The 55,731-nt window shown below is 63.7% G+C and carries 53 protein-coding genes, 1 tRNA gene and 1 riboswitch (2 of these 55 cut by a window edge); of the genes, 23 read left to right on the top strand and 31 right to left on the bottom strand.

Annotation, left to right across the window (positions count from 1 at the left end):
* The 6 genes from ABID44_RS12810 to ABID44_RS12785 form a co-directional block, all read right to left on the bottom strand.
* A protein-coding gene (locus ABID44_RS12810; RefSeq protein ID WP_354152097.1) for a DUF1513 domain-containing protein crosses the window boundary here: on the bottom strand, positions 1–815 show its 5' portion. The gene continues 289 nt to the left of window position 1, outside the view; the window shows 815 of its 1,104 coding nt (coding positions 1–815); its start codon is at positions 813–815; the stop codon falls past the left edge of the window.
* A gap of 25 nt (positions 816–840) precedes the next feature.
* Positions 841–1,911 (bottom strand): imelysin family protein, encoded by a 1,071-nt coding sequence (locus ABID44_RS12805; RefSeq protein WP_354152096.1) that lies wholly within the window; start codon positions 1,909–1,911, stop codon positions 841–843.
* On the bottom strand, positions 1,912–3,546 hold the full coding sequence (locus ABID44_RS12800) for a di-heme oxidoreductase family protein (protein WP_354152095.1): 1,635 nt from the start codon (positions 3,544–3,546) through the stop codon (positions 1,912–1,914). It abuts the gene before it with no gap.
* Between the two features lie 11 nt (positions 3,547–3,557).
* Positions 3,558–4,043 carry a bacterioferritin gene (bfr, locus tag ABID44_RS12795; RefSeq protein WP_035026342.1) on the bottom strand — a complete coding sequence of 162 codons (486 nt, stop codon included), beginning with the start codon at positions 4,041–4,043 and terminating at the stop codon, positions 3,558–3,560.
* Positions 4,009–4,320, bottom strand: a complete 312-nt coding sequence (locus ABID44_RS12790; RefSeq protein WP_354152094.1) for a (2Fe-2S)-binding protein — start codon at positions 4,318–4,320, stop codon at positions 4,009–4,011. The genes bfr and ABID44_RS12790 overlap by 35 nt, the downstream gene beginning before the upstream one ends.
* A 70-nt stretch (positions 4,321–4,390) precedes the next feature.
* Positions 4,391–5,665, bottom strand: coding sequence for an imelysin family protein (locus ABID44_RS12785; protein WP_378226374.1), 1,275 nt, complete (start codon positions 5,663–5,665; stop codon positions 4,391–4,393).
* A gap of 535 nt (positions 5,666–6,200) precedes the next feature.
* Between ABID44_RS12785 and ABID44_RS12780 the strand changes: the two genes are divergently transcribed.
* Positions 6,201–7,427, top strand: coding sequence for an NAD(P)/FAD-dependent oxidoreductase (locus ABID44_RS12780; protein WP_354152092.1), 1,227 nt, complete (start codon positions 6,201–6,203; stop codon positions 7,425–7,427).
* Between the two features lie 56 nt (positions 7,428–7,483).
* Here ABID44_RS12780 and mscL read toward each other — a convergent pair whose 3' ends face one another.
* Positions 7,484–7,906, bottom strand: a complete 423-nt coding sequence (gene mscL / locus ABID44_RS12775) for a large conductance mechanosensitive channel protein MscL (protein ID WP_354152091.1) — start codon at positions 7,904–7,906, stop codon at positions 7,484–7,486.
* 297 nt (positions 7,907–8,203) lie between these two features.
* Here mscL and ABID44_RS12770 point away from each other — a divergent pair, with 297 nt between their 5' ends.
* Positions 8,204–11,692 (top strand): hybrid sensor histidine kinase/response regulator, encoded by a 3,489-nt coding sequence (locus ABID44_RS12770; RefSeq protein WP_354152090.1) that lies wholly within the window; start codon positions 8,204–8,206, stop codon positions 11,690–11,692.
* Positions 11,693–11,758: 66 nt separating this feature from the next.
* Here the strand turns inward: ABID44_RS12770 and ABID44_RS12765 are convergent, their stop codons facing one another.
* Both ABID44_RS12765 and ABID44_RS12760 read right to left on the bottom strand, forming a co-directional pair.
* Positions 11,759–12,415 (bottom strand): response regulator transcription factor, encoded by a 657-nt coding sequence (locus ABID44_RS12765; protein ID WP_354152089.1) that lies wholly within the window; start codon positions 12,413–12,415, stop codon positions 11,759–11,761.
* 99 nt (positions 12,416–12,514) lie between these two features.
* Positions 12,515–12,949: a hypothetical protein gene (locus tag ABID44_RS12760; protein WP_354152088.1), complete on the bottom strand. Its 435-nt coding sequence runs from the start codon at positions 12,947–12,949 to the stop codon at positions 12,515–12,517.
* Between the two features lie 139 nt (positions 12,950–13,088).
* Here ABID44_RS12760 and ABID44_RS12755 point away from each other — a divergent pair, with 139 nt between their 5' ends.
* Positions 13,089–13,439, top strand: coding sequence for a DUF952 domain-containing protein (locus tag ABID44_RS12755; RefSeq protein ID WP_354152118.1), 351 nt, complete (start codon positions 13,089–13,091; stop codon positions 13,437–13,439).
* A complete protein-coding gene (locus ABID44_RS12750; protein WP_378226376.1) occupies positions 13,433–14,512 on the top strand; it encodes a quinone-dependent dihydroorotate dehydrogenase in 1,080 nt (359 codons plus the stop codon). Before ABID44_RS12755 ends, ABID44_RS12750 begins: the two co-directional genes overlap by 7 nt.
* Before the next feature lie 59 nt (positions 14,513–14,571).
* Here the strand turns inward: ABID44_RS12750 and ABID44_RS12745 are convergent, their stop codons facing one another.
* Both ABID44_RS12745 and ABID44_RS12740 read right to left on the bottom strand, forming a co-directional pair.
* On the bottom strand, positions 14,572–15,861 hold the full coding sequence (locus ABID44_RS12745; protein ID WP_354152117.1) for an MATE family efflux transporter: 1,290 nt from the start codon (positions 15,859–15,861) through the stop codon (positions 14,572–14,574).
* Between the two features lie 110 nt (positions 15,862–15,971).
* On the bottom strand, positions 15,972–16,235 hold the full coding sequence (locus tag ABID44_RS12740) for a DUF6460 domain-containing protein (RefSeq protein WP_354152086.1): 264 nt from the start codon (positions 16,233–16,235) through the stop codon (positions 15,972–15,974).
* Between the two features lie 155 nt (positions 16,236–16,390).
* On the opposite strand from ABID44_RS12740, the gene ABID44_RS12735 reads away from it, so the two are divergent.
* A tRNA-Gly gene (locus ABID44_RS12735) sits at positions 16,391–16,464 on the top strand.
* A 102-nt stretch (positions 16,465–16,566) separates the two neighbouring features.
* On the opposite strand, the gene gntR is transcribed toward ABID44_RS12735, so the two are convergent.
* Positions 16,567–17,586, bottom strand: a complete 1,020-nt coding sequence (gntR, locus tag ABID44_RS12730; RefSeq protein WP_354152085.1) for an HTH-type transcriptional regulator GntR — start codon at positions 17,584–17,586, stop codon at positions 16,567–16,569.
* A 127-nt stretch (positions 17,587–17,713) separates the two neighbouring features.
* Between gntR and ABID44_RS12725 the strand changes: the two genes are divergently transcribed.
* From ABID44_RS12725 to ABID44_RS12700, 6 genes are all read left to right on the top strand, one after another.
* Positions 17,714–18,268 (top strand): gluconokinase, encoded by a 555-nt coding sequence (locus ABID44_RS12725; protein ID WP_354152084.1) that lies wholly within the window; start codon positions 17,714–17,716, stop codon positions 18,266–18,268.
* 4 nt (positions 18,269–18,272) lie between these two features.
* Positions 18,273–19,703 carry an amidase gene (locus tag ABID44_RS12720; RefSeq protein WP_354152083.1) on the top strand — a complete coding sequence of 477 codons (1,431 nt, stop codon included), beginning with the start codon at positions 18,273–18,275 and terminating at the stop codon, positions 19,701–19,703.
* A gap of 110 nt (positions 19,704–19,813) precedes the next feature.
* Positions 19,814–21,136: an ABC transporter substrate-binding protein gene (locus ABID44_RS12715; protein ID WP_354152082.1), complete on the top strand. Its 1,323-nt coding sequence runs from the start codon at positions 19,814–19,816 to the stop codon at positions 21,134–21,136.
* A gap of 104 nt (positions 21,137–21,240) precedes the next feature.
* A complete protein-coding gene (locus tag ABID44_RS12710) occupies positions 21,241–22,113 on the top strand; it encodes a carbohydrate ABC transporter permease (RefSeq protein ID WP_354152081.1) in 873 nt (290 codons plus the stop codon).
* Between the two features lie 10 nt (positions 22,114–22,123).
* Positions 22,124–22,954 carry a carbohydrate ABC transporter permease gene (locus ABID44_RS12705; RefSeq protein ID WP_354152080.1) on the top strand — a complete coding sequence of 277 codons (831 nt, stop codon included), beginning with the start codon at positions 22,124–22,126 and terminating at the stop codon, positions 22,952–22,954.
* 10 nt (positions 22,955–22,964) lie between these two features.
* Positions 22,965–23,987, top strand: a complete 1,023-nt coding sequence (locus ABID44_RS12700; protein WP_354152079.1) for an ABC transporter ATP-binding protein — start codon at positions 22,965–22,967, stop codon at positions 23,985–23,987.
* Positions 23,988–24,001: 14 nt separating this feature from the next.
* On the opposite strand, the gene ABID44_RS12695 is transcribed toward ABID44_RS12700, so the two are convergent.
* The 3 genes from ABID44_RS12695 to ABID44_RS12685 form a co-directional block, all read right to left on the bottom strand.
* Positions 24,002–24,601 (bottom strand): Tim44/TimA family putative adaptor protein, encoded by a 600-nt coding sequence (locus ABID44_RS12695; RefSeq protein ID WP_354152078.1) that lies wholly within the window; start codon positions 24,599–24,601, stop codon positions 24,002–24,004.
* 11 nt (positions 24,602–24,612) lie between these two features.
* Complete coding sequence (ctaD, locus tag ABID44_RS12690; RefSeq protein WP_354152077.1) at positions 24,613–26,211, bottom strand: cytochrome c oxidase subunit I; 1,599 nt, start codon at positions 26,209–26,211, stop codon at positions 24,613–24,615.
* 110 nt (positions 26,212–26,321) lie between these two features.
* On the bottom strand, positions 26,322–26,990 hold the full coding sequence (locus tag ABID44_RS12685) for a 5-formyltetrahydrofolate cyclo-ligase (RefSeq protein ID WP_354152076.1): 669 nt from the start codon (positions 26,988–26,990) through the stop codon (positions 26,322–26,324).
* A gap of 112 nt (positions 26,991–27,102) precedes the next feature.
* Here ABID44_RS12685 and ABID44_RS12680 point away from each other — a divergent pair, with 112 nt between their 5' ends.
* A complete protein-coding gene (locus ABID44_RS12680; protein WP_354152075.1) occupies positions 27,103–27,939 on the top strand; it encodes a LysR family transcriptional regulator in 837 nt (278 codons plus the stop codon).
* A gap of 248 nt (positions 27,940–28,187) precedes the next feature.
* Here the strand turns inward: ABID44_RS12680 and ABID44_RS12675 are convergent, their stop codons facing one another.
* From ABID44_RS12675 to ABID44_RS12665, 3 genes are all read right to left on the bottom strand, one after another.
* Positions 28,188–28,508, bottom strand: a complete 321-nt coding sequence (locus ABID44_RS12675; protein WP_354152074.1) for a YMGG-like glycine zipper-containing protein — start codon at positions 28,506–28,508, stop codon at positions 28,188–28,190.
* Between the two features lie 204 nt (positions 28,509–28,712).
* Positions 28,713–29,489, bottom strand: coding sequence for an ABC transporter substrate-binding protein (locus tag ABID44_RS12670; protein ID WP_354152073.1), 777 nt, complete (start codon positions 29,487–29,489; stop codon positions 28,713–28,715).
* Positions 29,490–29,597: 108 nt separating this feature from the next.
* Positions 29,598–30,728, bottom strand: coding sequence for a 2'-deoxycytidine 5'-triphosphate deaminase (locus ABID44_RS12665; RefSeq protein WP_354152072.1), 1,131 nt, complete (start codon positions 30,726–30,728; stop codon positions 29,598–29,600).
* Between the two features lie 60 nt (positions 30,729–30,788).
* A riboswitch (SAM riboswitch) is annotated at positions 30,789–30,866 on the top strand.
* 56 nt (positions 30,867–30,922) lie between these two features.
* Here ABID44_RS12665 and ABID44_RS12660 point away from each other — a divergent pair.
* The gene (locus tag ABID44_RS12660) at positions 30,923–32,125 is read left to right on the top strand and encodes an O-succinylhomoserine sulfhydrylase (protein ID WP_354152071.1); all 1,203 of its coding nucleotides are present in this window, start codon (positions 30,923–30,925) and stop codon (positions 32,123–32,125) included.
* 102 nt (positions 32,126–32,227) lie between these two features.
* On the top strand, positions 32,228–32,620 hold the full coding sequence (gene apaG / locus ABID44_RS12655; RefSeq protein WP_354152070.1) for a Co2+/Mg2+ efflux facilitator ApaG/CorD: 393 nt from the start codon (positions 32,228–32,230) through the stop codon (positions 32,618–32,620).
* Between the two features lie 55 nt (positions 32,621–32,675).
* On the opposite strand, the gene ABID44_RS12650 is transcribed toward apaG, so the two are convergent.
* From ABID44_RS12650 to ABID44_RS12640, 3 genes are all read right to left on the bottom strand, one after another.
* Positions 32,676–33,695, bottom strand: a complete 1,020-nt coding sequence (locus tag ABID44_RS12650; RefSeq protein WP_354152069.1) for an Hsp33 family molecular chaperone — start codon at positions 33,693–33,695, stop codon at positions 32,676–32,678.
* 102 nt (positions 33,696–33,797) lie between these two features.
* The gene (gene argF, locus ABID44_RS12645; protein ID WP_354152068.1) at positions 33,798–34,721 is read right to left on the bottom strand and encodes an ornithine carbamoyltransferase; all 924 of its coding nucleotides are present in this window, start codon (positions 34,719–34,721) and stop codon (positions 33,798–33,800) included.
* A 13-nt stretch (positions 34,722–34,734) separates the two neighbouring features.
* A complete protein-coding gene (locus tag ABID44_RS12640; protein ID WP_354152067.1) occupies positions 34,735–35,928 on the bottom strand; it encodes an aspartate aminotransferase family protein in 1,194 nt (397 codons plus the stop codon).
* Positions 35,929–36,286: 358 nt separating this feature from the next.
* Between ABID44_RS12640 and ABID44_RS12635 the strand changes: the two genes are divergently transcribed.
* Complete coding sequence (locus ABID44_RS12635) at positions 36,287–36,799, top strand: GcrA family cell cycle regulator (protein ID WP_354152066.1); 513 nt, start codon at positions 36,287–36,289, stop codon at positions 36,797–36,799.
* A gap of 392 nt (positions 36,800–37,191) precedes the next feature.
* Entirely contained in the window at positions 37,192–39,228 is a 2,037-nt protein-coding gene (locus ABID44_RS12630) for a glycosyltransferase (protein ID WP_354152065.1), read from the top strand.
* Here the strand turns inward: ABID44_RS12630 and ppk2 are convergent.
* Positions 39,194–40,096, bottom strand: coding sequence for a polyphosphate kinase 2 (ppk2, locus tag ABID44_RS12625; RefSeq protein WP_354152064.1), 903 nt, complete (start codon positions 40,094–40,096; stop codon positions 39,194–39,196). The two genes, ABID44_RS12630 and ppk2, sit on opposite strands and share 35 nt — an antisense overlap.
* A gap of 75 nt (positions 40,097–40,171) precedes the next feature.
* Between ppk2 and ABID44_RS12620 the strand changes: the two genes are divergently transcribed.
* Together ABID44_RS12620 and phoU are read left to right on the top strand one after the other, a co-directional pair.
* On the top strand, positions 40,172–41,434 hold the full coding sequence (locus ABID44_RS12620; RefSeq protein ID WP_354152116.1) for an ATP-binding protein: 1,263 nt from the start codon (positions 40,172–40,174) through the stop codon (positions 41,432–41,434).
* 129 nt (positions 41,435–41,563) lie between these two features.
* Positions 41,564–42,280 (top strand): phosphate signaling complex protein PhoU, encoded by a 717-nt coding sequence (phoU, locus tag ABID44_RS12615; RefSeq protein WP_354152063.1) that lies wholly within the window; start codon positions 41,564–41,566, stop codon positions 42,278–42,280.
* 35 nt (positions 42,281–42,315) lie between these two features.
* Here the strand turns inward: phoU and ABID44_RS12610 are convergent, their stop codons facing one another.
* Positions 42,316–43,188, bottom strand: a complete 873-nt coding sequence (locus ABID44_RS12610) for a D-alanyl-D-alanine carboxypeptidase family protein (protein ID WP_354152062.1) — start codon at positions 43,186–43,188, stop codon at positions 42,316–42,318.
* Between the two features lie 168 nt (positions 43,189–43,356).
* Here ABID44_RS12610 and ABID44_RS12605 point away from each other — a divergent pair, with 168 nt between their 5' ends.
* The gene (locus tag ABID44_RS12605) at positions 43,357–44,469 is read left to right on the top strand and encodes a hypothetical protein (RefSeq protein WP_354152061.1); all 1,113 of its coding nucleotides are present in this window, start codon (positions 43,357–43,359) and stop codon (positions 44,467–44,469) included.
* A gap of 37 nt (positions 44,470–44,506) precedes the next feature.
* Positions 44,507–45,133 (top strand): nucleoside triphosphate hydrolase, encoded by a 627-nt coding sequence (locus ABID44_RS12600; protein ID WP_354152060.1) that lies wholly within the window; start codon positions 44,507–44,509, stop codon positions 45,131–45,133.
* A gap of 13 nt (positions 45,134–45,146) precedes the next feature.
* Here ABID44_RS12600 and ABID44_RS12595 read toward each other — a convergent pair whose 3' ends face one another.
* The 3 genes from ABID44_RS12595 to ABID44_RS12585 form a co-directional block, all read right to left on the bottom strand.
* A complete protein-coding gene (locus ABID44_RS12595; RefSeq protein ID WP_354152059.1) occupies positions 45,147–45,851 on the bottom strand; it encodes a glutathione S-transferase N-terminal domain-containing protein in 705 nt (234 codons plus the stop codon).
* A gap of 86 nt (positions 45,852–45,937) precedes the next feature.
* Complete coding sequence (locus ABID44_RS12590) at positions 45,938–47,146, bottom strand: beta-ketoacyl-[acyl-carrier-protein] synthase family protein (RefSeq protein ID WP_354152058.1); 1,209 nt, start codon at positions 47,144–47,146, stop codon at positions 45,938–45,940.
* A gap of 11 nt (positions 47,147–47,157) precedes the next feature.
* The gene (locus ABID44_RS12585; RefSeq protein WP_354152057.1) at positions 47,158–47,412 is read right to left on the bottom strand and encodes an acyl carrier protein; all 255 of its coding nucleotides are present in this window, start codon (positions 47,410–47,412) and stop codon (positions 47,158–47,160) included.
* A gap of 446 nt (positions 47,413–47,858) precedes the next feature.
* Here ABID44_RS12585 and ABID44_RS12580 point away from each other — a divergent pair, with 446 nt between their 5' ends.
* Positions 47,859–48,683 carry a ferredoxin--NADP reductase gene (locus ABID44_RS12580; protein ID WP_354152056.1) on the top strand — a complete coding sequence of 275 codons (825 nt, stop codon included), beginning with the start codon at positions 47,859–47,861 and terminating at the stop codon, positions 48,681–48,683.
* A 60-nt stretch (positions 48,684–48,743) separates the two neighbouring features.
* Here the strand turns inward: ABID44_RS12580 and ABID44_RS12575 are convergent, their stop codons facing one another.
* The 5 genes from ABID44_RS12575 to ABID44_RS12555 form a co-directional block, all read right to left on the bottom strand.
* Positions 48,744–49,739: an ABC transporter ATP-binding protein gene (locus tag ABID44_RS12575; RefSeq protein WP_354152055.1), complete on the bottom strand. Its 996-nt coding sequence runs from the start codon at positions 49,737–49,739 to the stop codon at positions 48,744–48,746.
* Positions 49,740–49,770: 31 nt separating this feature from the next.
* Positions 49,771–50,832 (bottom strand): Gfo/Idh/MocA family protein, encoded by a 1,062-nt coding sequence (locus ABID44_RS12570; protein ID WP_354152054.1) that lies wholly within the window; start codon positions 50,830–50,832, stop codon positions 49,771–49,773.
* A complete protein-coding gene (locus tag ABID44_RS12565; protein ID WP_354152053.1) occupies positions 50,829–51,668 on the bottom strand; it encodes a carbohydrate ABC transporter permease in 840 nt (279 codons plus the stop codon). The genes ABID44_RS12570 and ABID44_RS12565 overlap by 4 nt, the downstream gene beginning before the upstream one ends.
* A gap of 10 nt (positions 51,669–51,678) precedes the next feature.
* Positions 51,679–52,608, bottom strand: coding sequence for a carbohydrate ABC transporter permease (locus ABID44_RS12560; protein WP_354152052.1), 930 nt, complete (start codon positions 52,606–52,608; stop codon positions 51,679–51,681).
* Between the two features lie 184 nt (positions 52,609–52,792).
* On the bottom strand, positions 52,793–54,049 hold the full coding sequence (locus ABID44_RS12555; RefSeq protein ID WP_354152051.1) for an ABC transporter substrate-binding protein: 1,257 nt from the start codon (positions 54,047–54,049) through the stop codon (positions 52,793–52,795).
* A gap of 455 nt (positions 54,050–54,504) precedes the next feature.
* Between ABID44_RS12555 and ABID44_RS12550 the strand changes: the two genes are divergently transcribed.
* Together ABID44_RS12550 and ABID44_RS12545 are read left to right on the top strand one after the other, a co-directional pair.
* Positions 54,505–55,389, top strand: a complete 885-nt coding sequence (locus ABID44_RS12550) for a glucosamine kinase nucleotide-binding domain-containing protein (RefSeq protein ID WP_354152050.1) — start codon at positions 54,505–54,507, stop codon at positions 55,387–55,389.
* A protein-coding gene (locus tag ABID44_RS12545) for a GntR family transcriptional regulator (protein WP_354152049.1) crosses the window boundary here: on the top strand, positions 55,382–55,731 show its 5' end (the start). 436 nt of this gene lie beyond the right edge of the window; the window shows 350 of its 786 coding nt (coding positions 1–350); the start codon lies at positions 55,382–55,384; its stop codon lies beyond the right edge, outside the window. Before ABID44_RS12550 ends, ABID44_RS12545 begins: the two co-directional genes overlap by 8 nt.

Raw genomic sequence — 55,731 nt, 5'->3', positions numbered from 1 at the left:
TGCGGCATGTCGACCAGCGAAATGCCCTTGTCGCGCGTGGCCTTGCCGACCAGCGGTGGCAGGTCCGTCGCCGCGCCGCGATACTGGCAGCCGAACCAGACGTTGCCATCGGCGTCATTGTCCATGTGCCGGATCGACAGCTTGTGCAGGTCGGCCGGCAGTTCGTGCTTTTCGAGCAACGCGCCGCTGACGCGATCGACCAGCACATAGGAGGGTTCCATGCTGGCGATATTGAGTTCGGCCCGGCCGAAGTCCGGATGGGTCTCGATGCCGCCATTGGCGATGGCCAGCGTGCGGCCGTCGCCGAGCAGGAGAAGTTCGTGGGGGCCGACGCCATAGGTCGGAAACTCGCCGATGCGCTGAAAGCCGGAACGGGCGTCATAGACGCCGACCATGCCCTCGGCATTGTCGAAATCGTTCTCGGTTGCGTAGAGCAGCGCGCCGTCCTTCGAGAACACGCCATGGCCGAAGAAGTGGCGGTCGGGGAGGCTGGCGATGGTTAGCGGTTCCTCGCGACCCTTGTGGTCGAACACCATGGCGAAGGTGCCGGGCTGGCGGGCAAATACGACCGAACGCCCGGAAACCGGATCGAAGGTCACGTCATGGCCGCGATCCGGCAGGTCGACCATGTGCAATATTTTGCCGTCTTCGGAAAGCACCGCCGCGCCGTAGCTGCCGTTGCGGCGCACGAAGGCGGTGGCGAACACGGCGTCCGCAGCCAGAATGCCCGCCCAGGCGGAAGGGGTCATCGCTGCGGCGAAACCGACGCCTGCTGCGCGCAGGAAATCCCGGCGGTCGATCAGTGGCGTGCGCATTGCGATGCCTTTCCCGTTTTGGCCGTCAGTCCCCGTCGAGCGACGAGAAACCGGCGGTCAGCCCGAATTCCCCGCTCAGCCGCACACCGAACAGGTTGGACAGGCTGGAGGTGACGGTGCCGAAATAATCGAGCCTTTCGCGCCGTGCCGAATCTGTGAGAACCTCTTCGACCGGCCCATCCAGGGACCGGACGGCTTCCGCACCATTGGCGAGCTGGATTTCGATGGATTCGGCAATCCACCGCGCCTCGGGCGACAGCGCGTCGGCCAGTTGCGAGGCCCGGAACAGCCCGCCCAGCCCTTCGAGATCGGCGGCCAGCGATGCGGCCGTGCCCTGCGAGCGCCAGTAGAGCGCCTGCTTCGGCTTGTCCTTTTCCGGTCGCGAGCCGAGGAAGCCCCTGAGCCGTACGTCGCGGACCATTTCAAGCCCGTTGATGAACACGCCCATCAGTTCTGTCACGGCTTCAGAGCCGTTGCGATAGGTGAGATTATCGGGGCCGGGATTGGCCCAGATCGCGGCGAACCCGTTCGTGTCGTTCCATGCGTCGCGGACGTCGGCGCTGATGGCGGCGATATTGCCGGCCACCACCGCCCCTAACGTGCAGCGGTAGGTTCCCTCGTTTTCCGCAAGCTTCTCCGAATCCGTGCCGAACAGCACATATTCCAGCGCGCCGAAGCCCTGCATGGCCACGCTCTTTCCGGCAATCTTCGCCGCGTCGGCGGCGTCGGGGTCTTCGTTGGCGAGGGCCGCCTGAACCTGCCTGAGGCCGATGCCCTTGCGGTCCGGCCAGAACAGCATCCGTTCCAGCCTGTTGTTTTCACGGATCGGGCCGAAGGTGATCAGTTCCACCTTCGACCAGCCCTCCACGGCCAGCGCGAAACCGTCGCGCGCGGCGTCGAGGGCGGCCTGCGAAGGAGCCTTGCAGAGGGCTTCGACCGATTTTTCGAGCGATGCGGCGCGCTCGGCGAGATCGCCATAGGCGGGGCGGATGAAGCCGTCGATCGCCTGCCCGATCACGCTGGAAGCCGGCACGGCCGCCTGGCTTGCGGCCGGCACAAGCAAGGATAGGGTGAAAGCCAGCGCCAGTCGTTTCATCTAGAGCGACTCCAGGAACCTGATCAGTGCGGCGCGTTCTTCGGCGCTCGCAGCGACGAACCGGTCGCGCGCGCCTTGCGCCTCGCCGCCATGCCACAATATGGCTTCGGTGAGGTTGCGCGCGCGCCCATCATGCAGGAAAAATGTGTGATTGTTGACCCGTTGCGTAAGCCCGATGCCCCACAGCGGCGGCGTGCGCCACTCATATCCGTCGGCGACACCCACCTGCTGGCCATCGGCAAGGCCTTCGCCCATGTCGTGCAGCAGGAAATCGGAATAGGGCCAGATGAGCTGGAAGGCGTGCGCCTTGTTCGGCGCATCGCGGCGGGTGACGAATTTGGGCGTGTGGCAAGAGGTGCAGCCCATGCCGTAGAACACCTGCTTGCCCGCCAGAACCTCGGGTTCGCCGAGGTTGCGCCGCGCGGGCACGGCCAGATGCTGCGAGTAGAACGTCACCAGATCCATGATCGGCTCGGGCGCTTCGGTGTCGCCCAGGCGCGGCTGAACGCCGTTCGGCATGTCCAGGCAGGCTTTTTGGGCCTGCGTGCAATCGCCCCAGTGATGCGGCGCTTCCGGAGAGGAAATGCCAATGTCGCCGGCCAGCGCGTCCGAGGACTGCTGGCGGATCGTGGCCGACTGCGCCTTCCAGCCGAAACGGCCGAGCATCAGTGCGCCGGTCAGCGTGTCGCGTACGATTGAAGCCTTGCCGGAAATGCCGTCGCCATCGGCGTCGTCCGGGTCGGCGTTGGCGAGGATGTCGGCGGGATGGATCTGCTCGACCAGCCCGAGGCCGATCATCGGATTGGCGATGCGCGGCGACAGCGTCGTGCGCCTGTCGAGCGGGCCGTAGCCGAGAGTCTCAATCGAATAGGCCGGCTTGCGCAGGGAAACGACCGCACCGTCGTTGAACGTGACCGGCACTTCTTCATAGTCGATGCGCATGCGCCCTTCGCTGACCAGCCCCGGCACGGCCAGATCCTGCAACTGCGTGCCGTAGACGGGGTCGGGAAAGTTGAGCGCCTGATGTGAAGCAACCGCTTGCTTTTCCTCCTCCGTCTCGGCTTCGCGCGCCAGCCGCAGAAACATGGAGGTGGCGTCGGCGCTGCCTTCGGGCGGATGGCCGCGTCCGTCCTTCAGGTGGCAGCTCTGGCAGGCGCGGGCGTTGAACAGCGGCCCGAGGCCGTCCGACGCCTGTGTGGAGGAAGGCGACGACACCCAGTTCTTGCGGAAGATGGCGTTGCCGAGCTTGAAGGCGCCTTCCTCCTCGAAGGTGATGTTGGCGCTGGAGTGCGAGAAGGAATCGGCGTTGACGCGCTTTTTCGTGGTGCTTGCGCCCCCCTGCATCAGCTCGAACTGCTCGGGTCTGGAGAAATCGCTGGTGGGCGTGGTTATCGCCCTGACCCGGTCGAGGTCTTTCGGCGTGAGGTCGTCGCGCATGGCGGGGATGCCCGGCAGGTCCTGCGCCATGGCGGACGCCGCGAAAGCAAACAGGGCGACAAACAACACTTCACGTGCCGGATGCCGCCACCCGGCCGCATAGACGATATCTCGCCCGGACATTTGCGGGGTAAGGTGATGCGGCAGGCTGGTGCCGGCCTGCCGCCGGCGGCGCAGAAAATCTACAATGCGCCGCATTCCCGCATGTCCTATTCGGCCTCGTTTGCCGGGGCGGCGTTAAGAAGGCCGTATTTCTCCTCACCAAGCGAAGCCAGCAGATCAAGCTGCGTTTCAAGGAAGTCGATATGGCCTTCCTCGTCAGCGAGCAGTTCCTCAAACAGCTTCATGGTGACGTAGTCGCCCAGTTCGTTGCAGATCTCGCGCGACCGCTTGTAGGAGGTGCGCGCGTCGTATTCGCCCGCCAGATCCGATTCCAGCACTTCCTTCACGTTCTGGCCGATGCGCAGAGGCGCTACGGATTGCAGGTTCGGATGGCCTTCCAGAAAGATGATGCGCGCCACCAGCTTGTCGGCGTGATGCATCTCCTCGATGGATTCCTCGCGTTCCTTTTTCGCCAGCTTCTGATAGCCCCAGTCTTCCAGAAGACGATAGTGCAGCCAGTACTGGTTGACCGCGCCTAGCTCCAGAAAAAGGGCTTCGTTAAGCCGCTCGATGATTTGTGGGTCGCCTTTCATGGGTCCTGCTCCCGTATTGGACGCGCAATTCTCTCACGCGATCCAAGTGTGAAACGATATCCACGCCGCCCGCCTCCGAGCGTGCGTGGTATTCCTCGGTTACCCGAATGATCGTTTCGACCACATTTGGGAAGCAGCCGCAACAGCGACCGCGCTTCTTCATATAGTGATAGACCTTCGCCGGAACGATCAGTTGCCACGGATCGGTATCCAGCAGATCGGTGATCGCCCTTTCGATCTCCTTATCGGTAATGATGTTGCAGTGGCAGATCAGCATGTCGTTTTCGGCCTGGCTGAGCGGCGCGCTTCAGCGCCGCCATCGCTGGAAGAAAGAGGGCGGTGTTTCCTTACTCGAAAACCTTGTCCGGCGCGTCGAGGCTGTCCGAGCCTTCGAAGGCGATGGCGTCGAGCTTCAGCGCGGCGACAATGCGCTCGATCGATTTGGTCTGGTCGACCAGCGCGTCGATGGCGGCCTGCACGGTGGCGTTGCCTTCCGTGTTGCCTTCGCCGATCTGCTGATCATAGGCTTCGCCGCCTTCCGCACGCGCCGCGATGGCTTCCATCCGGGCGACGGTGGCGTCCAGCTTGCCGCTCAGTTCGGTGTCGAGCGCCGGATCGCTTTCCTTGACCAGAGAGGCCAGGGAGGGTCCTTCAACGGTCGAGCCGTCGATACGCTTGTAGCTGCCCAGATAGGCTTCGCGGATACCGACCGCATCGTAGAGATGCGAGATATGGGTGTTGTCGGAGAAGCAGTCATGCTCCTCTTCGGGGTCATGCAGCAGAAGGCCGAGCTTCATGCGCTCGCCGGCAAGCTCACCATAGGAAAGCGAACCCATGCCGGTGAGGATGGTCGAGAGGCCGGTCCTGTCGTCGCCGTCTTCCAGCGCCTTGCGGGCCTCGCCGCCGTCTTTCCAGTTGTCGACCATTTCCTGCAGGTCGGCGACCAGCAGGCTGGAGGCCGACTTCAGATATTCGGCGCGGCGCTCGCAATTGCCGCCGGTGCAGTTGGCCTTGTCGTAGTCGGTGAAGGGACGCACGCCGGCGCCCGGACCGGTGCCGTTGAGGTCCTGGCCCCACAAAAGGAATTCGATGGCGTGATAACCGGTGGCCACGTTGGCCTCGATGTCGCCGGCCTCCTGAAGCGTGCCGGACAGGAATTCCGGCGTCAGGCTGGAGGCGTCGATCTCCTGACCGTCGATCTCGATTTTGGCGTTGGCGATGACATTGGCCGTGTAGAGGGTGTTTTCATCGGATTCGGCGCCATAGCCGGCGTCGACATAGTCGATCAGGCCTTCATCCAGCGGCCAGGCGTTCACGCGGCCTTCCCAGTCATCGACAACGGCGTTGCCGAAGCGATAGACTTCCGTCTGCTGGTAGGGAATGCGTGACGCCTTCCAGGCCGCCTTGGCGGCGTCGAGCGTCTCGTCGGAAGGATTGGCGATCAGGGCGTCGATGGCGACATCCAGAGCCTTGGCGGTTGTCAGCGAATCCTCATATTTCGCGAGGGCGATGTCGGCATAGGTCCTGACGACAGCTTTCGCATCGGTCTCCGCCTTGGCCGGCAGCACGAAAACGGCCGCCGTCAACGCCGCGGTGGCCCCGATCGCCGCCATTCTGGCCATGTAGCGGGTCGAAACCCAGCTTCTGATCATCGCTCTCATCTCCTCAAAAGAGTTCGACTGACCGTCTGTCGGCGCCGGGGAGGCGACCGGAACCGGCAGAACGGACGGCTTCGACGGAAGGAGATGAAGTTGCGCTCGGCACGGCGTTTCGCCGCGGACGGGGCAGGACAAATCCACGACGGATCTTGCCGGCACGTAACAACATCGAAGCCTCCAATCGAAAGGGTTAAAGGCCCTTACATCAAAGGAACGCGCAAAAACGCTCTTTCATAAAGCGCTGCAAATGCCGAAAGTCAATCGGAATCTTAAAAAAGAGCAATCAAAACAATAGTTTAGAATTATTCTAAACTGATTAGCTCATGTTTTGGGATCTCTCATGCTGCGATTAGCGATTGACATCGCATGCTTGCCGGTGCGACCCCCGATTTCGCCTTGTTGGCGCTCACTCTGGCGGGCGTCTCTTGGTATGCGACCTCACAATCGCCATCTGTTGGCCAATCTCGCCTCTAACGCCCAAACCCGGAAAGCTGGAGCGATGAAGAACGGAACGATCATTGTTGGAGCCGGCCACGCTGGCGTTCAGGCCGCGGCCAGCCTGCGCGAAGAGGGCTATGACGGGCCGGTCGTGCTGATCGGCGAGGAAAACGAGCTGCCCTATCACAAGCCGCCGCTCTCCAAGACCTTCATCAAGGACGCGGAAGCCAGACCGCAGTTGCTGCGCGGCGAAAATTTCTACGTAACCAACGATATCGACTATCGCCCCGGACTGCATGTCGCCCGTATCGACCTTGCCGGCCGTCGCCTCGAGCTTGCCGGCGGCGCGCCGATCACCTTCGACCGGCTGGTCCTCGCGACCGGGTCGCGGCCGCGCAAGCCGCCCATAGAGGGAGTGGGTCTGGCCGGCGTGGTCTCTTTGCGGGAAGTGGCGGATGCGCGTCTCATTCGCGAACTGAGCGCGACCTGCGCCGACGTGGTGGTTCTGGGGGGCGGCTTCATCGGGTTGGAGATCGCTGCAACGCTGCGCGCGGCCGGGCGCAACGTCACAGTTGTCGAGGCGGCCGACAGGCTCCTCGGGCGGGTCGTCGCGCCGCCGATCGGCGCGCATGTGCGGCGGCGTCTCACCGAACTTGGCGTACGCATTCTCACCGGCGCGACTGTCAGCCGGCTTAAAGGTGAAAACGGACATGTGTCCTCGGCCCTCACCTCTGCCGGCGAGCGCCTGCCGGCGCAACTCGTCATCGTCGGCGTCGGCGTCGTGCCGAATGTCGAGCTGGCCGAACGTGCCGGAATTATCGTCTCGAACGGTATTCGCATTGATGAACGAATGCGCAGTTCCGTGCCGGAAGTCCTGTCGGTCGGCGATGTGGCGTCCTACCGGCACTGGCTCACCGGCGGCGATGTGCGGCTGGAATCGGTGCAGAACGCCACCGACCAAGCGCGGCTGGCTGCGCGCACCATCGCGGGCGGCTCGGACGCCTATGCCGCGGTGCCGTGGTTCTGGTCCGATATCGGCGACATGAAGTTGCAGATGGTGGGGCTTACGGCCGGCGCCGACAGCCATGTGATCGTTGGAGAACCACAGGAGAACAGGTTCTCCGTCTATCACTTCGCGGGCGGGCGGCTGGTGGCCATCGAGTCGGTCAACCGCCCCGCCGATCATATGCTGGGCCGCAAGATGCTGGCTGCCGGCTTTTCACCTTCGCGGGAAATGGTTCTGCAAGGCGCCGATGCGCTGAAGGCGGCGCTCGCCGCTGTGGGATGAACGAAAGCCCCGGCTGCGTGGCGGCCGGGGCTTTGCGAAACGGAACCCGTGGTGGCTTACCTGCGCGCCAGCAGGTCGCGGATCTCGGTCAGCAGGGCGACGTCCGCCGGCGGCGGCGCCTCTGTCTCGGCAGCAGTCTGGCTTTCGACGCGCCGACGCACATTGTTCACCGCCTTGACCATAAGGAAAATGATCCAGGCCAGGATCACGAAGTTCAGCAGAACGGTGATGAACGAGCCGTAGGCGAACACCGCGCCCTGCTGTTTGGCTGCCTCGAGAGAGGTTGCTGTGACCGCCGAAGACAGCGGCAGAAAGTAGTTGTTGAAGTCGAGGCCACCGAAGATGGCGCCGACGATTGGCATGATGATGTCGTTGACCAGCGAATCGACGATACTGCCGAAGGCGCCGCCGATGATCACGCCGACAGCCAGATCCATCACATTGCCTCTGGAAATAAACTCCTGAAATTCCTTCAGCATTTGCCTCTCCAATAATTGCGGCATGCGCCGCCGATGTTAAAAGCCCCGTTTGTCCGAAGCCCGACGGACAATAGCAGAAACCGTGGGTTGAAAAACTTGGAAATTGCAGCGCGGCTTCCTTGCCGGGGCCGGGCCGAAAAACGCAATCCGCTTGCGGATCGATCCGGCGTTCAATCGAAATATCGAAGCAAGTCAGAAACCATGGACGCCGCGGGGCGATACGCGCCGAAGGTCGCGGTGGACAGGCTTTGCCGGCTGTGCTTGCCTCGCGGTTGAGGAAGTCGTGGAAGTTGGGCCGTGCTGGGCTGGTTGATTGTCATCGCCGCCATTCTGTATGTGACGATGCTGTTCGCCGTCGCCGCTTTCGGCGATCGCCATGCGGCACGGCGCGGCCCGATCGCCTCGCGTCCCTACATCTATTCGCTCAGCCTCGCGGTCTACTGCACGTCGTGGACGTTTTTCGGCTCGGTCGGCCTCGCCTCCGAAAGGGGGCTTGAGTTCCTGACCATCTATGTCGGACCGATCCTGATCTTCGTTTTCGGCTATCCGTTCCTGAAGCGCGTCATCAGGCTGAGCAAGGCCGAAAAGATCACCTCCATCGCCGATTTCCTTGCGGCCCGCTACGGCAAGAGCTTCGCCGTGGCCTCTATCGCCACTATCATCGCCACCGTGGGCGTCATCCCCTATATCGCGCTGCAACTGCGATCCATAGCCGGCTCCATCGGGCTCATGGCGGCGTTCTATTCGCCCGACGCGATCTCCGACGAATTCGTCTACCGTGACGTCGCTTTCGTCGTGGCCTTCCTGCTGGCCGTCTTCGCCGTGCTGTTCGGCACGCGCCACGCCGACGCCACGGAGCATCAGGACGGACTTGTGCTGGCGATGGCGGTGGAATCCGTCATCAAGCTGGCGGCGTTCCTCGCGGTTGGCGTCGCGGTCACGCTGTTCCTGTTCAGAGGTCCCGGCAATCTCGTCGAGGCCATGCGGGCCAACGAGATGGTGCAGGCGTCCATCGGCTTCCAGACGCCGCTGGCGAGCTGGATCGTCATGACGCTGCTCGCGGCGGGCGCCATCATCATGCTGCCCCGGCAGTTCTACATGACCATCGTGGAAAACCGCAGCGAGCAGGAATTGAAGACGTCGGGATGGCTGTTCCCCCTCTATCTCGTGCTCATCAACCTGTTCGTGCTGGTGATCGCTTTCGGCGGCCTCACCGTGATCGGCGACCGCGCGAGCGCCGACCTCTACGTGCTGGCCGTTCCCCTGTTCAACGGCCATGACGCCATGGCCATGATCGCCTTCATCGGCGGGCTCTCGGCTGCGACCGCCATGGTGATCGTGGAGAGCGTGGCGCTGTCGATCATGATCTCCAACGACCTCGTCATCCCGCTGGTCCTGCGCCGCCTGCTGCGCTCGGCTTCCAGCGAGCGGGAGGACTGGTCGAAGGTCATCATCGTCATCCGCCGCGCGGCGATCTTCTGCATCCTGTTCGTGTCGTTCCTCTACTATCTGGAGATGGCCGACAATGTGCGCCTCGTCGCCTTCGGCCTCATTTCCTTCGCGGCCATCGCCCAGTTCGCGCCGGCCTTCGTCGGCGGCCTGATCTGGCGCGGGGCCAACGCCCGCGGCGCGGTGCTGGGCATGATCGCCGGCATCCTCATGTGGGCCTACACGCTGTTCGTGCCTTCGGTGCTGCCGGCCGAAACCCCGTTCCTGCTGGAGGGACCGCTTGGCATCGCCGCCCTGAAGCCTCAGGCGCTGTTCGGCACCAGCGGCGAGCCGCTGACCCATGGCGTGCTGTGGAGCGTCGCCATCAACATCGTGTTCTACATACTGGGCTCGCTGTCGCGGGCGGCCTATCCGCGCGAACGCATCCAGGCTTCGATCTTCGTGCCGCGCGAAGCGAGCCCGATGCCCAGCCTGCGGCGCATGCGCACCGGCGTCACCGTCAATGAAATCAAGGACACTATCGCGCGCTATCTTGGCGTCGAACGGACGGAGCGCTCCTTCCAGTCTTTCGAGCAGCGCGAGGGACGCAAGTTCCCTGGCCATGCGCCGGCAACGGCCGAGACGCTGCGCTTCGGCGAGCAGCTTCTGGCCAGCGCCGTCGGCTCGTCGTCGGCGCGTCTGATCCTGTCCTTGCTGGTGCAGCGCCACGACCGCTCGGCCAGGCACGCCTTCCGCCTGCTCGACGACGCCTCGGATGCGCTCCAGCAGAACCGCGACCTTCTCCAGATCGCGCTCGACCAGATGGAGCAGGGCATCACCGTCTTCGACAAGGATTTGCGGTTGACCTGCTGGAACCGGCAATACCGCCTGCTGTTCGACCTGCCGGATGACATGGGCCAGGTCGGCGTCACGCTGGCGCAGATCCTCAGCCATCTCGGCGAGCGCGGCGACATAACAGCGGCGGAGGAGATCGCGGCCCTCGACCGGCTGACCCGCTTCGGCGAGCCGTGGCAGCTCGAATTGAGAACCGGCGGGCGCATACTGGAGCTGCGTTCAAATCCCATGCCCGATGGGGGCATCGTCGCCACCTATGCCGACATCACCCAGCGTATGCAGGCCGACCTCGCCCTGAAGCGGGTGAACGAGACCCTGGAGCAGCGGGTGGTCAGGCGCACCGCCGAGCTCACGCAGGTCAACGAGGAACTGGCGCAGGCGCAGAAAATCGCCGAGGAGGCGAATCTGGGCAAGACGCGTTTCCTCGCCGCCGTCGGCCACGACATCCTGCAACCGCTCAACGCCGCCCGCCTCTATTGCTCCTCGCTCATCGAGAAGGCGACCGGCGGGCCGCTTGGTGAAGCGGCGGTCAACATCGAATCCTCGCTGGAATCGGTGGAGACCATTCTGGGCGCCGTGCTCGATATATCCCGTCTCGACGCCGGCGCCCTGAAGCCGGAACAAACCGTTTTCGGCCTCGACGGATTGCTCCAGCATTTCGCCACCGACTTCCAGCCCATGGCCGCGGCAAAGGGGTTGCGGCTGCGCATCGTGCCCTCGTCCATCCGAGTGCGCACTGATCGCAACCTGTTCCGACGGCTGATCCAGAACCTGGTTTCCAACGCCATCAAGTACACGCGCAAGGGAACGGTTCTGGTTGGCGCGCGCCGGCGTGGCGATCTGGTGGAAATTCAGGTGATCGACACGGGCATCGGCATCGAGGCCGATCAGCTCAACACCGTGTTCCGCGAGTTCACGCGTCTCGACGAGGGAGCGAGGGAGGCGGAAGGGCTGGGGCTCGGCCTCTCCATCGTTGATCGTATCGCCCGCGTGCTGCACCTCGAGATCCGCATCTTTTCGGAAGCCGGAAAAGGCACGCGGTTTTCCGTGCTCATGCCCATGGCGGTGGGCGAGGTGGAGCTGCCGGTCCAGCGCCAAGTGGCGCCGCCGCGACCGTTTTCGACGCTGTCGGGACTGGAAATCCTGTGCATCGACAACGACCCCCGCATTCTGGAAGGCATGCGCCTGCTGCTTGAAGGCTGGGGCTGCGAAGTCGCCACCTGGTCGGGCATGCGTGACTTTCTGGAAACGCGCGAGCGGCGGGCCGCGCCTGACATCATCCTTGCCGATTACCATCTCGACGGCGAGAACGGTCTCGACGCTATCGACCGGCTGCGCGAAATCTATGGCCCCGACACTCCGGCGGTGCTGGTGACGGCCGACCGGTCGACGGAGGTGCGCGCGGCGGCCGAGGCGCGCGGCGTCTCCGTCATCAACAAGCCGGTGCGGCCGGCCGTATTGCGCACCTTGCTTTCACGCGTTCGGCCGCTGGCGGCGGAGTGAAGCTTGATCCCGAAAAGTTGCAGGTTTTTCGGACTAAGATCATGCAGTGGCGGCCAGGTCGGGCTCTCAGGCCGCCGCGATGGAATCCGGGCCGATCTTGGAAAGCTGGATGACGGCCTGCGTGCGGCTGTCGACGCCGAGCTTTTGCAGGATCGCCGAGACATGCGCCTTGACGGTGGCTTCCGACACGCCGAGTTCGTAGGCGATCTGCTTGTTGAGCAGGCCTTCGCCCAGCATGGAAAGAACGCGTGTCTGTTGCGGCGTCAGCGTTTGCAGGCGGCGGATGAGGTTGGAGATTTCCGGGTCGCTTTCCTTGCCGAGGTCCAGGGCCGCCGGGGCGGCGATGCCGCCATCAAGCACGGTGCGTACGGCGTTGCGGATTTCTTCCATGCTGGCCGACTTGGAAATGAAGCCCGACGCGCCAAGGTCGAGCGCGCGGCGCACCGTGGTGGGATCGTCATGCGCCGAAATCACCACGATCGGCACCGAGGGATGTGTGCCGCGCAAGGAGATCAGGCCGGAAAGCCCGCTTGCGCCGGGCATGGCGAGGTCAAGCAGAAGAAGATCGATCTCGTCGTTGGCGAGCAGCGCCGCCTTGGCGCTCTCGAAATCGCCTGCTTCGAGGATCGACGGCGCATCGCCCATACCGGCGATCGCTTCTCGCAAGGCCCCTCGAAAAAGGGGGTGATCGTCGGCGATGACGAAGGTGTAGCCTGCCGGCACTGTCTTCCTCCCTGTCCAGCGGTCAGGTGCGCCGGAGGACAGTCGCCAAATTATGCGGCGAGGTGCGCCGATTTCAAGCGCAAACTGCGCATCTTCCGCTCATGTGCGGTCCGGCGCAGGCTTGGTGTCGGGGGAATCCCGTTTTTCCAGATCCTTCACGATGCCCATGAAGGAGCGGAAGAAACGTTCCATATAGCCCATGGTCCTGTTGAATTCCTCTTCCGTGGGCAGGCTGGATTCCAGTTTTGCGGTCAGCGAGTTCTCGAGCCTGGCCACGCGCTCTTCCAGGGATTTCAGCTGATCCTGCAGGCGGTCCATCTCGTCCTGGGCCATTGTGCGCTCGTCCGCCGCCATACGGCAGACAAGCTGGCCGGACTGCTCGCGGCAGGTCGACATGGCCCCCGTGGTGGTGTCCATGCGCACATAGCCGTCTTCGGTCTTTTCCAGCCGGTAGCGTTCGGCGTCGCTTTCGGCCGCGGCCGGGGCTGAAAGCAGGGCGAGCAGGGGCAGGGCGATCAGGGCGCGACCACGCATGACGGTCTCCTTCCGGCCGACAGGGCCAAAAACATCGGCGATAGAACGCCCACATCAGCATAAGGTTCATTGTGCCCGAAATGGGGATGGCCGAACAGGTGCACTTTCCATGGCGGGCGGCAGGGTCTATAGCCCGCTCATGTCGAGCCTCATCTACAAGATCGTGCCGCGTGCGCTGTGGCAGGAAGCCGAACGCACCGGCAGTTTCACCGGCGCGCCGGTGGATCATGCCGACGGCTATATTCACTTTTCGACCGCCGATCAGGTGCGCGAGACCGCCGCAAGGCATTTTGCCGGGCAGGAAGACCTGCTGCTGGTGGCGGTGGACGGCGCCGCGCTGGGCGAGGCCCTGCGCTGGGAGCCCTCACGCGGCGGCGCCATGTTCCCGCATCTTTACGCGCAACTCCCGGTTAGCGTCGCGCTTTGGGTGCGTCCGCTGCCTCTGGGGGCAGGCGGGCGGCATCAGTTTCCCGAACTGGAGCGATCATGACCGCGCTGGATGCGATCGGCAGGAAGCTGCTGTTTTCCCTCGACCCTGAAACCGCCCATGGGCTGTCCATCGCCGCGTTGCGTTGCGGCTTGCCGGTTGGTCCGCGCGCGCCGCGCGACGAGCGTTTGCGGGTCAGGCTCTGCGGGCTCGATTTTCCCAACCCGCTCGGCATGGCCGCCGGCTATGACAAGAACGCCGAGGCGCCGGACGCACTGCTCGGGCTAGGCTTCGGCTTCGCCGAGGTCGGCACGGTCACGCCGTTGGCTCAAGCCGGCAATCCGCGCCCGCGCATCTTCCGCCTTGTCGAAGACGAGGGGGTGATCAACCGGCTGGGCTTCAACAATGAAGGCCATGACGCGGCCGAACGCCGGCTTCTCGCCCGCAAGCGTAAGGGCGGCATTGTCGGCGTCAATATCGGGGCCAACAAGGACAGCGCCGACCGCATCGCCGATTATGAGCGCGGCGTGGCGCGTTTTGCGCCGCTCGCCTCCTATCTCACCGCCAACATCTCCTCGCCCAATACGCCGGGCCTGCGCAACATGCAGGCGCGCGAGCACCTTGCCGAGCTTCTGTCGCGGCTGGTGACCGCGCGTGAGACCGCCTCCGCACAGCCGCCGATCTTCCTCAAGATCGCCCCCGATCTGGTCGAGGCCGAACTGGAGGATATCGCCGCCGAGGTTCTGACCAGCGGCATCGAGGGCGTCATCGTTTCCAACACCACCATTTCGCGCCCGCCGCTCAAAAGCGGCTCAGTGGCCAGCGAGACCGGCGGTCTTTCCGGCAAGGTGCTGTTCGAGCGATCGACGATCGTTCTGGCGAAGATGCGCAAGCTGCTTGGCCCCGGGATCGCCATCATCGGTGTCGGCGGCGTCAATTCGGCCGAAACGGCGCTGGAGAAGATCCGCGCCGGAGCCGACCTCGTCCAGCTTTACACGGGCATGATCTTCGCCGGCCCGTCGCTTCCCGCCCGTATTGTCACCGGTATGGTCGAGGCGCTGCGGGCGGACGGTCAGGCATCGGTTCGCGAACTGCGTGACAGCAGGCTCGACGCCTGGGCGACCAAGCCGCTCTGAGAGGATTGCCAGCAAAAGTGCGACGCGGTTTTGCGTTCGGCGCGGCGTCAAAAAAAGGATCAGATTGCTTCTGAACTCGCGGGGCCGGGCGCGAAGGTTGCGCGCTCGCGCCGCGGCAGCATGGCGGCGAGGCCAATCCCGCGAAGCAGCAGGAATATGTGCAGCGCCAGCCACAGGCCGTGATTGCCGAGCAGCGGCGTCAGCGCCATCATGGTGGCCGCGAAGGCGGCCAGCGACAGCAGCATGGTGTTGCGCATGTCGGCGGACCATGTGGCTCCGATAAAGACGCCGTCCATCTCGAAGGCGAGCACTGCGCTCATCGCGGTGAAGGCCGCCCATGGCAGGAAGGTGGCTGCAAGCTCGCGCACATCCTCGGCGGTGGTGAGAAAGGCGATCAGATCGCCGCCCCAACCCAGCAGCGCGGCGGTGGCGATACCGGATAGAACGAAACCCCACAGCGCGCACAGCCGCACGGTGCGGCGAAAGGCGATGCGGTCGCCAGCGCCGACCGCCCGGCCGGCAAGCTGCTCGGCCGCTGTGGCGAAACCGTCGAGAAAGAAGGCGGTCGCCATGAAGAAGTTCATGAGCACGGCATTGGCCGCCAGCGTCACCGTGCCGAATTGCGCACCCTGCCGGGTGAACAGTGCGAAGGTCGCGATAAGGGCGAAGGAGCGGATCATGATGTCGCGGTTCAGCGACATCATGCGCCCGATGGCGGGCATGTCTGCGATCCGGGCGAGGCCGACGCGCGGTCCTGTGCGGAACCGCGAGAGCACGATCGCCATGCCGGCCAGCATCGCGGTGAGTTCGCCCCCGACCGTGCCCCAGGCCACGCCGGCGACGTTCCAGCCAAGATGCAGGCCGAGCACCAGCGAAAAGGCGATGTTGGTGCCGTTGAGCAGAAACTGGAGCGCCAGCGCGGTCTTGCCGTCTCCGCGGCCGAGCAGATAGCCGAGAATCGCATAGTTGATGAGCGTGAACGGCGCGCCCAGCAGGCGGATGCGGACATAGGTGTCGAGCGCGCGGTTGACCTCGGGCTCCGCGCCGAGAAAGCTTATGCCGCCCGTCGCGATCAGGGGAGCCAGTAACGCGACGGCCAGGCCGAGGACCAGCGCAATGAGAAAGGCGCGCCAGAACACGGCCTGTTCCTCGCCGCTGTCTCCGGCTCCGAGGGCCTGCGCCACCAGGCCGGTGGTCCCCGAGCGCAGAAAGCTCAGCGTCGAGAAGACGAAATCGAACACCAGCGCGCCGGCGGCCAGCCCGCCAAGCATGGCCGCATCGCCATACTGGCCGATGATCGCCGTGTCGGCGAGCCCGAGCAGCGGCGTCGTCATATAGGCAAGCGTCATCGGCACGGCGATGGCCAGCACCGTACGATTGGACACGGTGAAGGCCTGCGCCAGCTTGGGCCGAGTGTTCACGCTATCTTCGCCCCTGATGCGGCATAGGCCGAAGCCGGCTACTTGCGGTAGTTGGCGATGCGGATGAGCAGGAAAGCGGGGATCACGATCGCCGCGCCGAGCAGAACATAGCCAAGCACGCGGTCGATGGCGCGAAAGCCGAGATTCCAGATGTCGACGAAGAAGCTGCGGATGCCGATGACGACGTCATAGGGCGACCAGCCGAAGGCGCTCATCACCAATCCGACGAGGAAGGACACGACCAGAAGCTTGAGAAGGACACGCAGCGGCGAATCGCCGAGGAAGCGGGCAAGGGCGGACACGGCGTTCTCCTTCACATCCGTTCCTTCCCAAATAGGCAAGTGCCGGCTTGCCCGCAAGCAAAACCCGCTGGTGGTTTTTGTGTCCGGCGAAGGCGGGTGAAAGCGAGCGCTTTGTGATTGCGGCGGGCGGCCGGCGCATGCTAACGAAGCGCAGCGCGGGTATGATGTAATGGTAGCCTGTCAGCTTCCCAAGCTGAACGCGCGGGTTCGATTCCCGCTACCCGCTCCAGTCTTCCATTGCAATCCATCGAAATCTGAAAAGGCTCTCCGGTCGCAGCCGCGTTTCTGCGGCGGCCCGTTGCGCGCCCTGCTTCGTTGCAGGCCTTTCCGATTATAGTGGCGGAGGACGGCGTTGGCTGCTCTGTCGGGCCATCAGCTCAAAGCCGAGATCGACGACCGGCGCCTTTACAGGCCTGTCTTCAATTCGGTCGATCAGCATTCTGATCGACCGTTCTCCCATCTCCTGACGGAATGTCCTGACGCTGGTGATCGAAGGGTTGGCGACCGCCATCATCTCAAGGTCGTTGAAACCGCAAACGCCCATTTCCGCCGGCGTCGCGATGCGTCGGCGCTGGCATTCAAACAGCACGCCGAGCGCCAGGTCGTCATTGTTGCAGAACACGGCGTCGGCGTTCAGCTCCTTCTCCAGCAGGAGGCCGAGCAGTTCGCAGCCGAGCGTCACCGTCGAGGAGCGTGGTGTGGTGACGATCAGCCGCTCGTCGAACAGGCCGGCCTCTTCCAGCGCGCGGCTGTAGCCTTGCAGTCGCCGCCGGGTTCGCGGGTCCATGCGGGCGCCGAGGAAGGCGATGCGCCGGTAACCCTGCCCGACCAGATGGGCGGTGGCGGCATGGGCGCTGCGCACATGGGAGAACCCCACCATCATGTCGATAGGATCGTCTCCGGTTTCCATGATCTGGACAATCGGGCAGGAGGCCTGCTTCAGCAGCGCGCGCGAGGCCGGCGACTGGTCGATGCCGGTGACGATCAGCCCCGCCGGCTTCTGGCTGAGGAAGACGCGCAGCAGGTTCTCTTCCTCCAGGTTCGAATAGCGGGTGTTGGCGAACTGGAGATCGTACGGGCTGTCCTGCGCCACCGAATAGATGCCGCGCAACACATCGGCGAACACATTGTTGGTGAGCGAGGGGATCAGGATGCCGATGACGTTGGTGCGGGCCGAGGCCAGCGCCCGCGCCGCCGGATTGGCGAAGTAACCCAGCTCCTCGATGACGGCGAGAATGCGCTCGCGAACGCCAGGCGACACCAGTTCAGGCCGGCGCAGCACCCGCGAAACGGTGGCGGAACTGACGCCTGCCGCTTTGGCCACGTCCGAAAGCCTGACACGTGCGTCCATCGATTTTGCTCCAGCCTCTGGACGAGTTGTGTCATCGATTTGGAAATTTGAAAAGTCGCATTGACAATGAAAGCGCTTTCATTCACAACTCCGTCGAGACTTGTCGAGGGAGAGTGTTGTGGGCCTCATGCCGACACCAGCCGCCAACGCCGACGGCCGGGCCAGATATGTTCTGGTCATGGGCGTTAGCGGTGCCGGAAAGTCAACGATTGGAAGGGCGCTGGCCGAAAGGATGGGCGGCAGCTTCATCGAGGCTGACGATCTTCATCCGCAAGAGAATATCCGCAGGATGTCGGAGCGGGAGCCGTTGACGGATGCGGACAGATGGCCGTGGCTGAAAGCGATTTCAGAAGCCGCGATCGCCGAAATGAACAAAGGTGGCGGCCCGGTCGTCATTGCCTGCTCGGCGCTGAAGCGCAGCTACAGGGACGTGCTGCGCCAGGCGCTGTCGCCCCTCTCGATCGTTCATCTGTCGGGACCGGTCGCGCTGATCCGCGCCAGGCTTGGGGAGAGGCACACCCATTTCATGCCGATCGAACTGCTGGACAGCCAGATCGAGACGCTGGAGGCCCCGGACGAGGAGGAGGGCGTTTCCTTTTCCATCGAGGACAGCCAGGCGCATATCGTGGCGGGAGCCTTGCAGGCGATGGGCTTTTCCCGGCATGGCGTTGGGGAGGCGTGATCCGATGAGCGGCGATATCTGGCGCTGGAGCGCGATGGACATAGCTGCTGCGGTCCGCGAAAGGCGGGTTTCCTGCCTTGAGGTGGTTGAGAGCTGCCAGGAGCGGATCGATGCCGTCAATCCGGCCGTCAATGCAATTGTCGATGTGATGGGCGCTCAGGCGCGCGCGGTCGCCGGCGAGGCCGATAAGGCCGTCGCCCGTGGCGACAGGCTCGGCCCCCTGCATGGCGTCCCGGTCACCGTCAAGGTCAATATCGACGTGGCGGGGCGGGCTACGACCAACGGCGTGGCGGCTTTCTCGGACCGTATCGCGGCGCAGGATTCGCCGCTGGTGCGCAAATGGCGCGAGGCGGGGGTCATCATCCTCGGCCGCACCAATACGCCGGCCCTGTCCTTTGGCCTGTTCACGGACAACAAGCTTTACGGGCCCACGCTCAATCCATGGGATGCGGACGTGTCGCCGGGCGGATCGAGCGGCGGGGCCGCGGTTTCGGTCGCCACCGGCATGACGCCGCTCGCCCATGGCAATGACAGCGGTGGCTCGATCCGCTATCCCGCCTATTGCTGCGGTGTTTTCGGCATGCGTCCGACATTCGGTCGCGTCCCTCATTATAGCGGCTCAGCGCCGGCTGATCTGCCGATCATGTCGCAGCTCGCCGTCGTCAACGGGCCTTTCGCGAGAACGGTGGCGGATCTGCGTGCGGGGATGTGGGCGATGTCCGGCCATGATCCGCTCGATCCGTGGTCCGTGCATGAACCGGTGGCGCGCCCCGGCCGGCCCGAACCCTGCAAGGTGGCGGTGCTGAGCGGGCTCGACGGTGTCGCCCGCGATGAGGAAACGGTCGCGGCGGTGCGGCAGGTCGCCGCTTGGCTGGCCGACGCCGGCTATACGGTTGAAGAGATCGCGCCGCCCCGCTTCGCTGAAGCTTCGATGCTGCGCGACCGGTTGCTGATCCATGAAATCCGCCGGCACATGCTGGATCAGATCGAGGCGCATGCGCCGGCTGCCGAGATCAATGAAGCCCACGCGCTGCTCGACGCCACGCCGCATGTCGATTTCGAACAGTTCCGTGAGGGGCTGGCGAGGCGCACCTCCATAATCCGCGACTGGCTGCTGTTCATGCGGACCTATCCGCTTGTGCTGACGCCGACCGCCTGGCGCAAGCCGCAGCCGGCGAATTTCTATGCCGATCCGGTCGCGCTGACGGAGGCGATGGTGCTCGAGTTGTCGCCGCTGCACGTTCCGCCGCTGCTGGGGCTGCCTTCCATGGCCGTGCCGACCGGTCTCGCCGCCGGCGTGCCGATGGGCGTTCAGCTGATGGCCTCTCAATTCGAGGAAGAGCGCCTTCTGGTGGCCGCCGAGGCGATCGAACTCCGTGCGGGCGTGCTGACGCCGATCGGGCCTGCCAAAGATGCGGGCGGGACCGGCGGCTGAGTTCAGGATTTCACGCGGACCCGCCGGGTCCGCAACCCACGCCGGTCCAGGCCGGCGGCATCGTTCGATTGAAGCCGGCCCTGATGGCCGACAAAAGAGGAGGAATGGAAATGCGTAAATCCATGATGGCGCTCGGCGCGGCGCTGGCGCTTGGCGCTGCCGTACCGGCAGCTTCGGCCGAAGAGATTGTGATCGCCACGGTCAACAATGGCGACATGATCATCATGCAGAAGCTGTCGAAGGAATTCGAGGACAAGACCGGCATCAAGCTGCGCTGGGTGGTGCTGGAGGAAAACACGCTGCGCGAGAGGCTGGCGGCCGACATCGCCACCAAGGCCGGCCAGTACGACGTGATCTCGGTCAATTCCTACCAGACCCTGCTCTGGGCGAAGATGGGCTGGCTGACGAAGCTGGACGATTTCAGCGCCGATTACGATTATGACGACTTCATCACTGCGACACGCGACAGCCTCAGCGTCGACGGCGTCATGTATGGCGCGCCCTTCTATGGCGAGAGCCTGATCACCTTCTATCGCAAGGATCTGTTCGAGAAGGCCGGTATCGAGATGCCGGCGAAGCCGACGATGGACGACATCGCCAGCTTTGCCGAGAAAATCACCGACCGCGAGAACGGCATCAACGGCATCTGCCTGCGCGGCAAGCCGGGCTGGGGTGAGAACACGCCGCTGATCACCACCTTCGTCTCGGCGCTGGGCGGCGAGTGGTTCGACATGGAATGGAAGCCGCGCCTGACCAGCGAGCCATGGCGCGAGGCGCTGACCTGGTATCTCGACGTGATGAAGAAGGCTGGTCCGGCCGGGGCCTCGACCAACGGCTACAACGAAAACCGGGTGCTGTTCAGCAGCGGCAAGTGCGGCATGTGGATCGACGCCACCGTGACCGCCGGCTACCTGCTCGATCCGAAAGAATCGAGCGTCTCCGAAACCACCGGCTTCGCACCGTTCCCGATCACCGACAAGAATCCGGACGCGGCCGGCTGGAGCGGAGCATGGGCGCTCGCCATCCCGGCCAGCGTGACCGACAATGCGCCCGCCGCCAAGAAGTTCATCGAATGGGCGACGTCCAAGGAATACGCGCAGCTCGTCGGCGAGCGCGAGGGCTGGTTGCTGGCGCCGTCGGGCACCCGCAAGTCGACCTATGCCGCGGCCGAATACCAGAAGGTGGCCGAGCCTTTCGCCGACAAGGTGCTTGCCGCGATCTCGGCGGTGAACCCGACCAAGCCGACGGTCAACGAAGTGCCCTATACGGGCGCGGGCTTCATCGACATCGCCGAGTTCCAGGCGCTTGGCACCACGGTCGGCCAGAACATTGCTGCCGCGCTGACCGGCGCCAGGACGCTCGACCAGGTTCTGGAGGAATCGCAGACCTATGTGGAGCGCACCATGGAGCGTGCAGGGTACTACAAGAAGTAGGTTTATTGTGCTGTATCGCGGCCGGTTCTCCCGGCCGCGATATCCCGCCGGCTTCAGGGTGCTCCATCGGGCGGTTCGACCACGAGACTGGAAGTGGATAGGCTATGTCTGGGTATCGGGTGAAAGGGGCGGCCCGCCTCGCTCTGGCGCCATCGGTGGCGTTGCTGATCGTGGGTATGATCGTGCCGCTGGCGACGACGCTGTGGCTGTCGTTCCGCTATTACAACCTCATGAACCCGGCGCTTGGCGGCTTCGCCGGCCTGAGCAACTATGAATTCTTCCTCACCGACCCCGCCTTCGGGCAGGCGATCGTCAACACCATCCTTCTGGTGGGCGGGGTTCTCGCCATCACGATCGTCGGCGGCATCCTGCTCGCGCTTCTGTTCGATCAGCCCATGTGGGGCAGGGGCGTCGCGCGCCTTCTGGTCATCGCTCCGTTCTTCGTGATGCCCACCGTATCGGCGCTGGTGTGGAAGAACATGCTCATGCATCCCGGCTACGGCATCTTCGCCTGGCTGGCGATGAAGCTTGGCTTGCCGCCGGTCGAGTGGCTGAGCAATTACCCGTTGTTTTCCATCATCCTTATCGTCGCCTGGCAGTGGCTGCCCTTCGCCACGCTGATCTTCCTGACCGCGCTGCAATCGCTCGACCATGAGCAGCAGGAGGCTGCGCGCATGGACGGCGCAGGCCCCTTCGATCGCCTTGTGCACATCATCCTGCCGCATCTGGGCCGCGCCATCACTGTGGTCATCCTGATGGAGACGATCTTCATCCTCGCCATCTTCGCCGAGATCTTCGTCACCACCAGCGGCGGGCCAGGCTACGCCTCGACTAATCTTCCCTATCTGATCTACGTCCAGGCGCTGATGCAGTTCGATGTGGGCTCCGCTTCCGCCGGCGCGATCGTCGCCGTGGTGCTCGCCAACATCGTTGCTATTTTCGCCATCCGGCTTGCCGGCCGCAACCTGACCGCGTGAGGAGACCCGGATGAGATCCCTGCGCCCTATCCTGTTCAAGGCCGCCATCACCTGTCTGGGCTGGACGGTGGCCCTGCTGCTGTTCTTCCCGATTCTGTGGACCGTGCTGACCAGCTTCAAGACCGAGGTCGAGGCGATCGCCTTTCCACCGGCTTTCTGGCCGGCCGGCTGGACGCTGGAGAACTATTTCGAGGTCCAGGAAAGGTCGGAATATTTCGGCCACTTCCTCAACTCTGTCGCCCTGTCGCTGGGATCGACGGTCATCGGCATGCTGATCGCCATCCCGGCGGCGTGGTCGATGGCGTTCCAGCCGGCCCCCTCGACGCGCCACGTGCTGATGTGGATGCTGTCGACCAAGATGATGCCCGCGGTCGGCGCGCTGGTGCCGGTTTTCCTGATCTTCAAGAGCATCGGCCTGCTCGACACGCTGCCCGGCATCACCCTCATAGTCCTTGTCGGCAATCTGCCGATCATGGTGTGGATGCTCTACACCTATTTCAAGGAAATCCCGGCCGACATATTGGAGGCATGCAGGATGGACGGCGCGACCACATGGAAGGAACTCGTCTATGTGCTGTTGCCGATGAGCCTTCCGGGGGTCGCCTCCACCATGCTGCTCAACATCATCCTGGCGTGGAACGAGGCCTTCTGGACGCTCAGCCTGACGGCGGTGAAGGCCGCGCCTCTTTCGGCCTTCATCGCCTCCTATTCCAGCCCGCAGGGCCTGTTCTGGGCCAAGCTCTCGGCGGCTTCGACGCTGGCCATAGTGCCGATCCTGATCCTCGGCTGGATAAGCCAGAAACAACTCGTCCGCGGCCTCACCTTCGGCGCCGTCAAGTAGGAGTAAGACAATGGGCTCGATCAAGCTCGACGGGCTGAAGAAAGCTTTCGGCAACCAGGTCGTTATCCCGGACGCCAATCTGGAAATCGAGGACGGCGAGTTCGTGGTCTTCGTCGGCCCTTCGGGCTGCGGCAAGTCCACTTTGCTGCGGCTTATCGCGGGGCTGGAGGAGCCGACGGACGGCCGCATCCTGATCGACGGGCAGGATGTCACCCAGGCGGCGCCCGCAAGGCGCAAGCTGGCCATGGTGTTTCAGTCCTATGCGCTCTATCCGCATATGAGCGTCTATCAGAACATCGCTTTCCCGCTGAAGATGGCGGGGGAAAAGGCCGATGTCATCAAGGCGCGGGTGCAGGAGGTGGCGAAGAGCCTCGATCTTCTGCCCTATCTGGAGCGTCGGCCGCGCGCCCTTTCGGGCGGCCAGCGCCAGCGCGTGGCCATCGGGCGCGCAATCATCCGCCAGCCCGCCGGCTTCCTGTTCGACGAGCCGCTGTCCAATCTGGATGCGGCGCTGCGGGTCAGCATGCGCATGGAAATATCGGAGCTGCACCAGCGGCTGCGCAGCACCATGATCTATGTCACCCACGATCAGGTCGAGGCGATGACCATGGCCGACCGCATCGCGGTGATGAATGCAGGCCGCATCGAGCAGTTCGATACGCCGCTGGAGCTTTACCGGCGTCCGGCGAACATGTTCGTGGCCGGTTTCATCGGTTCCCCGAAGATGAATTTCATCGAAGGCGGCAAGGCGCGCGAATATGACGCCCGCACGATCGGGATCAGGCCCGAGGCCATCGACTGGTCGGCCGACAGCGGAAAATGGAAAGGCCGGATCGAACGTGTCGAGCATCTGGGTGCGGAGACGGTCGTGCATCTTTCGCTCGGCGCGGATGATACCCTCACCTTCAGGACCGCGCTGGACGAGCGCCTTGTGGCCGGTCGCAATATCCACGTGTCGCCGCGCGAGGACAGCATCTATCGGTTCGACGGCGAGGGCCGCACCCTCCCGGATCCCGGGCGGCCCGCCGTCTGATCGGTTGACGAGCCTTACGCGGCCTGCAGGGCCTCGTCCGTCGCGATGACCCGCCACATCTCGCGGCCGATGGGGCGCGGGCGCGAGAACGTCCACAGATCGGCGACGGAGGCTACCGTGGCGGGATTGTCGCCGTCGTTTGCGGCTGGGCGTTGCGTCTGGATGATGTCGGCGCGAAACAGCACGGTGACCTCGACCGCTTCCGCAGTGATGTCGGCGCTGACGATCTCGCTCGACTGAATGCCGACGAGAGCCAGTTCCAGTATCTCGCCTTTCGCCATCCGCACCCGGCAGGCTTCGGCGAAGACCACAAACACCTCCCGCGACAGCAGCGGCTGCACCGCCTCGAGGTCGCAAAGCCCGTAGGCACGCAGGATTTCCTCATAGGCCCGGCGCGCGCCGGACAGGAAGGTTTCCGCGTTGAATCCCGGATCGGCTTCCCGAAGCGCCGGGAAAGCCTGGTTGGAAGCGTCATCAGGCTGATCCGCCGTGAGATTTTCCGTCGGATCCGCCCCGTCAGCTTTCAAGAGGAAACGCAGCATCGAGACGGCCACCCACCAGGAGAGCAGGACTATGGCGGGAAGGTTGTGGGCGACGTCCGCGGTTTCGTTCATGGCGGTCTCCGTCAGCCTATGCGGGGCAATGAGCTGAACTGGTGGAATGGCGGCGGCGAGGAGAGCGTCCATTCCAGCGTGGTGGCGCCTTCGCCCCATGGATTGGCCGAGGCGGTGCGCTTGCGGGCGAAGGCCTCCGCCACGGCGATGAAGAACACCACCAGTCCGGCGGCCGAGATGTAGGAGCCGATCGAGGAAATGAAGTTCCACCCCGCCATCGCGTCGGGATAGTCGGCGTAGCGGCGCGGCATGCCGGAAAGGCCGAGGAAATGCTGCGGGAAGAACACAAGGTTGACGCCGATGAACATCAGCCAGAAATGCAGCTGGCCGAGCGTTTCGCTCATCATGTAGCCCGTCATCTTCGGGAACCAGTAGTAGAATCCGGCAAAGATGGCGAAGGCCGCCCCAAGCGACAGCACATAGTGGAAATGGGCCACCACGTAGTAGGTGTCGTGCAGCACGCGGTCGACGCCGGGGTTCGCAAGCTGCACACCGGTGACGCCGCCAACGGTGAAGAGCAGGACGAAGCCCGTCGCCCACAGCATGGGCGTCCTGAAGGTGATCGAGCCGCCCCACATGGTGGCCAGCCAGGAGAAGACCTTGATGCCGGTGGGCACGGCGATGACCATCGAGGCGAAGGCGAAATAGCGCTGCGATTCGACCGATATGCCGGCGGTGAACATGTGGTGCGCCCAGACCACGAAACCGATAAGGCCGATGGCCACCATGGCGTAGGCCATGCCGAGATAGCCGAAGATCGGCTTTCTGGAGAAGGTCGAGATGACATGGCTGATGATGCCGAAGCCCGGCAGGATCATGATGTAGACTTCCGGGTGCCCGAAGAACCAGAACAGGTGCTGGTAGAGGACCGGGTCACCGCCGCCTGAGGGCACGAAGAAGGTGGTGTCGAAGTTGCGGTCGGTGAGCACCATGGTGATGGCTCCGGCCAGAACCGGCAGCGACAGCAGCAGCATGAAGGCGGTGACCAGCATGGACCAGGCGAACAGGGGCATGCGGTGCAGCGTCATGCCGGGCGCGCGCATGTTGAAGATGGTGGTGATGAAATTGATGGCTCCGAGGATCGAGGACGCGCCCGACAGGTGGATCGACAGGATGACGAGATCGACCGCCGGTCCCGGCTGCCCGGTCGAGCCGGAGAAGGGCGGATACATCGTCCATCCGCCGCCATGGCCGGATACGCCGGCCGCGCCCGGCACGAACAGTGACAGGAGGAACAGGATCAGCGAGGCGACGAGCAGCCAGAACGAGATGTTGTTCATGCGCGGGAAGGCCATGTCCGGCGCGCCGATCATGATCGGGATGAACCAGTTGCCGAAGCCGCCGATCAGCGCCGGCATGATGACGAAGAAGATCATCACCAGCCCGTGGCCGGTGACGATGACGTTGTACACGCCGGGATCGGCGAAGATCTGAAGACCCGGTTCCTGAAGCTCCATGCGCAGGGCGACCGAAAGGCCGGTGCCCAGAACGCCGCACAGCATCGACAGGATCAGATAGAGCGTGCCGATGTCCTTGTGATTGGTGGAGAGCAGCCATCTTGTGACGAAGCTCCGGCTGGGGGCCTGCGCGTCATGAGTGGTGTCCGACATGCTCTTCTCCTTCCCTGGCGCTTCCCGCTTTCGCGCAAGGAGCTGTCTCGGAAGGGGCGGCCTTGAGCCGTCGCGGTCGGGAACAGGCGCCTTGCCTGCGCATTGCGCGATCAGTCGGTGACGATCACATCCATGGGGATGTCGTGCGGCTGCGGATAGATCGTCCTTATTTGGCTTTGCGTGTAACCGACGCCGATCGTCAGCGGTTTGCGCGGCATGGCCGCCAGCGTCCGGTCAAAAAACCCGCCGCCATAGCCCAGCCTGTACCGGGCTTCGTCAAACCCGACGACCGGCGCGATGACGATATCCGGCTGCACCGCCGGCCCGCGCGAGGGCACCAGAATGTTCCACACGCCGCGCTCAAGCGGGTCGCCCGGCGCCCAGATGCGGTATTCAAGCGGCCATCCCTTCTGGATGACGACCGGCAGCGCCAACCGGCCGCCGCGCTTGATGACGCCGATGCCCCAGTTGCGCAGGTCGGGCTCGCCCCGGAAGGGCCAGTAGGTGCCGACGATACGCCCCCCGAGCTTGCCGAGGGTGGCGTCAAGCTTGCTTGCGATGCGCGTCGAGCGTGTTTGACGTTGCTCCTGTTCCATCGCCATACGTTCCGCAATCAGCCGCTCGCGCTCGGCCTTGCGCCAGCGCATGACATCGCTCCATGCGTCCGAACGAAGCGGCATCAGACGAAACTCGGGGTCCAGCTCATGCATGAAGCAGGGCGGTGACGCATATTCGGCGGTTTCTTGCTCCGTGGCCTCGCTCTGGGGATCATCGCTCATCTCGGGCACCCTGGCTGGTTATCGAGGTCAAGCGTGCGCTACCGCAAACCGGAAGGCAAACGGAATTAAATGCGGTATGAGTGCAAAATAATTGCATTGAAGGCGGCATGTCATGGACATAGACCGGGCCCGGACTTTTCTGGAAATCGTTCATACCGGCAGCTTCCTGAAGGCGGCGGATCGGCTCCACGTCACTCAGACGACGGTGAGCGCGCGCATCCGCACGCTGGAGGAGGAACTCGGCCGCCAATTGTTCGTGCGCAATCGCAACGGGGCGTCTTTGACCCCCGCTGGCCGCGAGTTCGAGCGTTTCGCTCAATCCATGGTGCAGATATGGGAACGCGCCCGCCAGCAGCTCACCATCCCGCCCGGCCGCAACAGCGTCGTGGCGCTCGGCGGCGAGCTGAGCCTGTGGAACCCGCTGCTGCTTGACTGGCTGGTGTGGATGAAACGCGAGCAGCCGGAGATCGCGATCCACGCCCATGTCGGCGTGCCGGATCAGTTGCTGGAACAGTTGCGGACCGGTGTGCTCGACCTGGCCGTGCTGTATGCCCCCAAGCTCCTGCCCGGTTTCAGGATCGAACTGATCGAGGAAGAACAGCTTGTGCTGGTGCGGACGCCCGGAAGGGACCAGCCACTGGACTATGTCCATGTCGACTGGGGCTCAAGCTTCGCCGCGCAACGGGGCCTTGGACAGGCTTTTGGGGAACCCGGCGTCATGGTTGGGCTCGGCCCGCTCGGCCTCAGCTACATCCTGCGCGCGGGCGGCTTCGGATACTTCCGTAAAGGGGTAACCGCACCCCATATCGAGGCGGGTGAGCTTGAGCGCGTCGAGGGCGCGCCCGAATTCACCTATCCGGCCTATGCCGTCTATCCGGAATCAGCGGAAGCGCGCAGCGATGTGCAGGAAGCCTTGCGAGGCCTCAAGGAGGTGGTGGCGGCGCAATGAACGCCAAGATATGCAAGCAGCGGATTTTTCAGGTCCGCCACAGGTCCATTCCGGTAACCGAATCTCCGGAATGGACCTGCAAATCAATGCGTATAGGCCACACACCATCTCCGCTGCCGATAGCCGGCGTGCGGCGCACCCTTCCTTGAGCGGTTCTGGTTTTCATTGAATCGGCAGAACCGCTCTATCTCATTGTTTTAGCCGCATTTCCGGGCGCAAAACCGCTCCACGCTTCTGCTGGAAATGCTCTAGTACTGGCCGCGATAGTAGCGCTCGTCGCATTCGGCCACGTAGACGCGGCCGTCCGCGGCGCGGTAGCGGCACATCTGTCGGTCGCCCGGCTGCGGGCCGCCCGAGGTGGCGACAACGGCGCCGAGCAGCGCACCGGCGCCCGCGCCGATCAAGGTGCTCTTGGTGTCGCGGCCGATGGCCTGGCCGACAAGCGCGCCACCGGCGCCGCCCAGCGCCGCGCCTGTCGTGGCGCGCTGCTGCTGCGGCGTCTGCGAGCAACCGGCGAGGCCGATCGTCAGGGCCACGGCGCCCATGGCGGCGAATCTGAAAATGTTCATCTGGTCCTTCTCCTTGTCTGAAAGCCGGCCCCACATTGCACAATGAAGATGAACGCAGCCTGACCGCAACGGGTTCCGGCCTTTCAGGCGTCAGCCGGTGAAATGCGCTGACGCCATTGTCGATGAATGGTAGGGAGACGGCAAAAAAGGCCGCAGTTCTTCACTGCGGCCTTTTGTTTCCGCTCGTTGGAGCCAGATTTGATATCAATAGATATCGAAGTCGAAATATTTAGCCTGAATCTGCTTGTAGGTGCCGTCGGCGACAATGGCGTCGATGGCCGCGTTGAGTTTCTCGCGCAACTCGTTCTCGCCCTTGCGGATGGCGATGCCGGTCTCCAGCTCGGTGCCGGCCACGTCGCCGATCATCTTGCAGCAGTCGGCGTCGGCCGAGTTCTTCAGCCAGTCCACCATCACGAATTTGTCGGAGACGACGGCGTCGAGGCGGCCGTTGATCAGGTCCTGAACGGCCTCTTCCTGCGTCGGATAGAGCTTCACGTCGGAGCCGGCCTTGGCGTAATAGTCCTGCGCATAGATCGCCTGCGTGGTGGCGGCCTGGGCGCCGATCGTCTTGCCGGCCAGATCTTCGGGCGTGGTGCCCTTCAGATCGCTGTCCTTGACGGCCGCGACGGCGAGCGGCGTCACATAGTATTTGTTGGTGAAGTCGACCTGTTCCTTACGCTCTTCGGTGATCGACATCGAGGCGACGATGGCGTCGAACTTGCCGGCCTGAAGCGCGGGAATGATGCCGTCCCAGTCCTGTACGACAAATTCGCATTCGACCTTCATCTGGTCGCAAAGCGCCTTGGCGATCTCGACGTCGAAGCCTTCGAGCTTGCCGTCGGCGGTCACGGTGTTGAAGGGAGGGTAGGCGCCTTCGGTGCCGATCTTGAGCTTGCCGCCCTCCTGCGCCGCCGCCTGCCCGGCAGCGAGGGCGATCACGGCTGCCGTGGCGACGCCCGCGAGCCATCCGGATATACGCATAGTGAACCTCTTCCCAAAAATTCCAGGCCCCCTTTGGCCTGCGCCCAGCCAAGCACAGCCGCAGGCTGGGCACAAGCCAAAAGCTTTAGGTCCAAAGTAGCGGAGAGGTTAACGCTGCGTCGGGCTGCGGAAATGCTTGGAGAGTTTGAGGCCCTGCGCCTGATAGTTGGAGCCGAGATCGGCGCCGTAGAGCGCTCTCGGGCGCTTGCGCATGTGCTCGTAGACCAGTCGGCCCACGGTCTGCCCGTGATCGAGGATGAAGGGGACCTCATGGCTGCGCACTTCCAGCACCGCGCGGCTGCCGGTGCCGCCTGCCGCCGAATGGCCGAAGCCGGGGTCGAAGAAGCCGGCGTAATGAACGCGGAATTCGCCCACCAGCGGGTCGAACGGGGTCATCTCGGCGGCGTGGAGAGGCGGCACATGCACCGCCTCACGGCTGACGAGAATGTAGAATTCGTCCGGGTCGAGCACCAGTTCGGCCGCGCCGCGATTGTAGAGGGGCTCCCAGAAGTCGAGCGCATCATGGGCGGCGCGGCGATCCACGTCGATGAGCCCCGTATGATGCTTGGCGCGATAGCCGATCAGCCCGCTGGCGTCGCCTTCCAGGTCGATGGACAGAGCGATGCCGCCGCCCGAAATATCCGGAGGGTCGGTGGCGACCAGCGTCTCGCCGCGATGAAGCGCGTGCAGCTCTTCTTCGGTAAGCAGGGCGTTGCCGGTGCGGAAGCGGATCTGCGACAGGCGCGAGCCGGTGCGAGCGACGATGGGGAAGGTGCGCGGGCTGACCTCCAGATAGAGCGGGCCATGATAGCCGGCGGCGATCTTGTCGAACTCGGCGCCGTGGTCGGTCATCACGCGGGTGAAGATGTCGAGCCGGCCGGTCGAACTCTTGGGGTTGGCTGAGGCGGAGATTTCCGCCGGCAGGGCCAGGCCTTCCAGCAGCGGCACGATGTAGACGCAGCCCGTTTCCAGTACGGCGCCCGCCGTGAGGTCGATCTCATGCAGTTGCAGTCGGTCGAGCTTTTCCGAAACGGAATGACCGGGACCGGGCAGGAAGGAGGCGCGCACCCGGAGCGCCTTTTCGCCGAGCCTCAGGTCGAGGCTTGCCGGCTGGATCTGGTCCGCGTCGAGCGCCCGTGGAGCGGTGAGCGCGCCGCTTTCGAACAGCGCTGCAATATCCTGATCGGGTAGAATGCCTGTCTGACGCAAGGTTACGCTCCCGGCCGGTGATCGGGCCATAATCGCAGATGTCTTAAACATACGGCCGATTGACGCAAGACGGAGCGAGGTTTAAAGGGGTGATTATCCCGTGGTGATTTGGCCGGTCGGCTTGCAGCCACGTTAAACAAGTCGCTAAAGGACCGTCGGGCTCATAAGCTGTCTGTACCGGTTGCGACTTTCGCGGCCGGTTTTTTGTTGTTTGGAAGAGAGCCATGACATCAGACAAGACACGCAGTTGGAGACCCCGCACCACGCTGGTTCATGGAGCGACGCTCCGGTCCCAGTTCGGCGAAGTGTCGGAATCGATTTTCCTGACGCAGGGCTATGTCTACGAGAACGCCGAGGCGGCCGAGGCCCGCTTCAAGGGTGAAGCGCCGGGCTTTATCTATTCGCGCTACGCCAATCCCACGGTCGATATGTTCGAAAAGCGCATGTGCGCGCTGGAAGGCGCGGAAGACGCCCGCGCCACGGCGTCGGGCATGGCGGCGGTCGCCAATGCGATCCTGTGCAGCCTCAAGGCGGGCGATCACATCGTCGCCGCCCGCGCCCTGTTTGGCTCCTGTCGCTGGGTCATCGATACGCTGGCCCCGCGCTACGGCATCGAATCCACGCTGGTGGACGGCAAGGACATCGCCAATTGGGAAAAGGCGGTGCGCCCCAACACGAAGCTGTTCTTCCTTGAAAGCCCCACCAATCCGACACTCGAAGTCATCGACATCGCCGCCGTTGCAGCGCTCGCCAATTCGATCGGCGCGCGGCTGGTGGTGGACAACGTCTTCGCCACGCCGCTGTTGCAGCGCCCGCTGGATCTCGGCGCGCATGTCGTGGTCTATTCCGCCACCAAGCATATCGACGGGCAGGGCCGCTGCCTTGGCGGCATCATCCTTTCCGACAAGGCGTGGATCGACGAGCATCTGCATGATTATTTCCGCCACACCGGCCCCTGCATGTCGCCGTTCAATGCGTGGACGCTGCTGAAGGGGCTGGAGACGCTGCCCGTGCGCGTCGACCAGCAGATGCGCTCAGCCGCCCGCATCGCCGATTTCCTGGCGCAGTCGCCGCAGATCGAGCGCGTCGTCTATCCCGGACGTCCCGACCATCCGCAGGCCGACGTCATCGCCCGGCAGATGTCCGGCGGCTCGACGCTTGTGTGCTTCGATGTGAAGGGCGGCAAGGCGGGGGCGTTCGCTTTCCAGAACGCGCTGGACATCGTGCTGATCTCCAACAATCTGGGCGACGCCAAGAGCCTGATCACCCATCCCGCAACCACCACGCACAAGAACCTCACCGAGGAAGCGCGGGCCGAGGGCGGCATCGGTCCCGGCACCTTGCGCCTCTCGGTCGGGCTTGAGGACACGGATGATCTGCTGGAGGACATCGGGCAGGCGCTGGCCGGGGTCGGCAAGGCTGCCTGATGGCGCGTGAAGGCGGCCGGTGCCGTTTCGGCTCCGGCTGCCGCGCGAGGCTTGACCGAACCGTTTTACGGGCCAATCCTGCCCGGGCAGGAGATGCCGATCATGTACAGCGCCACGACACGCGACATAGAGGTTCGGGTCAGGCCGTTCTATCTGGAGGAACGGTCGGACCCCGCAGGGAACCGCTATGTGTGGGGCTATCGGGTGACGATCTGGAACCATTCGAGCGAGTTCGTCCAGCTCATGTCGCGTCACTGGCGCATCACCGATGGAGCCGGACGTGTGGAGGAAGTGCGCGGCGCCGGCGTGGTCGGCGATCAGCCCGAGCTCGATCCGGGCGACAGCTACGAATATACATCCGGCTGCCCGCTCTCCACGCCATCCGGTTTCATGGCCGGCAGCTACACCATGCGCACGGCGACGGGGGAAACCTTCGACATCGAAATCCCGGCCTTCTCGCTCGATCTGCCTGATGAGCGCCGAACGGTGAACTGAGACAGGAAATGCAGGAGGCCGGCCCGGAACCGGACCGGCCTCTGTCGCAGGATCGTCAGTCGCCTGCCGGCAGAAACTCCGCCGGCTCGAATTCGTAGGCCTTCGAGCAGAACTGGCATTCGACGCGGATGCGGCCGGCCTCTATGCTGTCGCGAACTTCCTCGGCGGTGAAGCCGCGCAGCATGCCTTCGATCCGCTCCTGCGAGCAGGAGCAGCGGTCCGCCACCTGAACATTGTCGAAGACGCGCACGCCATGCTCATGGAACAGGCGATAGAGCAGGCGCTCCGCCCCTACGGTCGGATCGATCAGTTCGGCCGGCTCCACGGTGGAAAACAGCATCAGAAGCTCCTGCCAGGCGTCATCCTGTGGGTGATCGCCGGCCTCGGTATCGTCGCCGTCGCCGCCGTGCAGATCGGGCATGCGCATGCGTTCCGGCGCTTGCGGCAGAAACTGCGCGAACATGCCGCCGGCGCGCCATTGCTCTTGTCCGCCGGCAAGAACCTGCTTGGCGACCGTCAGCCTCAGATCGGTGGGAATCTGCTCCGACTGGCGGAAGTACACGCGCGCGGCCTCCTCCAGCGTGATGCCGTCGAGCTGCACGATTCCCTGATAGCGCTGCATGTGAACGCCCTGATCGATGGTGAGCGCCAGCACCCCGGACCCCAGCAGGCTGATCTCGTCCACCTTGCCTTCGGCCTCCAGAGCGGCAACCTTGTCGGCGTCGAACTTCGCGTAGGCCCGCAACGCGTCCGGGGTGGTGAAGTCGGCCACCAGCATGTCCACCGGACCATCGGTGCGGGTCTGGAGAATGAACTTGCCCTGGAATTTCAGCGAGGTGCCGAGCAGCACCGTCAGCACGCAGGCCTGCGCCAGAAGCCGGGCGACGGGTTCGGGATAGGCATGGCGCGACAGGATGGCGTCCAGCATGGCGCCGAGCTGAACGGCGCGGCCGCGCACGTCGAGAGCCGAGACCTCGAAGGGGACGACATGGTCGTCGCCCGCATGGCCGAATTCACCGAGCTTTGGCTCGCGGGGTTTGGGTTCGTATCCGGTCACTTGCCTGGATTCCAGCATGGCTTGTCTCCGGCCGCAGGCCTTGCCTTTTTGGGAAAGGCCGGCCGGGCATCGTCTTGTTGCGGGATGGTGCGCCGGAGATAGGCGCCATCCTCGACGGTTTCAAGCGGCGTTCTCGGCGCCCAGACACCAGGCCAGAACGGCTTTTTGGGCATGCAGCCGGTTTTCGGCCTCATCGAACACCACCGAATGCGGACCGTCGATCACCTCGTCGGTCACTTCCTCGCCCCGGTGCGCCGGCAGGCAGTGCATGAACAGCGCATCGGGCCTGGCTCTGGCCATCAGTTCGGCGTTGACCTGATAGGGCAGGAACACGTTGTGGCCGCGGGCCCTGTGCTCCTGGTTCATCGACACCCACGCGTCGGTGACGACGCAGTCGACATCGCTCACGGCTTCCTCGGCTGTCGGAAAGAAAGTCACGTTAGCTCCGTTGCCGCGGGCCCAGTCGACATATTTCTGCATCGGCTCGCTGCCCTGCGGCACGGCGACGTTGACGTTGAACGAGAAGCGGGCGGCCGCCTCCATCAGCGAGTGGAGCACATTGTTGCCGTCGCCGGTCCAGGCGAAGGTGCGTCCCGCCACCGGGCCGCGATGCTCCTCGAAGGTGAGCAGGTCGGCCATGATCTGGCAGGGATGCGTGTCGTCGGTCAGCGCATTGATGACCGGCACGCCGGCGTTCTCGGTCAGTTCGATCAGGCGGTCATGCGCCGTTGTGCGGATCATGATGGCGTCGACATAGCGCGACAGCACCTTGGCGGTGTCGGCGATGGTCTCGGAGCGGCCGAGCTGCATTTCGGCGCCGGTGAGCATGATGGTCTCGCCGCCGAGCTGGCGCATGCCGACGTCGAACGACACGCGGGTGCGCGTCGAAGGCTTGTCGAAGATCATCGCCAGAACCTTGCCCTCGAGCGGGCGGGTTCGTTCACCGGCCTTGAGGCGCGCCTTTCGCCCGGCCGCGTCGTCCAGCATGGAGCGCAGGTCTTGCGCCGGGATTGTGGACAGGTCGGTGAAATGGCGCAGGCTCATCTATGACTTCCGATCACTTTGCTTCTGCGGGGACGCGGGCAAGGCTCGCCGCGCCGCTACGGATCCGGGCGAGACCCTGCTGGATCTCCTCATCCGTCACGGTGAGCGGCGGCAGCAGGCGGATGACGTTGTCGCCGGCGGGAACGGCCAGCAGCTTCTCGCCGCGCAGGGCGTTGTTGACCTCGCCCGCCGGCAAGGCGCATTTCAGGCCGAGCATGAGCCCGGCGCCGCGAATGCCTTCGATCACGCCTCCAAACTCGTCGGCGATCGCCGCAAGCCCCTGCTTGAACAGCAGCGCCTTGCGCTGCACCTCGTCGAGGAAACCATCGGCCAGCACCACATCGAGCACGGCGTTGCCAACCGCCATCGCCAGCGGATTGCCGCCGAATGTAGTGCCATGCACGCCGGCGGTCATGCCTTTGGCCGCCTCTTCCGTGGCGAGGCAGGCCGCCAGCGGGAAGCCGCCGCCAATGCCCTTGGCGACCGCCATGATGTCCGGCGCGATGCCGCTCCACTCATAGGCGAACAGCTTGCCGGTCCGGCCGATGCCGCACTGCACCTCGTCGAAGATGAGCAGCAGGCCGTGCGTGTCGCACAATTCGCGCAACCGCTTCAGCGACGGGCCGGAGAGCAGGCGGATGCCGCCTTCGCCCTGCACCGGTTCGACCAGAATGGCTCCGGTTTCGGGTTTGATGGCCTTTTCCAGCGCTTCCATGTCGTCGAACGGAACCTGGTCGAAGCCGTCAACCTTGGGTCCGAAGCCCTCAAGGTATTTCTGCTGTCCGCCTGCCGCGATGGTGGCCAGCGTGCGGCCATGGAAGGCGCCCTCGAAGGTGATGGTGCGATAGCGTTCCGGCTGGCCATTCGCATGGTGATAGCGGCGGGCTGTCTTGATCGCGCATTCGAGCGCCTCGGCGCCGGAATTGGCGAAGAACACCTTGTCGGCGAAGCTGGCGGCCACGAGGCGTTCCGCCAGGCGCGTCTGCTCGGGAATTTCGTAGAGATTGGACAGGTGCCAGAGTTTGCCGGCCTGCTCCGTCAACGCTGACACCAGATGCGGATGGCCGTGGCCCAGCGAATTGACGGCGATGCCCGCGGCGAAATCGAGATATCGCTCGCCCTTGTCGGTCACCAGCCACGAGCCCTCGCCGCGCTCGAACACCAGGGGAATGCGGGCGAAGGTGTCGTAAAGCGCCGAACCGCTCATTATATGCGTCTCCGGGACCGGAAATTAAAAAAACCGCCCAATCGGCGGCCCCTGCGCTTATCAGGGTTTTGCGGCTTTCGTCAATGGAAAGGTCGCGGAGCGCGCTTCTGCGCGCGCCACATGTTCCGCAGCGTCAGAAGGGCTTGAAAAGCAGCTCAAGTTGGGGAAAACCACAAAAACTGATTCGGGTTTCGGCTCCGACTCTTGTCACCGAGTCCATACATATTGTAGTCATGGGCCGGAAATAACCAGATTTCGTGCGGCTTATCCAATCATCCACATAGATGTGGTGCCTGACCGGCTTTTGCCGGAACGGGGATGGATTCCGGAAACCGTACGTTCAAAGGAGTGCAGTCTCATGGGTTGGACTGACGAGCGTGTTGAGCTCTTGCGGAAATTGTGGGCGGAAGGATTGAGCGCCAGCCAGATCGCCGCCCAGCTTGGCGGTGTCAGCCGCAATGCCGTCATCGGCAAGGTGCATCGGCTGAAGCTGTCCGGTCGCGGCAGGACCACCGCTGCCCCGGCGCGTCAGAAAAAGGCGTCCCCCACGCCGGCCTCCCGGCCGGTGCGTGCCGCCAGCCCGGCGCGCAGCACGTCTGCGACGGTCGGCGCGACCGCCTTGCAGGTGCAGTTCGACGCCGAACCGGTCGCGCGCCAGTATCTTCGTCCGGTCGGCGATGTGGTGGTGCCGATTTCGCGCCGCCTCGACCTGACCCAGCTCACCGAGCGGACCTGCAAGTGGCCGAACGGCGATCCGCTGTCGGAAGACTTCCACTTCTGCGGTAACGAGGCCGGCGAGTCCGGTCCCTATTGCGCCTATCATGCCCGGCTGGCCTTTCAGCCGGCCTCGGAGCGCCGCCGCGCGCGTTGATCCGCCGCCACGCCGTTTCCTTGAAGGACCCCGTCGAAAGGCGGGGTTTTTTTATTGTTTGATCAAAACTGGAATATTCAGAAATACGTGCTAGCATCCCTCCCGTTGGGGAGAACGGGGGAGAGGAAGTTGATGTCCTGCTTTTCAATGAAAGATGCGACCGGAGTATGTCTTACTTCTCCCGGAATTATATCCATACATATAAAGAAATATAATTTTGACATTCTGTTGGTTGCGTTTGCTTCTACAGAAACAAACCTTATCAATATCTGATCTGATATAAGTTTTTGCGTTGGGCGCCTTGGGCCATTGCCTGGGGCGGAGTTGGCTTGTTGTCAGCAAGCATGTGGGGACGCGCAGTCCGCTGGATCATGGATGACATTGGGGGTGTCATGCATAGGACGGTGTATGAAATCGGGGAAAACGCCGGCGTTCCGGCAAGGCGGCGATGTGGAGGGGAAGGCTCCGCCGCGAGCCGCGCCACGCATGCCGGAGCGGCGTCGAAGCCTCCCGGTTTCCCTGGTTTCATCGAGGAATGGCGGCCCGTATTGCGGCGGCTGGGTTTTTCGCCGGAAACAGTCGAGCGACTAGCGCATACATGCGGCGCACAGGGCGATATCGTCTCCGCGCTGGAATCGATAGGGGTCTGCACACGGGGCCAGATCGTGGAGGCGCTGGCCGGCGAGCTAGAGCTGCAATGGCTGGAGACCATCGAGCCGCAGCGAATGCTTCTGAACGACGACCAGCTTCTCATGCTTTTGCGCGGCAATGGGAGCCACCTGCCGGTCAGATACCTGCATCGCAATGGCTACGTCTGTTACCTGCTTTCGGCGAAAGCGATCCGTCCGCACCGTTTGCAAGCCGGCCTGAGAAACCGTCCTGGCTTCGTGAAGCATGTACGGATCGTGGACAACAGGACCTTGCGCGCCGCGCTGATCGAACGGGGCCGCCCGCTTCTGTCCAGCATAGCCGTGAACGGGCTTTCGCAGCGCCATCCTGAAATGTCCGCGCGTATCGTCGCCAATGCCTGGCAAGGCATCGTTGTGGGCGTCCTCGTGTCGGTGCTGCCTGTAGGAATAGTGCTTGCGCCCATGCTTGTGCTGACGCTCATGCATGCGTTCGCCACGCTGTTCTTCTTCGCATGCGTTGTTCTCCGCTTCCTCGCGGCCGTGACGGTCGGTCCCGCCAAGCGCAAGCGCGCGCCTGCGCTGCCCGCAGGGAATGTGCCGACCTATTCGGTGCTGATCGCCCTCTACAAGGAAGCCAACATCGTTCCTGACCTGCTGACCGCGCTGGACCGGATCGTGTGGCCGCGCGAAAGGCTGGAGATCAAGCTGGTCTGCGAGGCGGACGACCATGAGACGCTCGCCGCCATCCATGCCCGTCCGCTGCCGCCGCATATCGAGGTGGTGGAGGTGCCGGATGTCGGGCCACGCACCAAACCGAAGGCGCTTTCCTATGCCCTGCCCATGACGAGCGGCGAACTCGTGGTGCTTTACGACGCAGAGGACTGGCCCGACCCCATGCAACTCGCCGAGGCCTGGGCGAAATTCCAGGCATGCGGGCCGGAGGTCGCTGTTCTTCAGGCTCCGCTGGAGATTTCCAATGCGCCCGAGAGCAAGGTGGCGCGCATGTTCGCCTTCGAATATCGGGCGCTTTTCCATGGCCTGCTGCCCTTTCTGGCGCGCCACCGTTTCTTGCTGCCTCTGGGCGGCACCTCCAATCATTTCCGCCGCGAGGCGCTGGAGGCGGTCGGCGGCTGGGATCCGTTCAACGTCACGGAAGATGCCGACCTCGGCCTGCGGCTCGCCCGCTTCGGCTACCGGTCGGATGTCCTGTCCCTTCCCACCTACGAAAAAGCGCCCCGCACGGTCCGCGTCTGGGTGCCGCAGCGCACGCGCTGGTTCAAGGGCTGGGCGCAGAGCTGGCTGGTGCATATGCGCCGGCCGATGCGTCTCGCCCGCGACCTCGGATTTCGTTCCTTCCTGCTGGCTCAGGTTCTGTTCGCCGGCATGCTGGCGTCGGCCCTGCTGCATCCCGTGCTGCTGGCGACCTTCCTTGTCGTCGTGGTGCGTCTGCAACTCGGCATGACGACCGAAAGGCCGTTTCCCGCCCTGATGGCGGTCGATGTGCTCAACGTCACCTTCGGCTATCTCGCCTTCCTGCTGCTTGGCTGGCGCGCATTGAGCACGGAACAGAAGCTGGGGTTCTGGAAGGTGGTGCTGTTGACGCCCGTCTATTGGGTGATGATGTCCTGGGCCGGCTGGCGCGCGATCTGGCAATTGTGGCGCCAGCCGTTCAAATGGGAGAAGACCCCGCATGAGGAGATGGCTGCGTCTGCGGCCCGCCCCGGTAAGGGCAGGTCGGGACAGAACGCGGCGACGGCAGATCCGCCTATGAAAGCAGCAGCGACGATCCTTCGCCGATGATCTTGTCATCCTCGTCGCCGATGACGGCGGGATCGCGGCCGTCATAGGGCAGCGACAACAGCAGGCGGCGGATGACGGCGAGGCGCGCGCGCCGCTTGTCGTTGGCCCGCACCAGCGTCCACGGTCCCGCCTTGCTGTGGGTCGTTCCGATCATCAGGTCGCGAGCCCTGGTATAGTCGTCCCAGCGGGTGATGCCGGCAATATCCATCGGCGAGAACTTCCAGTTTTTGAGGGCGCTGTGACGCCGGTCATGGAACCGTTCGAGCTGCGTTTCCTGACCGATGTCGAGCCAGAACTTGAAGAAGTGAATGCCTTCGGAGTGTATCATCTTCTCGAAGTGCGGCGCTTCTTCCAGGAAATGCTCGTGTTGCGCCGGCGTGCAGAAGCCCATCACCGGCTCGACGCCGGCCCGGTTGTACCAGGAGCGGTCGAACGAGACGAGTTCGCCGCAGGTCGGGAAATATTCGACATAGCGCTGGAAATACCACTGGCCCTGTTCGGTCTCCGTCGGCTTGGTGAGCGCCACGGTGTGTGCGGAACGCGGGTTCATGTACTGGTGCAGAACGAAGATGGTGCCGCCCTTGCCGGCGGCGTCGCGCCCCTCGAACAGGCAAATGACGCGGTGTCCCGTCTTCTGCATCCAGGCCTGCGCCTTCACCAGTTCGATCTGGAGCGCTTCGAGCGCGGGTTCGTATTCTTTCTTTTTCATTTTCTTGTCGTAGGGATAGCCGCCGGCCGTCAGTTTTTTCTCCGCCACCCAGTCCGGCAATTTCGGATCGTCGATATCGAACACGCGCTGCTTCCCGTCGATCTTTATCTTCAATGCGCCGGGGCCGGCTGTCACAGGGCTGTCATCGGAGGCTTTCATGCAGGCTGACCTTTCGCGTATTGAAGTTCATGCTAGGACAAGATGCGGACATTCAGGAGCTATCTGCCGGACATCATGGCTGATTTGAGCGACCGACAGAAGTATGGCGCGCAGCGCCTCATGCGCAACCTGTGGCGGGCGCGCGGGCTTCTGGCCGTCGCCATCATCGCCCTGTTCTGCGTGCATCTGTTCGGGGATCTGCCCTTCATGGTCCTGCCCGCTGCTATCGTCGCCCTGCTGCTGGCGGCGGCCATTTCAGGCGATGCGGAGGAGGCGGACGAGGAACGCAGGGCCACAGCCGAGGCCGGTGAAATGCAGAGCCTCTCGGCTGAAAACCTCGCCGCCGCTGTGACCGATCCCCTGATCGTCTTCGACGACAGCGCTTCCGTCATCCACGCCAATGCGGCGGCGATCGCCGCCTTCGGCGATCTGCGCCCGGCCATGTCCCTGCAACTCAAGTTCCGCGCCCCGGAAATGCAGGCGCTGATCGATGCGGCGCTGTCAGGCGGCGGCTCGCAATCCGCGGATTTCATCGACAAGCTGCCGGTGGAGCGCGTCTATCGCGTCACGGCGTCCGCGGTCGGTCATGGCTCGCGCCTGCATGTGCTCCTGTTCAAGGACCAGAGCGAAGCGCGCCGCATCGACCGTATGCGGGCCGATTTCATCGCCAACGCCAGCCATGAAATGCGCACGCCGCTGGCCTCGATCGCAGGTTTCATCGAAACTCTGCGCGGTCCGGCCCGCAACGACCCCGCAGCGCGCGAGCAGTTCCTCCAGATCATGCAGAACCAGACCGGACGCATGGCCCGCCTGATCGACGACATGCTGTCGCTGTCGCGGCTTGAGATGAAACCCTATCTGAAGCCGGGGGCGCGGGTCGATGTGCGGCAGGTCGTCGAAAGCGTCGTCGATTCGCTCGGCCCTCTGGCGAAAGAGAGCGATCTTGTGATCGAACGCGATTTCGCCGACGGCCCGATGGAGACGCCGGGCGACCGCGACGAGCTTTATCAGGTCTTTGAGAATCTGGTGGAGAACGCCTGCAAATATGGGCGGGACGGCGACCGCATCGTCGTTTCCATCGCCCGCAGCGACAAGGCTCCGCAGCCGGGGATTGAGGTGACGGTGCGCGATTTCGGCCCCGGCATTCCCGAAGAGCACATTCCGCGTGTGACGGAACGGTTCTATCGCATCGATTCCGAGACCGTCCAGTCGCGCAAGGGAACGGGGCTGGGGCTCGCCATCGTCAAGCACATCCTCACCCGCCATCATGGCCGGCTGTCCATCCAGTCGGAACTCGGCAAAGGATCCGCCTTCACGGTTTATTTGCCGACCAACTAGAATTACAGGGCCCGCCGTTTTAGGATCAGAGGCGGAAATCGTTTCGCCTTTCGCGCAATTGTCATGTGATTGGCGTAACGGAAGGGAAACAGGCAGGGCCGAATCACAGCGGCCGCGGAGGTTCCGTCCATGCAGTCCTTGCATATCGTCAGCGCCTACGACGAGGAGCTGAAATATCTGTCAAGGCGTATCGCCGCGATGGGCGGCCATGCCGAGCGCATGGTCGAGCAATCCATTCTGGCGCTCGTCAATGCCGATCCGGACCTTGCGCGCAAGGTGGTGGAGGACGATGCAATCCTGGACCAGGGCCAGCGTGAGGTCGATGATAAAGCGATCCTGCTGATCGGCAGGCGCCAGCCCATGGCCACTGACCTGCGCGAGGTGATCGGCGTCATCCGCATCTCGGCCGATCTCGAGCGGGTCGGCGATCTCGCCAAGAACGTCGCCAAACGTGTCGCCTCGGTGGGCGACAGCAGCATGCAGCCGGCCTCGCTCTATCGCGGGCTGGAGGCGCTCTCCGATCTGGCGCTCACCCAGCTCAAGGAGGTGCTCGATGTATACGCCTCGCGCTCGGTCGAGACCATCGGCTTCGTGCGCGACCGCGACGACCAGATCGACGCCATGTACACCTCGCTGTTCCGCGAGCTTCTGACTTACATGATGGAAGATCCGCGCAACATCTCTCCCTGCACGCATCTGCTGTTCTGCGCCAAGAACATCGAGCGCATAGGCGACCATGCCACCAATATCGCAGAGACGATCTACTTTATCGTCACCGGCGAGCAGATGCCGGTGGAGCGCCCCAAGGGCGACAAGACGGACCGGATCGTCATTCCCGCGAAATAGATCCGGAATCCGTTCCACCCCGGCAGGGCGGGGGCCTACTGGTTCTCCTGGAACACCACCCGCGTCTTGTCGGTTGAGGCGTCCAGCGCCCGTTCGAGCAGCGATTCCGCATGTGCATTGCGCTCGCGGGCTGTGTTGGCGCCCATCACCACCACGACATAACGGCGTCCTCCCGCGCTGTAGGAGGTGACGATGTTGAAGCCGGAAGCGCGGATATAACCCGTTTTGATGCCGTCAACCCCATGGACGCGGCCCAGCATGTCGTTGTGGCCGCGCACCGGTTTGCCCCGGAACATGAAATCACTGGCCGAGAAATAGTAATAATATTGCGGGAAGCGATTGCGCAGCGCGATGCCGAGAACCGCCATGTCACGCGCCGTGGTGAACTGGCCGTCGTCCGGCAGGCCGGAGGCGTTGCGGAAGGTGGTGTTGCGCATGCCGAGTTGGCGGGCCTTTGCGGTCATGGCGGCTGCGAAGGCTTCTTCGCTGTCTGCGAGATATTCGCCAACGGCCGCGGCGACGTCGTTGGCCGATTTCACCGTCAGCGCACGGATGGCCGTGTCCACGTCGATGCGCTCGCCGGCGCGCAGGCCGAGCTTGCTGGGCGGACGCGAGGCGGCGTAGGCGGAAACGGGGATTTCGGCGTCTTTTTCCACACGTCCCGCCGTCAGCGCCTCGAACAGCATGTAGAGCGTCATCATCTTGGTCAGCGAGGCCGGGTAGCGCGGCGATGTCGAGTTCATCTCGAAAAGCTGCTTGCCGGTGCGGGCGTCGACCACGATGGAGGCGTATTTCTGCGGCGCGGCGGGCACGGAAAGCACGGCCTCGGGCGGCATGGATGTGGTGCAGCCGGCGATCAGTGCGGTCAGGGTGAAGAGAACGACGAGTTTGTGGAACAGTCGGGACAAGTGCGTGCCGTGGAAAATGGTGCTGGCTGGATGGCAAAGGCGTAGATTGCGCGGACCCTAGCCCAAGCCGCCGCGTGCGTCCATTCGCTTCGCCGGGCTTCGCCATTGTCAGCAGCATGTGGCTTGCGCATTGTGGCCTGTGTGCAGCAGGCTTGGGAAAGGGCGGGCATGGAAATCTTCACTTTCGGAGCAGAGGGGATCTCGGTCTCCATCGATCTTGTAGTCGGCCATGTCGCCGATCTCGCCATCGAGCGCGATGGCCGGACCCTGAAGCCGCTGCATCGCGCGCCGTGGGCGGACGAGCCGCGCCGGACGCTTCCCGAAAATCTCCCTGAAGGCGTCGTTCGCCTTTCCGGAGATTTCCTGTGCTCGCCGTTCTCGCGGGCCGACATGGAGGAAGCGCCGTTGCACGGCTGGTCGGCCAACAGCGCCTGGGAGGTTACCGCCAGCAATGCCCTTCCGGATGGCTGGCGGGCTTCGTTCCGGCTGAAACGCAAGGTCATGGGCGCAACGGTGGACAAGGTGCTGACGCTGCGCCACGGCCATCCTTTCCTCTATCAGGAGCATGTCTTCACTGGTGGCGCGGGCGCGATTTCGGTCGCGCATCACGCCATGACGGTTATGAAGGACGGCGGGCGTCTCGCCTTCTCGCCCAAGCGGCTGGCCGGTACGGGAGACGACGCGCTGGAGCCCGATCCGGCGCGCGGCCGCTCGCTTCTGGCCTACCCCGCCCGGACGGCCGACATCACACGCTTTCCGGCGGCGGACGGTGGAGAGATCGACCTTACCGACTACCGCCCGGAGCGCTTGCAGGAAGATTTCGTCACGCTGGTGGAGGCCGTTACGTCACGGCTCGGCTGGACGGCGGTGGCGCGCAAGGCCGAGGATGATCTTTTCCTTGTGCTGAAGAATCCTGCCGAACTGCCCGTCACCATGTTGTGGATCAGCAATGGCGGACGCGATTACGCACCGTGGAACGGCCGTCACCGGGGCGTGCTGGGCATCGAGGATGGTCGCACGGCGGTGGGCCACGCCGCCTCGCTGGGCGACAACTGGCTCAGGCGTGAAGGCGTGGCCACCGCCTTCGATCTTGGCGCGCGCGTGGCCTTCCGGCAGGTGCTGGGAGCCTTGCCGCTGGGTGCGCTCCAACTGCCGCAGCAGCTTTCCGCGGAGAGCGAAAGACTGCACCTTGTCATGGCGGACGGGCGCAGTGTCGAGGCGCCGTTCGATGCCGGCTTCCTGCGTATCGGCGCACCGCTTGCCGGAATGGAACCTGCGTGAAGGTCCGGGCGTTCCGTAACGGAAGAGGGAGGGTTCCATGTCCGCAATCGCGTCCATAGCCTCGGCGATTTTCAAGCGTGCCGGAAAATCCGATCGTTTCGTGGTGGCCATCGCCGGTCCGCCGGGGGCCGGCAAGTCCACGCTTTCGGAAAAGCTGAAGGAGCTGTTGCCGGAAGGCGCGGTGGAAGTGGTGCCGATGGACGGCTTTCATTTCGACGACATCGTGCTGGAGCGACGCGGGCTGAGAGCGCGCAAGGGAAGCCCGGAAACTTTCGACTTCGCCGGTTTCGAGGCCTTGCTGAAGCGTATCAGGGCCGGCGAGCCCGACCTCGCCATTCCGGTGTTCGACCGCAGCATGGAACTGTCGCGGGCGGCCGCAGCCATATTGGACAAGGATATCCGCTTCGTGCTGGTGGAGGGCAATTACCTGCTGCTCGACGAGGAGCCGTGGTCGCGACTGGCGGATCTGTTCGACTTTTCCGTCTTCCTCGATGTGCCGGACCCGGTGCTTGAGCGCCGGCTGCTGGCGCGCTGGCACGATCACGGTTTGCCGGACGAGGAGGCGCGCGCAAAGGTCGCCTCCAACGATCTGCCCAATGCCGGGCGCGTCCTGTCGAAACGGCGGGCCGCCGACATGGTGGTCGGCGACGGCGAGGAATTGTAGGAGGCCGGATGCGTCAGGGACGCTGTGGGATTTGCAGGCCGGCCTGCACGGCGGGACGGGCAAGGCCACGCTCCAGCCACGCGCCGACCGCCGGGAAATCGTCGAAGCCGACCAGTTCGCGCGCCTCGTAGAAGCCGATCAGGTTGCGCACCCAGCCGAGCATGGAAATATCGGCGATCGTGTAATCATTGCCCATGATCCACTTCCGGTCCTTCAGGCGGCCGTCCAGCACGCCGACCAGGCGGCGCGATTCTACGCGGTAGCGCTCCAGCGGGCGCTTGTCGGCGATCTCGCGGCCGGCGAATTTGTGGAAGAAGCCAAGCTGGCCGAACATCGGGCCGATGGCGGCCATCTGGAAGAACACCCACTGGATGGTTTCGTAGCGTTTCGCCGGATCGGAGGGCAGCAGCTTGCCGGTTTTTTCGGCCAGATAGAGCAGGATGGCGCCGGATTCGAACAGCGCGAGCGGTTCGCCATCCGGTCCCTTCGGATCGATGATCGACGGAATCTTGCCGTTGGGGTTGAGTGACAGGAACTCCGGTCCCCACGTCTCGTCATTGCCGATGTCGATGTAGTGCGCCTCGTAGGGCAGTCCGAGTTCCTCAAGCGCGATCGATACCTTCACGCCGTTCGGCGTCGGCGCCGAATAGAGCTGGATGCGGTCGGGCTGTTGTGCAGGCCAGCGAGCGGTGATGGGGAAAGCGGACAGATCAGCCATGCAAGAACTCCTGCGGGAAAGATTGCCGGGAAGGCGGAAGCGGGAAGCACAGGGTGAGGCCCGCCGCCGTGATGATCAAAGGAAAATCACACAGCCTTGAACGCCAGAACGGCGTTGGTGCCGCCGAAGGCGAAGGCGTTTGAGAGCGCCGCGCGCACCTTGCGCTCGTGCGCCGTGTTGGGCGTGATGTCGAGGTCGCATTCCGGGTCCGGTTCGCGATAATTCGCGGTCGGCGGGATGACGCCTTCGCGGATCGCCATGACGCAGGCGATCAGCTCCAGCGCTCCGGATGCGCCGAGGCAATGGGCGTGCATGGATTTCGTCGATGACACCGACAGCTTGTAGGCATGATCGCCGAACACGCGTTTGATCGCTGCGGTCTCGATCTGGTCGTTGGCCCTGGTGCCGGTGCCGTGGGCGTTGAGATAGTCGATCTCCTCCGCGTTGAGGCTGGCGTCCGCGAGGCAGGCGCGCATGGCGCTCTCCGGACCATCGATGGTGGGCGCAACGATGTCGGAAGCGTCGCCCGAGAATCCGACACCGGCGATTTCGGCCAGTATATGCGCGCCGCGCGCGCTGGCGTGTTCATAGCTTTCCAGCACCGCCATGCCCGCACCTTCGCCGAGCACCAGACCCTGCCTGTCGGCCGAGAACGGGCGGCAGGTGTCGGGCGAAAGTACGCGAAGCGCTTCCCAGCCCTTCAGGATGCCCCAGACCATGGGCGCGTCGGTGCCGCCGGCAAGCATGACATCGGCCCGCCCCAGTCTGATCTGGTCGACCGCCGAGGCGATGGCGTGATTGGAGGAGGAACAGGCCGAGGTGACGCCGAAAACGGGGCCGCGCAGGCCCAGATTCATGCTGACATGGCCGGCCGGCGCGCCGGGCATCGCCTTCGGCACGGAGAAGATGCCGGCCCGCGATTTTCCTTCCAGCAGGATCGCCCGGTAGTTCTCTTCGATAACCTCCCAGCCGCACACCCCGACGCCGATCGTCGCGCCGATTCTGTGCGTGTTGGTCTCATCGATCGTCAGGCCTGCATGAAGCGCGGCCTCGCGCGCGGCGATCACGGCCAGCAGGCTGAAGCGGTCCATGGCGACGAGTTGCTTGCGCTCGACGCCATGTTCGGGAAGTTTCCTGATCTCGCAGCCGGTGGCGACCTTGATGTCATGCAGCGCGGGATTGGAAATCGGCCCGATGGCCGAGCGCCCCGCGCGCATGGCCGCCCAGATTGCCGGTGCATCGGCGCCGAGGCCGCAAAGGCCGCCTATACCGGTGATGACGACGCGCTTGCGCATACGGTGCCGCGTCAGCCCTTCTGCGCGATCAGGCCGCGTACGGCCTCGATCATGTCGCCGACATTCTTCAGGTTGGCCCAGGCGTCAACCGTGTTCATCTCGATCTCGATGCCGTACTTCTCCTCCAGATCGAAGATGATCTCGGTCAGTTCCAGCGAATGGATGCCCAGCGAGGTCAATTCCGTACTGACGGTGATTTCCTCAGCGCCGGCCTCGGCATGTTCCTTGATCTTGTCGATGATTTCGGTTGCGAGCTGGTCGGCCATCCGGTTCCTTTCCTGTTATTCTGTCCCGGTGCGGCAGCTTCAGGATACTGCTGCCCCTGTTTTGTCTCCGGCAGATATCGTTCTACTGCCATATTCCCGGTCAGGGGCGGCTCATCTCTCTATAGGAACACGCACGAGCAGTGGCAACAGCGTTGTCGGCGTTGTTTGCGCGGGCGGGAGGCGCCTGAAAATGGAAGAAGACGCCTGTATTTCACTCCGGGGGCCAGGTTTTCGTGATATTGCCTTAGGCCGCAACGCCGCGACCACGGATATGTTCCAGATTGAAAAGGCGTTTCGCCCCGGCTCCTTGACGCAAAACTCCCCCCTATATATCTAATTTGCGGGCACGGAAGGGCTAGCCAGACAGCGTTGCGCCTCAGTGCGCTGGACCCCGGACGGATCGGCCGCGCATATTTCGATGCGCTGCATTTGCAGAAAGTTTCTTGATGAACACGGTTCCCATATTGAATTCGTCCGAGGCCATGCCGGTGCAGTTCCCGATTCCGGCCAATGTCTACGCGGAAACCGTGGTGTCGGTGAAGCATTATACCGACAGGCTGTTCGCCTTCCGGGTCACGCGGCCGAAATCGCTGCGCTTTCGCTCGGGCGAATTCGTCATGATCGGCCTGCCCAACGCCGAGAAGCCGGTTTTCCGCGCCTATTCCATCGCCAGCCCCGCCTGGGACGAGGAGCTTGAGTTCTTCTCCATCAAGGTGCCCGATGGCCCCCTGACCCAGCACTTGCAGAAAATCCAGCCGGGCGACACCATTCTCATTCGCCAGAAGGCGACCGGCACGCTGGTGCTGGACGCGCTCACTCCGGCCAGGCGCCTGTTCATGATCTCCACCGGCACAGGCGTCGCGCCTTTCGCCAGCCTGCTGCGCGATCCCGACACCTATGAGCGCTTCGATGAGGTCATCCTCACCCACACCTGCCGGGACCGGGCCGAGCTCACCTATGGGCAGGAACTGGTGGCCGCGTTGCAGGAAGATCCGCTGATCGGGGAATATGCCGGCCGCGTGAGACTCTACAATTCCACGACCCGCGAGGAAACGCCGGTCATGGGCCGCATCACCACGCTGATCGAGAGCGGCAAGTTCTACAGCGATCTCGCCATCGAGCCGCTGAATCGCGAAACCGACCGGGTCATGATCTGCGGATCGATGCATATGCTGCACGACGTCAAGGACCTGGTGGAGAAGCGCGGCTTCATCGAGGGTTCGCTCAACAGCCCCGCGGATTTCGTGGTCGAGCGCGCTTTCGTCGGCTGACGGGTTCCGCAGGAATTCACGGACCGACCCCCGCTGCGCACGCACGGGGGGTCGTTTGCTTCACACGCGCTTTCCGTCCGGCCCGAAGCGATAGGTGCGCTCCGGGTCGGGGGTAGCGTAGAGCGTCGCCCCCGGTTCGGCGTTGTAGACGCCGAACAGGCGCACGGTGATCAGTCCCGCCTTGTCGCAATCGAGATAGAGATTTGTATCCGCGCCGAGATGTTCGGCATGGATGACGGTTCCTCTCCAATCGCCTTTGGCCGGGTCGACGCGGATGTGCTCGGGCCGGACGCCAACGGTCTTCACACTTTCGCCGAGCCTTGCGCCTTCGATGAAATTCATTCTGGGCGAGCCGATGAAGCCGGCGACAAATTCGTTGGCTGGTGAATTGTAAAGCTCCATCGGCGCGCCGATCTGCTCGATGCGTCCCCCGTTCAGCACCACGATGCGATCGGCCAGCGTCATCGCTTCCACCTGATCGTGGGTCACATAGATCATCGTCGCCTTGAGGCGGCGGTGAAGCTGGGCGATTTCCAGCCGGGTGTTGACGCGCAGCGCGGCATCGAGGTTCGACAGCGGCTCGTCGAACAGGAACAGGGTGGGCTCGCGCACCACAGCGCGGCCGATGGCGACGCGCTGGCGCTGGCCGCCCGACAGCTCGGCTGGCCGGCGTTGCAGATAGGGCTCCAGCGAAAGCATGGCGGAAGCCTCGGCCACGCGCTTGTCGATCTCGGCGGAAGGCGTTCCAGCCTGCTTCAGGCCAAGCCCCATATTGTTTTTCACCGTCAGGTGCGGATAGAGCGCATAGGTCTGGAACACCATGGCGATGCCGCGCTTTGCCGGCGGCGTCGAACTGACATCCCTGCCGTCGATGACGATGCGGCCCGACGTGGCGTCCTCCAGCCCGGCGATGACCCGCAAAAGCGTGGACTTGCCGCAGCCCGACGGGCCGACGAACACGACGAATTCGCCATCGGCCACATCGAGGTCGATGCCTTTCAGCACCTCGACCTGGCCGAAGGATTTTTTCACGTTTTCGATGTTCAGCGAGTCCATGTGCAGTCCTTGTTGAATGGGCGGGCCCGCCTCACAGCCGCACCGCCTTGCCGGTGCGCACGCTTTCATCGGCGGCAAGGCACACGGCCAGCGATTTCACGGCGTCCTCCATGTGGCGGGTGAGGTCGATGTCCTCGCGGATCGCCTTCAGCACGAATGCCTGTTCGAGGTCGCACAGGTCCTGATGGCCGGGCTCGCCTTCCATGGAAAGCAGCCGGTCCTCTTTCACGAACTGCCCCTCCGCGCCGGTGGTGGCGCTGTGCAGGCGTATGGTCGAGGTTTTGGTGTGGGTGTCGATGTCGTCGGATTTCGCGTTCTCGGCCATGACGATCGACACACAGCCGTTCGGCGAGATCACGTCCTTCACGAAGAAGGCGGTCTCCGAAATCATCGGCCCCCAGCCAGCCTCGTACCAGCCCACTGACCCGTCCTCGAACAGCACCTGGAGATGGCCGTAATTGTACATTGAGGGATCGATCTCCCCCGAAAGCCGCACGCCCATGCCGCGCACCTCGACCGGCTCCGCGTCGGTGATCTGGCACATCACGTCCAGATAGTGCACGCCGCAATCGACGATGGGCGAGGTGGTCTTCATGAGTTGCTTGTGCGTCTCCCACGTCGCGCCGGAGGACTGCTGGTTGAGATTCATGCGGAACACATATGGCCCGCCAAGCTCGCGCGCTTCCGCAATCAGCCGCATCCATGATGGGTGGTGACGCAATATGTAGCCGATCACCAGCTTGCGGCCGCTGGCCTTCGCCGCATCCACCACGCGCCGCGCATCGGCCACCGTCGTGGCCAGCGGCTTTTCCACGAAGACATGGCAGCCGGCCTCGATGGCCTGCACGGCGTAGTCGGCATGACTGTCGGAATAGGTGGCGATGCAGGCGAGGTCGGGCTTTTCATCCGCCAGCGCTTCCGCGAAGGAGCGGCGGATCGTCTGGCCGGCAAGGGCTGGCGGCAGTTCGACATCGGAACGGTTGACGAGCGCGGCGATCTCGAAGCCGGGATTGGTCGCATAGGCCAGCGCATGGCTGCGGCCCATATTGCCGAGCCCGGCGACGACGACGCGTATCGGTTTGTCTGCGCTCACTTGACGGCTCCGGAGGTAATGCCGCGGATCAGTTGCCGCGAGAAGATGAGATAGAGGACGAGCACCGGCAGGATCGCCAGCGAAAGCGCGGCCAGCACCGCGTTCCAGTTGGTGACGTACTGGCCGATGAACATCTGTGCGCCGAGCGTGACGGTCTTGGTCGCTTCAGATGGTGCCAGGATCAGCGGGAACCACAGATCGTTCCAGATCGGGATCATGGTGAACACCGCGACCGTCGCCATGGCGGGCCGCACCAGCGGCAACACCAGCCGGAAGAAAATACGGTATTCCGAAAGCCCGTCGATGCGTCCGGCGTTCTTGAGGTCGTCGGAGACGCCGCTCATGAACTCGGTGAGGATGAAGATGGCGAGCGGCAGGCCTTGCGCCGTGTAGACGAGAACCAGCGCCGTCAGCGTGTTCACCAGCCCCGAAGCCACCATCATCTGCAAAATGGCGACGGTGCCGAGGCGGATCGGGATCATGATGCCGAGCGCCAGATAAAGACCCATCAGCCGGTTGCCGCGGAACCGGTATTCCGACAGCGCGAAGGCGGCCATCGCCCCGAACAGGAGCACGAAGAACAGCGAGGCGACGGTGACGATGAAGCTGTTCTGGAAATAGGCGAGGAAATCGCCCTGCGTGAGCACCATACGGTAGCCGACGAGATCGAAGGTTTCCGGCGTTGGCGGCGTCATCGGTGACCCGAAGATCGCCTTGCGCGACTTGAAGGAGTTGATGAGGATCACGAACACCGGAAACAGCGCGATCACCATATAGGCGATCAGGATCGCGTGGGCGGCGGCCGAGCGGGGCAGCGAAGTTGTGGCGCGGTTCATCGTCTTCCCCTCAGAACTGGTAGCGGCGCAGCCGCGTCTGGATGAGGAAGAGATAGAGGCACACGCCGGCCAGGATGATGAGGAACATCATGGTGGCGATGGCCGCGCCCATGTTGCGGTCGCCCACCTGAAGCTGGAAGCCGAAGAAGGCACGATAAAGGAAGGTGCCGAGGATGTCGGTCGAATAGTTCGGGCCCGCTAGCGCGCCCTGCGCCGAGTAGATCAGGTCGAAGGCGTTGAAATTGGCGACGAAGGTCAGCACCGAAATGATGCCGATGGAAGGCAGGATCAGCGGTAGCTTGATCTTCCAGAACTGCGCCATGCCGGTCACGCCGTCGCATTCGGCCGCCTCGATCACCTCGTCGGGAATGGAGAGCAGGGCGGCGTAGATCAGCATCATGGGAATGCCGACGAACTGCCACACCGAGATCAGGCTGAGCGCGGTGAGCGCATATTCCTCCTTGCCGAGCCACGGCGAGAACAGGCTTTTCAGGCCGACCAGATCGAGGAGGTCGGGCGCCACCCCCCAGATCGGCGACAGGATCAGTTTCCAGGCGAAGCCGACGATGACGAAGGACAGGATCGTCGGGATGAAGATGGCGGTGCGGTAGAAGGCGGAAAAGCGCAGCTTCGGGCTGGAAAGCAGCGCCGCCAGCAATACGCCGATCGGGTTCTGCACCAGCATGTGGATGATGAAGAACCACACATTGTTCCAGAGCGCGTTCCAGAAGCCTCTCGACCAGTTGGGATCGCCGAACAGGGTGCGGAAATTGTCGAAGCCCACGAAGCTCTGCCCGCCGGGCGCATTGCGAAACAGCGAAAGTTGCAGCGTGCCGAACAGCGGCAGGATCATGATCGCCGTGTAGACCAGAACGGCCGGGGCCAGAAACACGACGATGTGCCACCGGAAGGGTTTTCTTGACGCTGCTTCTGCCGTCATGAATGCTGTCTCACATGGCTGCCGGATCCGGGGAACATACCCGTTTTGTGGCGCTTGATCTCGGTTTCGCGCGAAAAGTTTCGGGAATCCGCGCCATGCAGGCGACGGTATTGCCGTCTCCCGGCAACAGACCCTCTGCCCTCTCCATCGGGAGGGGGCAGAGGGTGGCGCAACGTTGTGGGACTCACTCGGCCGGCTTGTACCAGCTGTCGAGCCCGGCCTGCAGCTTTTTGCCGGCATCTTCCGGCGTCACCGTGCCGTTGATCACATTGGCCGATTCCACCCAGGTCTCGTTTTCGAGGTTGGGCGTGCCGCGCGACAGGATCTGGTAGGTCGAGCGGATGGTCGACTGGCACTTGTCACGCCAGGAGACGAACTCCTGCGCCAGTGGGTCTTCCATCTTCACCGGCGTCGAGTTCAGGCTGAAGAAGCCGGGCAGGGCGTTGGCGTAGATCTCGGCGAATTCCGGCGAAGCCACCCAGGTGAGGAAGGTTTTCGCGGCTTCCGGGTTCTTGGTGGCGGCGTTCATGCCGATGCCGATATCGGTGTGGTCGGAGATGTAGCAGGTGTCGCCGGCATTCCTGACCGGTGGCGGGAAAGCGCCCATCTCGAAATCGACCTGCGTGTTGAACACCGAAATCTCCCACGAGCCGGCGGGGAAGATGGCGGCGCGGCCGAGCGTGAACAGGTTCTGGCTGTCTGGATAGGTCTGCGCCTCGAAGCCGTCGCCGAGATAGGGCTTCCACTTGGCCAACGTGGCGAACGGCTCGACCCATTGCGGGTCGGTCAGCTTCTGCTCGCCCTTGATGAGCGCTAGGCGGCCTTCCTCGCCATGCCAGTAATTGGGGCCGATATTCTGGTAGCCCATGGTGGCGGCTTCCCACAGGTCCTTGGTGCCCATGGCCATGGGAACGTAGTTGCCGTCTTCCTTGATCTTGTCGAGCGCGGCGAAGAACTCGTCCTCGGTAGCCGGCGGCTCGATACCCAGCTCCGCGAACGCATCCTTGTTGTAGATGAAGCCGTGGATCACCGAGGCCATTGGCACGCAGAAAGTCTGCTCGCCGTCATCCGTGGTCCAGGCCGAGCGGGCGACGTCGGAGAAGTTCTCCATGCCGGACAGGTCGGACAAATCGGCGAGCTTGCCGTTCTTGAACAGGTCGAGCGAGGCGTCGAACGGACGGCAGGTGATGATGTCGCCGGCCGAGCCCGCGTCCAGCTTGGCGTTGAGGGCGGCATTGTATTCGGTCGGAGCCGAAGGCGAGAACACGATCTTGATGTCGGCGTGCTTGGCCTCGAAGGCCGGGATCAGCTTCTCCTGCCAGATGGCGAGGTCGTCGTTGCGCCAGCTTTCGATAGTGAGCGTGGCTTCCTGCGCATGGGCGGCGGCCGAGCACAGGAGGCTCGATCCGAGAAGCGTTGCGGTAAAGAGTTTCATATTCATGCTCGGTCTCCCTGTTGGGCCCTTTCAGGCCTGTTGTGTCGAATGAAGCTGCGCATATGACCGCCAGCGTGCCGGGCCGCGGAAGCCCGGCCTGAACATCTTTCGGATTATGAACAGGTGCGCGGCCATCGGAAAGCCGGTTTCCGTGCGGGCTCGATAGGCGTGCCGGAAAAGGGTATGGCATGCGGACGCCGCCGATGTTCCCGGAAGCCGGTGGTCCGGTGCGCGGTCTTGCTGCGGATATCCATCAATCCTTGTCCTCCCGCTTAAAACGATACCAAAAAAATACCACTTGTCCATATCCATTAACCTTTGACCGGAAAAACAACGAAGTGCGCATAAAAACCCTTGTATTTTAATGAATTGGGTCGTTTTGCTGCCCTTGCGTCAGGCGCCGGAAATTAACACTTGGATATTGGTATTTAAGTGGTATTATAAATTTCGGAGGGTCTAACGTGGATTTCATACTCGGCATCGATGGTGGCGGAACAGGTTGCAGGGCGGCGGTCGCCACTCGCGACGGGCAGGTGTTGGCGCGTGGTGGTTCCGGGGCGGCCAATATCCGCACCGACCTCACCAGCGCCCGCGCCCATATCGTCGAGGCGGCGCGCCGGGCCTTTATCGAGGCCGGCAAGGATCCTGAACTGATCAAGGCCGCTCCGGCGGTGCTGGGGCTCGCCGGGGCCAATGTCGGCACCTATCGCCAGCAGTTGCGGGCCATCCTGCCGTTCCGGGAAAGCCGGGTGGAAAGCGACGCTGAAATTGCGCTGGAAGGGGCGATCGGCGCTGGCGACGGCGCGATCGCCGTGCTTGGCACCGGCAGCGCCTATCGTGTGCGCCGCGGCGGCGTCTCGCGCCCTGTCGGCGGCTGGGGCTTTCAGGTCGGAGATCAGGCCAGCGGCGCGCGCATCGGCCGCGATCTTCTGGAGCAGACCCTGCTCGCCTGTGACGGCATATGCGAGGCCTCGCCGCTGACGCGCGAGATCATGGCCGTCTTCCGCGACAATCCGGAGGATGTGGTGGAATTCACCGTTGCGGCGAAGCCCGGCGATTACGGTGGTTTCGCGCCCAAGGTGTTCGACCATGCGGCGCGGGGCGATGCGGTGGCGCGCCGTATCGTCGACAAGGCGGTGGCCGATGTCGAAGGAGCGCTCGGCGCGCTGGATCTGCGCGAAGGCGATGCGCTTTGCCTTCTCGGCGGGCTGGCGGGTCTTTATGCGCCTCTTCTTGCCCCGCGCTACAGAGCCTTGCTGCGCGAGCCGAAGGGCGATGCGCTGATCGGCGCGGTGCGCATGGCCGCGCGTGTCTTCGGCCATGACGCGGAGGCGGGGGATGGCTGACGGGACCGACAGGCTGTTTGCCGGGATCAAGGAGACGGCGCGCGGCCAGCCGCTTTATTTGCGCCTGCGCCGGGCGATCGAGGAGGCTGTCGAGCGCGGCTGGCTGGGACCCGGCGACGCTCTGCCTTCGGAGCGCGACATCGCCTTGCAGGCCGACATTTCGCGCGTCACCGTGCGCAAGGCCGTGCGCGATCTGGTCGAGAGCGGGGTGCTGGTGCAGCGCCATGGTTCCGGCACGTTCGTGGCCTTGCGCGTCGAACGGGTCCAGCAGTCGCTGTCGCGCCTCACCTCCTTCACCGAGGACATGGCCCGGCGCGGCAAGACTGTGAGCTCGCAATGGCT

The sequence above is a fragment of the Aquamicrobium ahrensii genome (assembly GCF_040545755.1).
In the GTDB taxonomy this organism is placed as follows: domain Bacteria; phylum Pseudomonadota; class Alphaproteobacteria; order Rhizobiales; family Rhizobiaceae; genus Mesorhizobium; species Mesorhizobium ahrensii.
The sequence above is the reverse complement of the archived record's forward strand: the minus strand, read 5'-3'. Positions and strand labels throughout refer to the sequence as shown.

What these genes read in the sequence shown, in the direction of transcription:
- ABID44_RS12595 (WP_354152059.1), bottom strand. Translation starts at nt 45,851, where the DNA reads ATGGCTGATCTGTCCGCTTTCCCCATCACCGCTCGCTGGCCTGCACAA.
- ABID44_RS12680 (WP_354152075.1), top strand. Translation starts at nt 27,103, where the DNA reads ATGGACATAGACCGGGCCCGGACTTTTCTGGAAATCGTTCATACCGGC.
- ABID44_RS12660 (WP_354152071.1), top strand. Translation starts at nt 30,923, where the DNA reads ATGACATCAGACAAGACACGCAGTTGGAGACCCCGCACCACGCTGGTT.
- ABID44_RS12635 (WP_354152066.1), top strand. Translation starts at nt 36,287, where the DNA reads ATGGGTTGGACTGACGAGCGTGTTGAGCTCTTGCGGAAATTGTGGGCG.
- ABID44_RS12760 (WP_354152088.1), bottom strand. Translation starts at nt 12,949, where the DNA reads ATGCGTGGTCGCGCCCTGATCGCCCTGCCCCTGCTCGCCCTGCTTTCA.
- ABID44_RS12695 (WP_354152078.1), bottom strand. Translation starts at nt 24,601, where the DNA reads ATGAACGAAACCGCGGACGTCGCCCACAACCTTCCCGCCATAGTCCTG.
- phoU (WP_354152063.1), top strand. Translation starts at nt 41,564, where the DNA reads ATGCAGTCCTTGCATATCGTCAGCGCCTACGACGAGGAGCTGAAATAT.
- ABID44_RS12800 (WP_354152095.1), bottom strand. Translation starts at nt 3,546, where the DNA reads ATGCGGCGCATTGTAGATTTTCTGCGCCGCCGGCGGCAGGCCGGCACC.
- bfr (WP_035026342.1), bottom strand. Translation starts at nt 4,043, where the DNA reads ATGAAAGGCGACCCACAAATCATCGAGCGGCTTAACGAAGCCCTTTTT.
- ABID44_RS12780 (WP_354152092.1), top strand. Translation starts at nt 6,201, where the DNA reads ATGAAGAACGGAACGATCATTGTTGGAGCCGGCCACGCTGGCGTTCAG.
- mscL (WP_354152091.1), bottom strand. Translation starts at nt 7,906, where the DNA reads ATGCTGAAGGAATTTCAGGAGTTTATTTCCAGAGGCAATGTGATGGAT.
- ABID44_RS12715 (WP_354152082.1), top strand. Translation starts at nt 19,814, where the DNA reads ATGCGTAAATCCATGATGGCGCTCGGCGCGGCGCTGGCGCTTGGCGCT.
- ppk2 (WP_354152064.1), bottom strand. Translation starts at nt 40,096, where the DNA reads ATGAAAGCCTCCGATGACAGCCCTGTGACAGCCGGCCCCGGCGCATTG.
- ABID44_RS12575 (WP_354152055.1), bottom strand. Translation starts at nt 49,739, where the DNA reads ATGGACTCGCTGAACATCGAAAACGTGAAAAAATCCTTCGGCCAGGTC.
- ABID44_RS12700 (WP_354152079.1), top strand. Translation starts at nt 22,965, where the DNA reads ATGGGCTCGATCAAGCTCGACGGGCTGAAGAAAGCTTTCGGCAACCAG.
- ABID44_RS12805 (WP_354152096.1), bottom strand. Translation starts at nt 1,911, where the DNA reads ATGAAACGACTGGCGCTGGCTTTCACCCTATCCTTGCTTGTGCCGGCC.
- ABID44_RS12650 (WP_354152069.1), bottom strand. Translation starts at nt 33,695, where the DNA reads ATGCTGGAATCCAGGCAAGTGACCGGATACGAACCCAAACCCCGCGAG.
- ABID44_RS12685 (WP_354152076.1), bottom strand. Translation starts at nt 26,990, where the DNA reads ATGAGCGATGATCCCCAGAGCGAGGCCACGGAGCAAGAAACCGCCGAA.
- gntR (WP_354152085.1), bottom strand. Translation starts at nt 17,586, where the DNA reads ATGGACGCACGTGTCAGGCTTTCGGACGTGGCCAAAGCGGCAGGCGTC.
- ABID44_RS12670 (WP_354152073.1), bottom strand. Translation starts at nt 29,489, where the DNA reads ATGCGTATATCCGGATGGCTCGCGGGCGTCGCCACGGCAGCCGTGATC.
- ABID44_RS12745 (WP_354152117.1), bottom strand. Translation starts at nt 15,861, where the DNA reads ATGACGCTTGCCTATATGACGACGCCGCTGCTCGGGCTCGCCGACACG.
- ABID44_RS12725 (WP_354152084.1), top strand. Translation starts at nt 17,714, where the DNA reads ATGCCGACACCAGCCGCCAACGCCGACGGCCGGGCCAGATATGTTCTG.
- ABID44_RS12600 (WP_354152060.1), top strand. Translation starts at nt 44,507, where the DNA reads ATGTCCGCAATCGCGTCCATAGCCTCGGCGATTTTCAAGCGTGCCGGA.
- ctaD (WP_354152077.1), bottom strand. Translation starts at nt 26,211, where the DNA reads ATGTCGGACACCACTCATGACGCGCAGGCCCCCAGCCGGAGCTTCGTC.
- ABID44_RS12755 (WP_354152118.1), top strand. Translation starts at nt 13,089, where the DNA reads ATGTCGAGCCTCATCTACAAGATCGTGCCGCGTGCGCTGTGGCAGGAA.
- apaG (WP_354152070.1), top strand. Translation starts at nt 32,228, where the DNA reads ATGTACAGCGCCACGACACGCGACATAGAGGTTCGGGTCAGGCCGTTC.
- ABID44_RS12565 (WP_354152053.1), bottom strand. Translation starts at nt 51,668, where the DNA reads ATGAACCGCGCCACAACTTCGCTGCCCCGCTCGGCCGCCGCCCACGCG.
- ABID44_RS12630 (WP_354152065.1), top strand. Translation starts at nt 37,192, where the DNA reads ATGCATAGGACGGTGTATGAAATCGGGGAAAACGCCGGCGTTCCGGCA.
- ABID44_RS12585 (WP_354152057.1), bottom strand. Translation starts at nt 47,412, where the DNA reads ATGGCCGACCAGCTCGCAACCGAAATCATCGACAAGATCAAGGAACAT.
- ABID44_RS12555 (WP_354152051.1), bottom strand. Translation starts at nt 54,049, where the DNA reads ATGAATATGAAACTCTTTACCGCAACGCTTCTCGGATCGAGCCTCCTG.
- ABID44_RS12620 (WP_354152116.1), top strand. Translation starts at nt 40,172, where the DNA reads ATGGCTGATTTGAGCGACCGACAGAAGTATGGCGCGCAGCGCCTCATG.
- ABID44_RS12705 (WP_354152080.1), top strand. Translation starts at nt 22,124, where the DNA reads ATGAGATCCCTGCGCCCTATCCTGTTCAAGGCCGCCATCACCTGTCTG.
- ABID44_RS12790 (WP_354152094.1), bottom strand. Translation starts at nt 4,320, where the DNA reads ATGCTGATCTGCCACTGCAACATCATTACCGATAAGGAGATCGAAAGG.
- argF (WP_354152068.1), bottom strand. Translation starts at nt 34,721, where the DNA reads ATGAGCCTGCGCCATTTCACCGACCTGTCCACAATCCCGGCGCAAGAC.
- ABID44_RS12785 (WP_378226374.1), bottom strand. Translation starts at nt 5,665, where the DNA reads ATGGCCAGAATGGCGGCGATCGGGGCCACCGCGGCGTTGACGGCGGCC.
- ABID44_RS12720 (WP_354152083.1), top strand. Translation starts at nt 18,273, where the DNA reads ATGAGCGGCGATATCTGGCGCTGGAGCGCGATGGACATAGCTGCTGCG.
- ABID44_RS12675 (WP_354152074.1), bottom strand. Translation starts at nt 28,508, where the DNA reads ATGAACATTTTCAGATTCGCCGCCATGGGCGCCGTGGCCCTGACGATC.
- ABID44_RS12590 (WP_354152058.1), bottom strand. Translation starts at nt 47,146, where the DNA reads ATGCGCAAGCGCGTCGTCATCACCGGTATAGGCGGCCTTTGCGGCCTC.
- ABID44_RS12560 (WP_354152052.1), bottom strand. Translation starts at nt 52,608, where the DNA reads ATGACGGCAGAAGCAGCGTCAAGAAAACCCTTCCGGTGGCACATCGTC.
- ABID44_RS12640 (WP_354152067.1), bottom strand. Translation starts at nt 35,928, where the DNA reads ATGAGCGGTTCGGCGCTTTACGACACCTTCGCCCGCATTCCCCTGGTG.
- ABID44_RS12605 (WP_354152061.1), top strand. Translation starts at nt 43,357, where the DNA reads ATGGAAATCTTCACTTTCGGAGCAGAGGGGATCTCGGTCTCCATCGAT.
- ABID44_RS12665 (WP_354152072.1), bottom strand. Translation starts at nt 30,728, where the DNA reads ATGGCCCGATCACCGGCCGGGAGCGTAACCTTGCGTCAGACAGGCATT.
- ABID44_RS12710 (WP_354152081.1), top strand. Translation starts at nt 21,241, where the DNA reads ATGTCTGGGTATCGGGTGAAAGGGGCGGCCCGCCTCGCTCTGGCGCCA.
- ABID44_RS12580 (WP_354152056.1), top strand. Translation starts at nt 47,859, where the DNA reads ATGAACACGGTTCCCATATTGAATTCGTCCGAGGCCATGCCGGTGCAG.